Genomic DNA, 54890 nt, shown 5'->3' with positions numbered 1-54890 from the left:
ATGCTCCGGCACCGATCCCACCTCGACGACACCGTGCACCGCGCCCAGGACCTCATCGACGCCCGCTTCGACCAGCCCCTGCCGCTGCCCGCCCTGGCCTCGGCCGTGGGCGTGAGCGAACGCACCCTCACCCGCCTCTTCAGCCGCGCCACCGGCGGCCTCACCCCGCTGCGCTACCAGCAGACCCTCCGCCTCGAACGCGCCGAACACCTCATCAGCCACGGGGCGACAGCCGCCGCTGCCGCCCGCTCGGTCGGCTTCGACGACCCGCGCATGCTGCGCCGGCTGCGCGCCCGCGCAACCTGACCGGCGGCAGCCCAGCGGGCGGTGGCGTGGACGGCCGTCGTCGCCCGCGTTCCCGTATGCCGCCGCGTCGCCGCCGCCCAACTGCCGGAGGCTCTAGGCTGGCTGGACATCGGCTCCGGTACCCCGGCTGCCACCGACCGGGTTCGGCACGGCCCCGCCCGGGGCAGCCCAGGGTGAGAGACAAGGCGTCGGACCGGTCGGCCGATGCAGGCGAACAGAGGAGGAGTCCGAGATGTGCCGCTTGTTCGGTCTGAGCAGCGCACCGCGGCGTACCCGCGCGACCTTCTGGCTACTGGACGCCCCTGACAGCCTCAGCGACCAGAGCCACCGTGACCCTGACGGGACGGGGCTGGGCTACTTCGACGCCGACGGCACTCCGCAGGTGCACAAAGCGCCCATCGCCGCCTACGAGGACCGCTGCTTCGCCGAAGAGGCCAGACTGGTCCACTCCGTCACCTTCCTCGCGCACGTCCGCTTCGCCTCCACCGGCAGTCTGCAAGTCCGCAACACCCACCCCTTCGTCCAGGACGGGCGGCTGTTCGCCCACAACGGGGTGATCGAGGGCCTCGACACCCTCGACGGGCACCTGGGCGAGAACCTGGCGCTGGTCGAGGGCGACACCGATTCCGAACGCTTCTTCGCCCTGATCACCCGTGAAATCAGCGCGAACGGCGGTGACATCACGGCCGGCATCGAAACCGCTGCCCGCTGGATCGCCCGGAACCTCCCCGTCTACTCCCTCAACCTCATCCTCACCACCCCGAAGGAACTGTGGGCGTTTCGCTATCCCGACACCCACGAGTTCTACGTGCTCCAGCGTCCCGGCGGTGGACACCACGGCGACCGGCACCTGGACCACGCCGGCACTGGCGGCCGCCTGCGGGTCCGCTCCCGCGACCTGAGCAAGGCCCCCGCGGTCGTGGTCGCCAGTGAACGGATGGACGACAACCCGCACTGGAGCCTGATGGACCCGGGAGAGTTGCTCCACGTCGGACCGGAGCTCGAAGTCACCCGCCGGATCGTGCTTCCCGACGATCCGGCGAACCGGCTCACCCTCGCCGATCTGCGCCCGGAGGCGGCGGCCTCGCAGAAGGCAGCCTGACGGGTGACGGGGCGGGCCGCAGTGGAGCGTCTCGCCCGGGGCCCGGAAGTCGGCCTCGATCGCGGACTTGGTGATGGTCGGCGTCCGGAGCGGGACGGCGGCACTTCCGGCGCCGGCTGTGACGGGGCCGGGGACGATGGCCGCGTCGCTGAGGACGGCCGACAGGTCGTCGCTGAAGCCTGCGGAGGTACCGGGGGAGGGGGTGGTGCCGGTGTTCCTGACGGTCACGGTGTAGGTGACGGTGTCGCCCTGGTTCACCGGGCCCGCCGGTGACACCGACTTCGCGACGGTGTTAGCAGGTGCCGGCCGGGAGGTTGCAGTTCCCGCTGTCCTGAACGGACGTCGCGCCGTAGAAGGTGTTCCCGGTCGAGGTGACGGAGGTGATGGGCACTGGGGTGGTCGACGCGGCGGTCGGAACGGACGTCAGCTCGTAGATGGCGCCGTTCGGATCGACGGTGAAGACATCGCCGCCGGAGAGATCGGCACCGTACGCCGTGGGCACGGTGCCGATCGGTGTCCTGTGGCGCGATGGGCCTTCAGGCCTGATCGACCGTCAACCGTAGGGTGCGCCCCGCTCCCCCGAACTGCACCACTGCGCCTTCTGGGCGCCCTCCATCGACCGCTCGGTGATGTCCATGGCCGTCGCTGCCTGGCGTACAGTCAGATCACATACCAAATATGGATGTTGGAAAACTAGACCGCGGCGGATGGCCGGAGTCGTGGACGATGATCAACAGCCGGTGGCGGTCGCAGCGCTGGCCGGGCCGAGCGGGGCGCAGGCACGTGAGGCCCTCGCCCTCGAACTCCTCTGGTGGGGCGCCCCGGCCCTGGACGACCCCGGCACCGGTGAACTCGCCCACCTCGCCCGCATCTGCGCCATCGACCGCTCCCGCGCCGCGGATCCCCGGATGCGCGCAGCCGCCGACCTCCTCCACCAGGCCGCCGACGTTCTGGACGCGGCCGACCGCCTGCGCTGCGCCCTGCGGCCGGTGGTCAGCCATCACCTGCGCCACGCCCACCACCTCGCCGTCCAGGCCCGTACGCGGCTGACCTGCGCGGTCGGCCTGCCGCTCCCGTTGCAGGTGCCGGGTGGACCGGCGGTCCGGGCGGCGGCCGGCTGCCGGGTCACCGGTTGAGTCCAAGGAACCTGCACCGCCTGGTCGGCTCCCTCGACGGCCCGGTCGTCTCCCGGTGCTGCTCCGCCGCACCGTCAGCGGGAGCCGTACAGGTCCCTCACACGGGCGAATTCGGCCACCGGGGCGGTGGGTTGCCGCCGACGTGTACGTGTGGCGACAAGGGAGCGCCCTGCCCTGCCGGCTGATTGTCTCTCCGGCCTCACCGCCGCACCGGCCGCGTGGGCCCGGCAGCCCGCCGGGGCCGGGCCCACGGGCGCTCACCGTACGGTCTGGCCGGCCTCGAGGCGCTCGATCGCGGTGCGTGCGGCGTGCACGAAGGCCCAGAAGAGTGGCAGGGTGTTGGCCGCCCGCTTCGCTCGGGTGTTCCGGCCCGCCGCGAACAGCGCGGCGCGCAGGTCCGTGGTGATCTCCAGCTGGGCGCCCATGCCGAGCAGGGTGCGGTTGCAGATGTTGTCCGGGGAGATACCGGCGATCTGCTCCTCGCCCGACGCCGTCGCCGCACGGATGCCGGCCGTGGCGAACTCCTCGGTCAGGTACTGCCGGAAGACCGGGTTGAGGCCGCCCACGAGCACCGCCCGGGCCCTTGATTCCAGACCGGCCTGAGCGGCCGAACAGCCGTGTATGGAGAGCACGTTGAGGCTGCCTGCGCACAGCGAGCGGGCGATGGTGTCGTCGCAGTGCGTCGAGGTGACGTGCAGGACGCCGTTGCCGGAGACGCGCAGGCCTTCGAACATCCAGAAGTCGTGCACCGGCCCGCCGGCAGGGGCAGGCGTCAGGCCGGCCGGGTGGTAGCCGGCGATCGCCAGGCACAGCTCGGAGGTGCCGCCCTCGATGCCTCCGCCGTGCGGGGCGATGACGGTGGTCCTGATGAAGGGTGAACGGGTGGACGGGTCCGGGTCGTCGAGCAGGTGCCGCCGGGACCGGCGGCCGTAGTCCACGCCCTCGACCAGAGAACTGTCGGAGTAGAGGGCGGTGTTGGAGGTGTAGGTGTCGGTGGCGGCCTGCGCAGGAGTGCTGTTCACTGCAGCGGTGGCGGTGGACAGCACGGGCGCTGCGGCAAGCGCCGTGATCAGCGTACGGCGGTTCACGATCATGGAAACGGATGATGGCAGGGGTGGCCGCTCCTGACAATCGGTGCGTAGGCCCTTCGGCCGACCCGGTGGGCGGCGGCCGAACCGGCTTCGGCGAGGCGCGTCAGGCCCGTTGTGCTGACGGGCGGTCACTGATCGGTTCGCCACCCGGATCCTGCGGAACCAGTGTCCCGCTCCGAGGCGGTGGGGAGGCCGGCAGGTCCCGGATTCCCCGGAGCGGGGAGAAGAACAGGATCAGTCCGGCGAGCGGGACTCCCGCTGTGGTGATCCACATCGCTTCGCGGAGGCCGAGGACGGAGCCGAGCGTGCCGCCGAGCAGCGCTCCGACGGGGAGCGTGCCGTAGTTCAGGAACGCTGTGCTGGCGGTGAGGCGGCCGAGCAGGTGGGGTGGGCAGTAGCTCTGCTGGAAGCCCGCCTTGATGACGTTGCCGGCGACCACGCCGGCGGACACGCAGAAGCCGCCGGTCACATAGAGCAGGGTCCCGGCTCCGCCGGTGGTGAGCGGGATGAGCAGGGCCGGCACGGGTACTCCCAGTTCGAACAGCAGCGTCGCGCGCGCGGTGCCGATCCGCCCCGCGACACGGCGGGCGACGAAGGCTCCGACGACGCCGCCCGCGCCGGCTGCGGCGATCAGGGTGCCGACGGTCCCCGGACCCAGACCGATGCCCCGTACCAGGAAGACCACCAGAATCGACTGGTAGCCCATGAGCGCCAGGTTGGAGACGGCGCCGAACAGTGTCAGCGTCCGCAGCCACCGGTCGCCGGCGACCAGCCGCAGGCCCGCCCTGACATCGCTCACCATCGGCCTGTGCCGGCGCTCGGCCCCGCCGGCTCGCGGCTCACGGTGCCGGATGGCTGCCAGGCAGAGCAGCGAAAGGAGGAACGTCGCGGCGTTGGCGAACATCGCGTTCACCGCGCCGGCCAGTTGGGCGATCAGTCCACCGGTGCCCCGCCCGACGATCTGCGCGACTGATGCGCTGCCCTGCAGTTTGGAGTTGCCCTCGGGCTGGTCCGCAGCTTCGAGCAGGCTGGGAAGGTAGGCGCTGTAGGCGGTCTGGAAGAACACCGCCGCCGTGCCGGTCAGCACAGTGATCACCAGCAGGAAGGCCATGCTCAGCCCACCGAACCAGGAGACGACCGGGACACTGGCGAACAGCACGAGGGACACTGCCGCAGCGGCCAGCATGATCGGCCTGCGGCGGAACCGGTCCACCCAGACGCCGACCGGCAGGCTGACGATCAGCCAGGGAAGCCAGGCACAGGCACTCAGCACCCCGACCGGGAAGGTTCCGGCGTGCAGGGTGGAGGCGGCGACCAGCGGCAGGGCCACCCCGGTGACGGATGCGCCGAACTTGCCGGTGGTCTCGCCGCACCACAGCAGCCGGAAGTCGCGGTGGCGCCGCAGCAGGCCACCGCGTGTGCGAGGGCTCACTCCGCACCCTGTTCCCTACGCGGGAAGGACTGGATCTGCACGATGACGGGCAGCGCGCCGGGGGCGGGCTCGGTGCCCGGGGCAGGAGTGTGGCGGGCGATGACCGCCATCAGGTCCCGGTTGAGCTGCGCGAGCTGAGCGGGGGTCATCCGAAGGTCGCGCCAGTCGGAGAAGGTGGCGGCGTGCTGCCACTCGCCGTCCCAGTCCTCACCCAGGTACTTCACGGTGCGGCTGAAGAACTGCTGCGCCAGTTGGTGCAGGTAGACCGCGAGCGCGCCCCGGGTGTCGGGGTCGTCGCGGAACTCGGCGGGGTTGAGCAGCTTGGCGTCGCTGACGGCCCGCCACCACCGCTCGCGCTTGGTGCCGCGCCCGGTCTCCTCCTCGATGTAGCCGTGCTCGGCCAGGTGGCGCAGATGCCAGCTGATGGTGCCGGTGCTCTCGCCCAGCCGCTGGGACAGGCTGGTGGCGGTGGCAGGGCCGTCCAGGCCCAGCGCCTCCAAAATGCTCATCCGCAGCGGATGGGCCAGCCCCCGAAGGCTGCGGGCGTCGATGCGCCGGGTGGGCTTGGCCGCTGGGACGCGTTCGGGTTCCTCGGTCACCCGGGCAGCCTATAGTGCAGAGGACTCTCTGCATAGGAGTCTCTGCAACCAGTCCTCTGCAAAGACGCGACGCCCCGGCCGGCGGGTGTGTCATCGAACCGCGACCGGTGGCGCCGGTTCGACTGTCCGCGCGGGCTCGTCAAGAGCGGCAGGGCTGCGGAGAAGGTGGGTGCGCGAGCTGAACTGAAGCGCGATGCGCTCCACCCGTCGGGTCGGCGGAAAGAATCCGTCTATGCAGGGCACGACATGCTGAAAGTCGTAGATGTCCCGCAGGGATGCGCTCTCGGTGATTTTCTTGAACGTTATCGCCACTTCCCAGTCCAGGGAATACCGCTTGAGCGCTTCCCGCCGGACCGCGTTCATCATGTGCTCCGATATTCCGTTGCCACGGTAGTCCGCACTGACCCACAGGCCGCCGGGGAACCCCACCAGCCCGGATATCCGGGGGGTCTCCGCGGGAAGCACCAGGTCCAGTGTGCCCGCGTGGGCGGCGCACGGTTCTTCGCAGAAGATTTTCATCGTCCGGATCAGATCACGCACATCATGGGTGCGAAACGTCCGGTAGGCGATGCAGCCGGCAATACTGCCGTCGTGATCCTGTGCGCTGATCCAGAAACTCGAATCGGGGGACAGGCGGCTGTGCCTCGGATCGAATGCCGGGTTTACGCCGTCCGCGCCGTCGGCACCGCTCAGGTGACCGCAGAACTCCGAGAAATCCGTTTTCACGGCCAGCGTCAGGCCGATGTCGTCCAGTGACTTCCTGGCCTGTGCAACAACACCGCTCACTGCTCTTCCCCTCCTGGTGATGGTCGTGTCCGTACGGAGCACTCAGGTTCATGGTCCACTACTGGGCGGTGGCGGTAGCGGGCGGCCAAGGCGGCGATGGCTTACTTGCGGGTGCTCAACCGGCCGGGGTGCGAGAGTGCGTTGATCGAGGGCGTACCGACTGAGCTGCGGGTTCGCAGAGGACGCCTCCTGGCCGCCCCCGGTCGTGGGGAAGCAGTAGACATCGCGGTGATACGCGGCGAACTGCCAGCCGGCGTCGGCGAATGCGCCGCTTCCCATCGGCGGCCATGCCGTGGCATCCACGACCTCGCCGCCGTAGTCGATGTCCACCGCATTGCCCGCGAGCTGGCCGCCCCCGAACAGCGAGGCCGGGTAGTACCCCACCGCATCGCTCGCACCGGTACCCCCGAGGTAGAGCCGCCAATTCCCCGCGAAGAGGTACCAGGACACCTCGGTCTCGTACCGCGCGCCGCCCAAGATGCTGGCCGGGCTCGGCAAAATCATGGATGTACGAGGGATTGCTGGCCGAGGAGAGCCCGATCGGATCATCAGTGCGCGGCGTCGGGTTCCCGGCTGGTCCGGTCCGGGCAGGTCCTGGGCCCGAAACGGCGGGCGTCAGGGCTGGGAGCTCGCGGTCGCCGCCAGCCCGATATGCCGCGGAAGTGCGGGGTGGACACATCGTTGGGATGCTGACCGTGTGCCCTCGCCCGGGCACTCAACGTAGTCTTCCCGCGGCCGCCGATGCGGCTCGAGAGGCCGGGGAGAAGCCGCCGCCGCCCTGTTACAAGGGCGCCCTGCAGTCGATGGCGACGGGCTATCAGCGCGTCGTTCAGGAGCTGAGCCAGCTCAAGGGCTGCCTGGCCGCCGGATTCCCGTTCGTCTTCGGTTTCACGGTCTACTCCAGTTTCGAGAGCCCGGAGGTGGCCAAGACCGGCGAGGCTCCGATGCCTTCGCCGAGCGACCAGGTCCTCGGCGGGCATGCCGTACTGGCCGTAGGGTACGACGACAGCACGCAGCGCTTCCTGGTGCGTAACTCCTGGGGCCCCGACTGGGGCCTGGACGGTTACTTCACCCTTCCCTATGCGTATCTGACCGAGCAGGGGCTCTCCTCGGACTTCTGGACCATCCGCGTAGTCACCTGACCAGACCACCCGGTGCCGCCGGCGCCCGGGTCTCCAGCGGCAGGGCGACCTCGGCCGCCTCGACCCCGTCCTCGGTGGTGCAGGGGTCTTCGGCAACCCGCGTTGGCCGGCGGCTCGGCCGATGCAGCGAGCCCAGCTCTGCGGTGGTGCCCGGCAGTTGAAGGTCCACTTCCCGAAGGTCCACTTCCCGAAGGTCCACTTCCCGAAGCTCCGCTTCCGTGAAGGCACCGACCACGCCGGGCACCTTGAGATTCGGGGCGGCAGAGCAGGGTCTGCACCGGAGCTGGAGATCTGCGCCCGGTCGGAGCCGGCCGGTGAGCCCGCGACGGCCGGTCAGTGAAGCCCATCGGGCAGCTTGTCGGTCTCGGCGGTGAGGCCGAGCAGGGGCAGACAGTCGCGGAGAGAGGTCGGCGTGCGGATCAGGGGCGCGAGCCGGGCGCTGCGCGGCCGGTCTCGGAGGCGAGCCGGACGGGTCCGTGGGACGCCTGCGGCTGCGGGATGTCACACTGGCGATCATGACCACCGACCGCCGCAGCCTCGGGCTGCCTGTTTTCTCCGAGTCCGCCACCGACGGCTCCGTTCCCGCGCAGGCCGACGGCCGACGGCCGTCCCCTGTCGAGCAGGGGGCCGACTTCCGCCAGCCGCCCGGCGAGGACGTCGCGGCGCCGAGTACCGCCCGGCGGAACTTTGCCGCCGGCGGACCGACATTCTCGGACTCCGGACGGCCGATCTGACGGCGCGACCGGCAGCACTGCCCGGCTGACGCCGCGCTCCGACGTGGTGGCGGTGCAGCCCTGCGCCGAGGTCGTCGACCGGTACGAGGACCGGGTCGGGGCCGAGCGGCTGCGCAGGCTCACCGCCAGCGGGTGGAGACGAGCGCGGACTCCTCGGCACCGGTCGGGTGCTCACGTCCACCCGTCCGGACCGCCTGTTCGCCGTGGGTGCCTGAGGGCACCGGTCCGGTACGGGCCGACACCGGGGCGTCGTGAGGGGCGCCTGCCCGGTCGCGCCCGTTCTCACGATGGCACCATCGGCTCCTGCGGCGTGCCGATACGGGAAACCTCGCTCCATGCGGTTGGGCAGAACCTGGGCGAGTGCTTGTCGTGATGCCCCGCGTGGAGGTATATGGATTGGGTGGGTGCCGGTCCCGGCGAGGCCCGCGCGATGGCACCGACGCCGTTCCGGCGGGGAGTGGTGTGCACTGGCCCCCGCGGCGCGCGGTACGGCGGCCCGGGCGGCAGCGCCGTGCCGGCCGCACAGGCGCCGATGGCCGCGCCGGACCCCTCGCCCGCCGGTTGATCCCGACGCCGTCAGGGCCGCGCGGCATGCCCCGCCGGCGCATCAGCGACGGAGAGAAAGAGGGACGGAGCGATGGCCAGGCTGATGGTCGACGGTGACGAACTGGTCCTCCGGCTGGCATGGTTGGAGAAGGTCGCAGCCCGGCACGGCGATGTCCGGATGCCACTTGCGGCGGTCGACAGGATCACGGCTCAGCCGGAGGCCTGGCGCGCCCTGCGCGGCGTACGGGAACGCGGCCTGCTGATTCCCGGTGCGCTGTGCCTGGGGGTTTGGCGGCATCCGGGCGGGCAGGACTTCGTTGCGGTCCGCCTCCGGCGCGGGAGCGTGGTCTGCGTCGATCTGCGCCGACCCTCGCCGTTCGCCCGCACCGTGGCCACCTCGGCACATCCACAGGCGACGGTGGCTGCGCTGCGGAGGGCGATGGACCGGGCATCCGCCACCGGGACAGCCGCCCCGGGACATGGCCGCAGCACCGCGCGACCCGAGCCGGAACCGGACGAAGCCCCGCGTCGGCGCCAGTCGGCGCGCCGCTCCGGCCGGGGAAACGCGGCCCTGTGGTGGGCGCTCCCGTGTACGGATGAGGCCCCACCGGTCCCAACCCGCCGCCGGTATCCGGCCACGGGCACGAACGGACAGCGACGGAAAGGACTGCCTCATGCTTCTTGATCGCACGCCGAGCGGGATCGCCGCCTCGGCCGCCGACGAGATCCGTCACCTCAACGAGTGCACGCAGCAGACCGCCGCGTACCCGTACCCAACGGATGTCCACCACACCCTCGGCGCCCTCGCCGGCCTGCTGGAACACCTCCCGCAGTCGCTGCACCAGCTTGCCGCCGGCCTCAACGCGATCAGACCCGAGCACCTCGCGGTCTTCGCGGACCCGCCCACTCCCACCGAGCGCCAGGCCGAGGTCGCCGTGGACCTCGGACACGCCATCGCGGCGATCGAAGGCGCGGCCACTCACCTGCGCCGGGCGCAGCAGACGGCGGCCGAACTGGTCTACACCGGGCCGATCCTGGGCATCTGATCCGACCACCCGGAGCCGGCCGGGCGGTCGGGTGCCGTGTGCCGCGCCCTGTCAGGCCGGTGGGCCTGTGAGCAGGGGCTGGAGCAGCGGGACGTACCGGTCGGCGATCTGCTCGTGCGTCAGCGCGCGCACCTCCTCGGCCTGGACCATCGCGTACAGCGCGCCGGGGCCGAGCAGCACGCCCAGGGCCATCTCGGCGCGAAGAGGGGCGTCCGGGCCGGGAAGGCGGGTGACGACCTGGGCGCGGAAGTTGGCCCTGGCCTCGCGGCCCTGCTCCTCGTGCAGGCGGGAGAAGGCGATGCGGAGGATGGGGTCGCGGGCCTCGCCCTCCTGGGTCGCGAGCAGGTGCAGCACCATGTGGCGGGCAAGGGTGTCCAGCGGGGCGTCGAGCAGGGCGGCGGCGTCCTCCTCGAAGGTGAAGACCTGCGCGAACAGCTGTTCCTTGCTGCCGAAGTACTTCATCACCAGGGCCGAGCTCACGCCCGCGCCGTCCGCGATGGCCGCGATGGTGGTGTCGGCGTAGGCGTGGCGGCCGAAGGCGTGGCGGGCCGCCCGCAGGATGTCGGCGCGTCGGGCGTCCGCGCCACGCGGCCGGGTCGGCCTGTGCGGGAAGCTCTGTGCGGGTTCCTCGACAAGCAGCGAGAGGCCCTGGTCCGCAAGATTCAGGGGGTCTCCGACGCGGATGCCCGCGAGACTCCGACCGCGAGCTCGCTGTCGCTGCTCGGGCTGCTCAAGCACTCGGCGCTGTGGGAACGACGGTGGTTCCAGATCATTGTGGCGGGACGGGTCTTCCCGCACGAATGGCCGGAGCCCGATGCCCCGGATCCGAACGAGGAGGACTTCCGTGTCGACGACGAAGACACGGTGGAGCGCTGGCTGGCCTGTTTCGGGGAACAGGTGGCCATCTCACGGGAGATCACCGCGAGCATGGACCTGGACGCCCAGTGCGCCTGGCCGAAGCTCGCGCACCGCAACCTGCGATGGGTGCTCCTGCACCTGATCGAGGAGACGGCCCGGCACGCCGGTCACGCGGACATCATCCGCGAGACCCGCGACGGCAGTCGCGGCATCTGACGCCTGGGCGTGTCACGGCGTGTCGGGCCAACTGCCGCCGCCGACGATCTCGTCGCGGCCGTCGACACCCACCTGGCCACCCTGGTCGACGCTCCTCCGAGCCGCGCGGGCAATGTCCTCAACGTCTCGCTCCTGCGCAAGGACGAAGGCGGCAGCCACCTCCTCCTCTTCGGTGTCGACATCGGCGGCGTCCCCCGCAACGAGGAGCAGCTCGCCGCCCTCAGCGACACCGCGGCAATCACCGATCTCGGCTGCTTCACCCAGCAGCCCCTCACCGACGTGTAGTAACCGCCGGTGTCCGAGGTGTTCCGGCCGGGCACTGATGCTTCGTTGGTGGCCGGGAGTCACTGCTGTGGGTGCTTTCGACTCAGCGCCGCGGTGAAGAGTGCTGTGTGGCGGGCGATGTGTGCCGCATCGGTGCGGTAGAGGAGGTCGTGTCCGGCGGCGACGTGTTCGGCGAACGCGACGGTGCCGGCGTTGGCCTGCTCGTGCATGTGGCGGACCAGAGCATCCAGGCGCTCCCGGGCGGTGTCGGCGAGTGCGGCGCGATCGCTGTCGTCCAACTGATAGGCGTCGGCGAGGAGTCCGAGCCGACGTGCCTGTTCCTCGACGGGCAGCGCAAAGTCGCCGTTGCCCGGATCGGTGAGGGGCACGAACCGATAGGCGGCGTAGGCGAGGTCCCAGATGCGCGGGCCGGGGTGGGCGGTATCGAAGTCGATGAACGCGATCGGCTTTCCGTCGCGGAAGACGCAGTTGTAGGGGGCGATGTCGCCGTGGCAGATCACCTCGGTCGGCTCTCGGCCGGGCAGGTACCAGGTGGCTTCCGGCGGCGGGGTGAAGCGGGCGGTGGCGTCGTGGTAGTCGCGCAGGAGCACGGCCACGGCCCGCAGGGTGGCATCTGATCGCGCGTAGTCCGGCAGCGGGTAGCTGGCGACGTGGCCGGGCACGAAGTCGAGGATCTCCCGGCCGCCGGTGTCGAGGCCGAGAGCACGTGGGGCACCGGTGAACCCTGCCGCCCGCAGGTGGTCGAGCAGTGCGTGGACGGTGGGGGTCCAGGGGCCGGCGGGGCGTCGAACGGTCGATCCGATCCGCACGACCTGATTCACGCCGCCGCCGACCAGCACCTCTTCCTCTGTCCGCCGGTGCACCGTCATGAGGACTCCTTCTGGTTCCGGTCGGCTCGGCGGCCGTCGTCGGTCCGGACCGCGAGGGCGGCGGCGCGGAGTTCGGTGGCCGACGACTTCGGCCTGGTGAGCGACGTCAAAGGGTAGCGGACGCGCGTCTGCCGGCCGCCGGCTGTCCGGAACGGCCCGGGTCGACGGCGGGGGACTGACCGAAAGTGCCCGGAAGCTGCTCCGCACCGGTCGAACCGGTGACGTCGATGCCGAGCGCTCTGTGCACCGCGGAGTGGAGCAGGTGCTGGGTCACGCCGACCGGGTCGGAAGGCGTGTTCGTTCGCGCATGATCCAGCCCACCACCGGGATCCGTTCCAGCTGTCGGATGAGCAGCAGGGCCGTCGCGCTGAGCACGCTCCAGACCAGCAGCTGCCGCCAGTGCCGCAACGCGCGCCGGCAGCTCGCGCCGATCCGGACGGGCTCGCCGCGCAGGACGTCGTGGACCGCGCAGATCATCGTGGCGTTGCAGAGCGTCAGCACGAACCCCAGCAGCAGGTAGTCGACGCCGATGGCGATCCGCTCCGAGGTGGACAGCGAGGGCTGGACCCCGTGCCGAAGGTACAGCGGCACCGCGATGCCGGTGGTGGTCAGCGCCAGCGCGGCGCCGGTCAGCAGGGGGAAGACCAGCAGGCGCCGGTTCTGCTTCAGCACGTCGAAGGACACGCGGACGGGCTGGACGGTGCTCATGGAGGTTCCCCCGGGGAGGGTCTCTTGGTCGGGCCGGCGTGGCGGCCCGCCGCAGGTTGCGGCAGCCGCCGTGCCGTCGGCGCACCACGTCCCGGAGTGACCGGTGTTGCCCCCCGGGCAGCATGCTGACTGATTTTCGGGCAGCCGGGGTCCGCAGCGGAGCATGGCCTTACCACCCGGGTGCCTTCCGTCGGGTGCCCCGCGCGTCGGGGCCGCATAGCGTGAGAGTCGATCAGGGATTCGATGAGGCTTGAGGACGACGCATGCGAGACAAGTTCCCTGCGGGATCGAGGTGCCCTGGTGAGGCGGGCGCCGCGGCTGTTCCGGAGATGGTGGGCCACCCGGCCGTGGAGGCTGCGGCCGCCCTGCCCGCCGCTGTCGAAGCCTCCGACGCTGCGGTGTCCGGCGTCCCTGGCCGCCTGGGTGAGGAAGGATCCGACGCCTGCGGCCGGACGAGGGCGGAGGCCCCGGAAGTGCCGTGTCAGGCCGACGGCCTCGACAACCAGGTCCGGGTCCCGTGGGTCCCGGGTCGGCCGGCTTCTGCGCGGACCTTTTACGAGCGTGCTCCGGTGGTGGCCCTGGCGGTGGTCCTGTCCGTGTCGGTGGCCGGCACATGGGTGGTCGGCCGGTACTTCCTCGAAGCGGCCGACCTGGGCGTGCCGGCGTTGCTCCTCGCTGTGGTGGCGGTCGCTGCCCTGGTCCTGCCGCTCGGTGTGGCCGCCCACTTCGCCCGCCGCCTCAGGAGTGATCCCAAGGCCGCGGGCCCGATGCTGCTGGGCACTTCGACCGCTCTGCTCATCGGGTCCCTCGACTACGTCGTCCTGCTGGCCCGCTTCCTGAGCAGCCTCACCGGGGCCCCCTGACGGCTGCGGGTACGGGTTCTCTGCCGAGCTGTGGCGGCGCGCGCGTTCACGCCCACGGCATCTGCGACATCGAGTGCGACACCAGCACTGCCAGTCCGCAGGACTGCGCTCAACAGATCAAGGACTTCCTGCCACGACGATCGGCCCCCACCGACTTCGAGCAGCTGAAGTCGAATCTCCGGGCGGACGAACCACCGGCCGGCTGACGCCGCATCGCGATTCGTGAACGCCATCCGTCAGGCCCGCTGATGCACAAAGGGGGGTGGGGCCGACAGCTGCTGCCGTCGGCCCCACCCCCTGCCTGACGCTCGACCGCGCGGCCGGGCCCGAGGAGTGCGTCAGTGCGCGACGGACCCGAACGGCGCCGAGCCGTCGGAGGCCTCGGGCGCTTCGGTGTCACGACCCTGGGGAGCGAGCTTGGAGGTCTGGCCGCCGGCACCGCTGTTGAGGTCGTGGTGCACCGCCGAGGCGATCCGCTGGATCGTGTCGATCCCGTCGGACTCGGTGGCGTTGTCCTGGGTCAGGACCGCCATCCGGTAGTCCTTGCCCGCACCGGTGAAGATGCCCAGGCTGTGCACCCGCCAGCCGTGGGTCGCCCGAGGCAGCCAGCCGTTCTTCACGTGCACGGAGACCGTGGCCGGCGCGCCGAAGGGGGTACCCCAACGCTGGTCGGCCTCCACCTGGCTCATCAGCCCCAGGGCATAGGCCTTTCCGGCCGGCGTGAGCACGCTCGGGTTGCCGGTGAAGACATCCAGCATCTTCAGCTCGTCGGCTGCGGTGATCTGCGTAAGACCCCAGTAGCCATCAGCGCCCAGCTGGGTGTCGTTCATCCCTGCCAGCTTCAGGAAGGCCTGGAGGCGGGGCATGCCCAGGCTCTTCCACAGGTTGGTGGCCGCAGTGTTGTCGGACGCCGTGATCATCTGCTGGAGGTTGGTGTCCTCCCAGTCGGTCAGGTATCGGTGCTCGTCCTCGGCACGGCGCAGCACGGCGCCCATGATGGTCGCCTTGACGACGCTCGCCGAGTCGAAGTGCAAAGAGGAGTGGTAGGCGCAGGACACGCCGGTCTTGGCGTCCGATATTGCGAACGCCACCGTGTCCTGACGGCCCGCCAGGGCGCCCGTGATGTCCTGGGACAGGTGGGCGGCCAGCTGGGGGTTGCGCGCGGAGGAGCATATACCCGGGGTGCTCGGCCGGGGTTGGGGCGCCGCCTGCGCGCCGGCGGACGCGGTGAACACCAGCAGCGTCGCCGCTGCGCCGGCGGCCAGCCCGGCAATCGGTCGGCGTATGCCGATGCGATGGAAAGCTGCCATGAGGAAGGATCCTTTCGGGAAATGAGTAGACCTGCGCCGGTGAGGGAGTCGATCGGTCCGGTGTCCGCAGACGCCACGGACCGCCGGAGGTCGCTCTCCGGAGTGACATGCCGTGCTTCGGGATCACGTAGCCGGTAGTATGCGTGTCCGGCCGTTGAAGTCCGCTACCGGGGCATGGCGGCCGAAGGGGCCGCCCGGCGCTGGAGATTGCGTACCGCCTCGACCGTCCGCGACGAGTTGACCCGACCTGACAGGGTCAAGGTCCGCGGACCAGCGGAGTGGGCCACTTCAGCCCCTTCGCCGGAGGTGCGAAACGGCAAGGGCTGCCCGGGACATGGCATTACGCCTTGTATGCCGGCTGGGCCCAGGGACCTGGTTCGACGTCCGTAACGGCCGATCGCGAGGCGGGCCGACTGCTGCCACAACGGCAGAAGTCGATCCGGTCAGGTACTTGCGTTCGGTCCACGTCGGCCCCCCCAGGTCTGCAACGGCCTCCACCGTAGCGGTACAGGACCGGCTGCACACAAGCGGCCTGCCCGCCGCCGACTCGATCGGAAGAATGCCGGTATCTGCGTCCCGGTCAAGTCAGCTCATCGAATGGATGTTTGGTGCCGACATGGGCCCAGCGTCCTCACTGGCAAACCTGCCGGACCGCCAGGACTGGTTCATCCAAGGCATCACACACCGGTGCGCCCGCCACCCGAGCTCCGTCCTACGACGAGTGGCGGCCGGAGAACGGTAACCGGCATCCGACCAGCCTAGGGCCTGTCCGGTGGCAGGCCCGACGACCGCCCCTGCCCTGTGGGCGGATGCCCTTGGGAACTCCGTGTCCCGGCCCGGCCTTTCGCCGCCCTCGCACGGCCGCCCCACGCGACCCCCGCACCGTCGAGCGGCAGCCGCACCCGAACCCGCCACTCACCGTGCCACGGGCCCGCCTGCGCCTTACCGCCGAGCAGCGCCGTCCGCTCGCGTATGCCGCGCAGCCTGCTGCCGCCGTGGTCGGGCGACGCGCGGCCCGGCAACGGATTGGTCACGTCCATTTCCAGTCGCCGACCGATCACCGCCATCCGCACCCGTATCGGCACGGGGCCCGAGTGCCGCAGCACATTGGTGAGCGCCTCCTGGAGAATGCGGTAGCCCTCGCGGGACACCGGCCCCGGCACCTGCTTCAGCGGCCCCGACAGCTCGGCGTCCACGTCCGCGCCCGAACTGCGCGCCGCCTCCAGCAGCCGGTCCGCCTCCAGCAGGGTTGGCCGCCCGCTCACCGGCTGGGTGCTCTCGCGCAGCACGAGCAGCACCCGCTCCAGGTCCTCCAGCGCACCCCGGCCGATCTCCTCGATCGCGGCCAGGGCCCGTTCGGTGAACTCGGCGTCCCCGGCCGCCCGCGCGGCGCCCGCCTGCACTACGGCGACGGTCAGCGCATGCCCGATGGAGTCGTGCAGCTCCCTGGCGATGCGGGTGCGCTCCAGGAGCCGCTCGGTGCGCTCCTCCAGCAAGGACAGCCGCTCCGCGGTGGAGGGGCCGAGCAGCAACCGGGCGAGAAAGGTGACGAAGTCGCCGAGTGCGACGAGCAGGGCCCAGGTCCCGACGGCCGGCAGCACGGCAAGCGGCGCGTACCACCGGTGCGGCTCCCAGGTTCCAAGAGCCGGCACTGCCACCGGAGCTTCACCGAGGCCTAGGCGCAGCAGGTCGAAGGCGAGCACCGGCCCCCAGACCGTCGTCATCACGGCCACGACCGCGAGGACGAGCCGCGCCTGAAGCCAGAGCACCGTACGCCACCGGTCCCGCCGGGTGGTGGGCCGTGCGTCACCGGGACGCCTGACACGGAGCCGGTTTTCGGTTACGGTCGTCGCTACTGGCGGCATGACCGGCGCCCGGTACGTCCAGCGGGCGCAGACACTGCGACGAGCAGGTCGACGCAGCCTTCCGCGTTGACGTGTCAGCCGTCCGATGCGGTCCGGTACGGGGCCGCGGCGTGTTGGGCGGCGTACAGCAGGGCGGGCTGAAGCTTGGGCCAGAAGTAGCTGTCCTGGCAGCTGTACGGCGGCAGAAAGCCGTCACAGCCGCGGCCGTCACTGTCGCCGACCTCGATCGTGAAGCTCGCCAGGCCGAGTTTGTCGTAGGTCCAGTCGTCGGTGGTGCCGGCCGCGTCGTAGAGGATCTCGCCGGGCTGGCCGTACTGGTAGCCGGTGATGGATCCGAGCCGGGCGGCCATGGCACGCAGCGCGGCGTCGTTCCCGGTGTGCACGGTGTGGTCGAACCCCCAGGGGAAGAGCACCATGCTGGCGTCGCTGTGCATGGTGATCATGACGCCTCGGGTGTCGACCGGTGCCGGGGTCGTGTCGCCGGTGCCGCGCACGGCCGGGTACAGGTTGCGGAAGAGGTTCTCCAGAGCGGAGTTCTCGGTCTCGGAGTTCGCGTCGGGTCCCGGATAGGTCTCGTCACAGGGCTGGTCCGAGGTGCCGCTGGCGCCCCAGTGCGAGTTGGTGTTGCGGTTGAGGTCGATGCCGGTCTGGCCGTTCCAGCCGCAGGAGGTGCCGTTGGTGTCGTCGGCGTTCTTGCGCTGCAGGTTGGGGTTGTCGCCGCCCTGCTGGACGATGTCGACGCCGTCGGGGTTGGCGATCGGCACCACCCACATCTCGGTGGAGTCCATCAGCGCGGTGACGGTCGGGTCGGTCCCGTAGTTGCCCGTCAGGTAGTCGATCCAGCGCCAGGAGACCTCTCCGGTGGTGATCTCCCTGGCGTGGATCTGACTCATCAGGAAGAAGCGGGGCTTGGCCGGGTTCGGATCGAGCCGGCAGTCGCCCTGGGTCAGCTTGGTGATGCAGATGGCCTTCAGGTCGTAGCCGTTCGGCTGCCCGTTCTGCTTGCGCCAGGACTGGCCGTAGGTCACCACGGTGGCCAGGCCGGGATGTTGGGCGGCGGTCTGGTCCAGGTGCGTGTAGTGGGCGTTGACCGTGTGGTAGCCGCCGTAGTAGGTGTCGTTGACGTCTGCCGCGTGGACGTCCTGCGCGCTGGTGCGCCCGCCCGGCAGGGTCCGGTCCACCGTCCAGGTGAATCCGAGCTGGTGAAGACGCGCACCGGCTGCCGCGTCGCCGAGAACGAACAGGTCGTTGCCCTGACGCCGTTCCAGGACATCGAAGCCGCCTGCGAGCAGTTTCTGCGGGTCGCTCGCATCCCGGACGGGGACCCGGAAGACGATCGCCCGAGCTGCGGAGGAGGCGGAGGCGGAGGCCTGAGGCAGGGCGGGCAGCGCGACCGCGGTGAGCGCTGCGACCGCACTCACGGCCAGGAGGACAAGTCGGTTCCTACGCATCGGAGTTGGCCCTTCGCGTGGGGTGAATGGCCCGAGTGCCGACACGGTACTGCCAAAATGACGCCATGTACATGCGAACTCCCTTGTCGGAAACACGACTTGACGACTATGCGATGGCCCGCGCCCATCAGGCCCGCGACGCCGTCGATTCCACACTCCGCGGCAGGGCCGGCTTCGAGGACGGCAGCCCGGTCGAGTCCGGCCACGAGTGCGAGGCCGACTAAAGGCCCCGGCCGGTCGTGGTCCGGCCGGGGCAGAGTGCCGCGCTGTACCTGGTCCCAGGCGGCGAACGCGCACAACTTCGGCTGTGGACAGCCCGTCCGGGGCCTTGAGGCTGATCGGGGCCTCCGCAGCGCCGGACGGGAAGCGTGCCGCAGGCTGCCTAGAAAGTGCGGTCGGTGAACCAGGTCGCCTGGCTCGACGGGTTGTTCAGGTCGAACGTAGTACCGGAGAGGCGCCTGTCGGGGCCGAGGGAGCCGGTGTACCGGCCCTTGGATCCGTTGGACCACCCGATGGTGAAGAAGATGCTCGCGCCGTCCACCGAGCCTTCTTCGATCGTGCCGACGGTGCCGCCGGCGGAGGCGGTCCCGTAGAGCCTCCCGCTGCCGTCCTGAGTCACGTCGAGCGTCACCGCGAACCCGTTGCTCTGATGGAGCTGCCACGTGCCACCGGCATTGAACCCGGCTGCCGCGACGACGGCCACCGCCCTCCGAGCACTGGACGGGGCGGCAGCCGTGGCCGGGGCGGCGCCCGCGAAGGCGAGAAGCGCCGCGACGGCGACTGCGGCGAGAGCGCTGGGACTACTGGTACGCAGAGCAGACATCGGCCCTCCGGGGCAGTTGAGTTGGACGGCCCTGCCGCGTATCGCGCAGGGCTTTGACTCCAGCTCTACCCCCTCCGGTGGACCCTGTGCCCAAAGGTGCCGGAACGAGTGGTGGTGCGGCAGCGCCCTCCCCGGCCTGCCGCACCACCCCGGCGCGGATCACTTCGGCGCGCGCCATACCGGTCCGTAGTGCAGCGCCGACCTGCTGAACGGGCCCGTCAGCCCCGAGAAGAGGCTCGGGGGCACTGCTTCCAGGCGAGGTGGTAGGTGGTGTTGATGTTGCCGTCGGTGGAGTCCATGGTCATGAAGCTGGCCGTCCTGGTCGGGTCGGAGGTGCCCGCGCTCACCCGCAGCTCGGTGTTGATGTTGAAGTTGCGTTCCTCTCCGCAGGGTGCGAAGACGAGGGAGGCGACGTCGACCGAGTCGGTGGCCTGCCAGTTGTTGTCGAGTCCTCCGTTGAACTGGTGGCTGAGCGAGCTGGTCTGGGGGTCGCCCTGGAAGTAGTAGTTGGCCTTCTCGGTGCCGGTCGCGCCGGGCTCCAGGTGGGCGAAGCCGCGGTAGTCGGCGGAGGCGATGGCGTAGGTGAAGCCCTGGGGGACGTGGACGTTGAGGTCGAGCTGGCAGTTCTTGCGGAAGTCGGTCGGTTTGGCGTCGAGGCCGACCTGGGCGAGGTAGTTGCTGTAGGTCACGGTGAAGGCGGTGTTGTCCGGGGAGACGGCGACGGCGGCCGTCCCGGCGGGACAGCCGGAGCCGTTGACCGTTGCCACGTCGATGACGATCCTGTCCGGCGGCGGAGTCATCGACCAGGTGAAGCCCGTTGAGCCGAGCAGCGATACGGCGACACCGCCGACGGCCAGCATGCGTGACAGCATGGCTCTTCCTTCCGATCGCCCACGGATCCCGTGGGACGCGCAGTAGTGGTGAGCAGTGGTGATTCGGCAGGATGCTTGGCACGTCCATGCCACCACGGCTCGGGCGCCCGCGTGCAGAGGCGCGACTGCACTTTACTGACAGACTGTCAGTTCTCCTGTGAGCAACGGATGTTGCGTCGATGGATCACCCGTTCGGCAGCTCCTGGCGGATGCCGCTGACGGTGATGCCCGGCTCGGTTCGGAAGGCCGCGTCACGCTCGACTGCCGGGATTCGGCCGACCTTGCGGGGCGGCTCGTCCGGGGTGCAGCTGCCGGCGAAGGTGGTGACCGCGTCCATGCCGAGGGCTGTGTCGTGTCGGCCGCTCTGAAATGTCGGGTTGCCGGGAGAGTGCTCGGGACCGGGGTCGCTGAGTGGCAGCGCGTCCTGGCCGTCGCACGTCGTCTGCCGGCCGTCGGCTGTCGTCCGTGTCGGGGCAGACCTCGATGTATCCCGTTGACAACGATTGGACGATCTTCGCTGGGGTTGTGGACGGACCTCTGGGGACTTAGGTTAGCCTTCCCTTCATGATCTTCGCTCATCTGGCCGCCTCGGCCGACTACACCACGCCTCCCCTCTGGCGGATTCTGACCAAGTCCGGCTACTTCATCGGTCTGTGTGGAGCCATCGGATCCACGGTGACGTACGCGGCAGCGGTCCGCCCGGCACTTCGCACGCCGGAGAACGAGCGCGGTGATGTCGACGCTCTGCGTCGGCGGACGGCGGGGTACCTGGCCTGGTCCGGGGTCCTCCTGCTCGTGGCCGGCTACTTCCAGCTCGCCGCCCGCCTGGCCCGGGCCGGCAAGGGCATGCCGTTCGGCGAAGCTCTCGCGCCGGGACGGATCCGGGACTTCCTGCGTGCACCCGCGGCGAAGGGGACCTGGGTGGCCCAGGGCACGATCTGTCTGGTCCAGAACGCCGTCCTGGTCCTGGCATCCGCCGCCCTGATCGCGCTGTTCATCCCGCAGGCGCGCCGGTACCTGGACGTGCTCGCGCTGACCGCGCTGCCCCTGGCGCTCGCGGTGACGCTCATCGCGGCGATACCGGCCACCGCGCCGAAGGACGCGGACCACGTGCTCGACCCCCTGTTCGACCAGGTCCACATTGTCAGCGGCACGGTGTGGATCGGCGGTCTGGCCCTGCTCGCCACCCTCGCGGGTACCTGCGGCCGACTGAGCGAGAACGCCGGCGCGCTGTGGGCGGACCTCTGGCGTCGCTTCAGCCTCGTCGCCCTGGTCTGCGTCGGCTCGGTGCTCACCTCCGGCCTGTGGATGAGCTGGAAGCACGTCGGTGGCATCGAGCAGCTGTGGACGACGACCTACGGATTCTTCCTGCTCATCAAGATCGCGTTGGTCCTCGGCATGGTCACGGCCGGCGGCGTCAACCAGTTCTGGCTGATGCCCCGCATCGCCCAGGCCCGCCGCGCCGACCCCACGGCCTCCCTCCTGCACCTGACGCTGCGGCACTTCCCGAAGGTCGTCTGGGCGGAGGTCGCCCTGGGAGCCGCCGTTCTGGCCGTCGTCCCCTTCCTCAGCGGCTCCGCCCGCTCCGAGGCCGGCAGCCCGCCGCCCGTCACGAGCGGCACCATCTTCGCCGTGGGCGCCGTACTGGCCCTCACCCTCGCGGCCTCGCTCCACATCACGGTCAGGACCTCCGACGCCCTCTCCCGGCGGGAGGCCCTGGCCACGCCCTGACCCGGCCGAACCCGATTGGGCCGGGGGCCATGGGGCGGGAATGGGCCGGCGTTGGGGCCGTACACCGCGCGCCGCCCCGGAGGGTGAGCCGCGTTTGCCGCAGTGGTGGGCGAGAAGGGGACCTCCGGGAGCAGCTGCTCACCGCCCGGCGCCGCCAGGAGGAGGCTGACCGCGCCACCGAGGCCGAGTCGCCGCCCGTCGGTGCACCGACACCGCGCACCGTACGGCTGCCTGCACCTCCCTGATGTTCCGTCGCCTCGCCACGGTGACGAACGCTGTCCCGCGATCGCAAGGCCCCACGCTGAGACCCGGTATCGGAACGGCCGTCAGACGGCGGTTGGCCCCTCGGCGGCGAGCGGCTTGCGGGTCCAGCCGGGCGTTGGTGTCTCACCGGGCGATGAGGCGGGCTGTTCCGTGTTGGACCAGCCCGTTCGTTCGTGCTTCCTGCAGGTTGGTGGTGAACACGTCGGCGAGGTCGGCGGGTGCCGTGTCCGGCAGGCTCTGGGGCCAGGTACCGGGCGGGACGATGATGACCACGACGCTGTCCCTGGTCTGAGCGGCGGACAGCCACTCGGGTGAGAGCGGGGCGGGCGGTGCCGGCTGCCACACACGGTGTCCGCCGACCAGGCTGAGCTCGGTGAGAAGGCCGTGGTGTACGTGGACTTCGGCGGTGGTCGGCGGGGGATCGCCTGCGGCGAGGGTGAAGCCACTGGCCATCGCGTCCTCCAGCAGCTGCGCATGCTGGGAGGGCCCGATCTCCAGGATCGCTTCGGCGACCGGCGGCGACTGTGGCGCTGACTCGCGGATGACGAATGCCCACAGCAGCGGTGTAGGCATTCCTCGCTCGCCCGATGCACTGGCCATGTTCTGTGCAACGAGTCGGCGCCCGGGGCGTACCTGCGTGTGGGCACGCATCACCCGATCACCGCCAGTACCCGCACCGATCGGGTCGGCCCAATGGGGCGCCGCCGGCAGCTGCCGGTAGTTTCCCGCTCCTCCATGGGCGATGACGGTCGGGCGGGTCGGGGCCGGTCGGCGTAGATCGGACAAGGCTCCCGGGCGGTCGGGCGATTCTCACATCTCAACTCTTCCGCCGGAGAGCCTCGTTGGTTCCTGTCCTGTCGCACCGTACCTGCCGCACGAGCTGGTTGAGTGGGCCACCATGCTCATCGTCACACGGGAGGGTACCGTCGCTGCAAGCTCCGGCTCTCGCAACGTGCCCTGGTCACGCTGGTGCACGCGTGCACGCACGACACCCCCGCGCGCAGCACGCGGCCGGCCGCCAAGGCGAGGTTGCCGGTCGAGGGGGCCTGGGTCTGCGGCAGGGTGCGGCCAGGTGGTCGCGGGTCCGTGTGTTCAGTGTGTTGCGGTGGGGAGCAGCACGAGGCTTTCGATGTCGTGCGGGTCGGTGCGTGCTGCCAGGACGACGACTTCCTGTGTCCGGCTTCGGTTGATCGGCTGGTGGGGGACGTTCGGTGGGATGTAGACGAAGTCGCCGGGGCCTGCGATGGTGACCTCGGTCAGGTCGGGTCCGTGCCGGACTTCGATCTCGCCGCTGACGATGTAGATCGCGGTCTCGTGGTCCGCGTGGAGGTGTGCCTGCTCGGTGGTGAGCGGTGGGATCACGAGGCGGCTCAGGCAGAGTTGACGAGAACCGACGCGTTCCCTGGTGATGCCCCGTTCCGCTCGGCCTCCTTGCGGGGCTACGACTGCGGGTGGGGTGGGAAGGGCGATGAGCGAGTCGTTGACCTGCTGTCCAGCCGGCGCCGTGGACAGGGAGTCGACATTCGTCACGAGGACCTCCATAGATGAAGTCGGGCGCTCCGACGCTACGGAGGTGTTCCGCGGGCCAAACAGAGATCGTCCGTGAACGGCTTGATCAAGGTCATCTCTGGCTCGTCTCCGATGCTCTGGCTGAGCAGCGTCAGCACCACCGTCGCGGTGGACGCCAGAGCCGTCACCGGGGCGGCGCGGACCCAGGCCACCGAGTACAGGGCCACCGAGAGGACGGCGCCGAAGTGGCTCGACGGCGGTGCGGTGAGGTTCGCCGCCATGCCCAGGACCAGGACGGCCGCGAGCGCCGGAGCCGGGTGGCTGCGCCGGACGGGCAGCGGCAGGGTCGACAGCGCGACGAGGAGGACGCCAACTGCCGTGACGGCGCTGCCTTCGCCCGCACTGCTGACTGAGTTGCCGATCAGGTCCGCGGCGACCGCGGCGACAGCCACTCGGCGCAGGCCGTCGGCAGTTTCCTCGACGGGACTTGACGCCGCCCGGTGAAGGGAGCCGGCTGTGATCGGGAGCGGGACGCCGGAGGAGATCCCGGCAGTCGTGGTGCTGTCAGTTGCCCGGACGGTGGCGGGTAGGAGGACCCGCCTGTTCCGTGTGCCGGGCTGACCAGTCAGACTGTCGCGGAAGTCTGCTGAGCGAGTGAACGGGAATGCTGTGGCCGGGGGAAAGAAGAAGCAGAAGAGACCCTTGAAGGACGGGACGTTCGCACCGCCCAGGCCGGCCGGGGGCAGTCGCAGGCCGCGCCGGGCCGTGCACGGCGGTCCAGGCAGCCGCGGTGCCGACCGCGGGAGGCTCCCGGAGCCGGCCCGCCGCCGGGTCCGCCGGGTCAGCGTCCTGGTTGCGGTGCTTACCCCGCTGACGCTGGCCGGCCTCGCGGTGCTCGCCGCCAATCCGGATTACGGGGCCCTGGCCCTGATCACCGCCGTGCTGGCGCTGCTCGGCGCGCTGGCCGCGCTCATGCTGGTGCGCCCCAGCGGGTGGTTTCTGTGGCCGGGCGTGGCGCTCGGTATCGCACTGCTGGTCCTGCCCTGGCAAGTCTTCAAGTCCGAGGTGATGCACTTGCGCGGTGAGCGCACCGACGTGGTGATCACCGCGACGCACAGCAGCAAGAAGAAGAGCGGCGGGCTGAGCTGGACCTGCGGCATCCGCCGCGCGGACGGGCAGCCGCTGCCGCACGCCAGGCTGGCGGCCCCCGACTGCTGGGGCCAGGCGGTCGGCACCACCGAGACCGTCGTGGTGGACCCGGACGGCTGGGTGCCGCCGGTCTCGACCGACAGGGACTACTCGGGCCTGGGCGTCGGTGTCATCGGTGTCGGCGGCACGGCCGCGCTGTGGGTGCTGCTCGCCCTTGCGGCGGGCCGCCGCGCGCTACGACTCGGCCCCAACTGACGCAGCGTCAGCTGTGGCAGCCCGACTGTCGGGGACGTGGCAGGCCTCTGGCCGCGCCGGAAGCGTGGCCGCCCCTCGTCCATGGTCAGTACGATCATGCGATGAGCGAACCCAATCAGCCGTACCTCGTCCGTACCGAGCGCCTCGATCTGCACGCCGTCACCCTCGACGACCTGGACGCACTGTTCGCCCTGAACACCGACGCCCGTACCTGGGGCCACCAGCCCGAGGGCAGGCATACCGATCCCGAAACCACCCGGGCCTGGATCGAGCGCGCCGTCGCAGCCTGGGACGCCGACGGTCTCGGGTATTGGACCGTACGGCTGCGCGCCACCGGAGAGGTGGTCGGCAGCGGTGGCGCCCAGCAGCACCCCGGTGGCTACTGGAACCTGTACTACCGCCTCTCTCCGGCCCGCTGGGGACACGGGTACGCCACCGAGCTCGCGCGTGCCGCACAGCGCCACGCCGACCACGCCGCCCCCGAACTCCCCTTCATCGCCTGGATCCACGCGCACAACACCGCCTCCAGGGCTGTCGCCGACCGCCTCGGCCTGCACGACTACGGCCTGCGTCCCTTCCCCAAGGACGGCACCCTCACCCACGCCTACGCCGATCGCGAGCCCCTCCTGTCAACCTGACCCGGCCGTGAAGGGGCCGGGCAGCGGGAGGTGTCCGGAAGGGCGGGCTGGGTTGGCGGTGCCGGCTATGAGGTGCAGCTGAGAACCGGTCAGGAGGCGGGTGGCCAGGGAGTACGGGCTGAACGTCACCCAGCCTCCGCCCTGGGGTTGACGGTCCGAAGTGCCACCTGGCTGCTGGCCGACCGGCTCGGGCTGGTCGCCAGGACTCCCGCCGACCTCGTGGAGTCGCGGGTGGGGCGGCAGCAGCGGCCGGGCCAGCCGGGTGATATCCATCGGCTCGGCGCGGTGCTGCGGCAACGCCGCGCGCAGGTGGCGCTGCCCGGCGAGGAAATGCACGGCTTCCTGGTCGGTGTAGGGCGGATGCGTCCGGCCGCCAGAGCCTGGGCCGCGCCGGTGGCGCGGCACTCAGCGGGAGGTACGGCACCGGACCGCGCCGGACTCGGCCGGAGAAAGGTCCCACCCCCTTTCGAGCCACAACTGCGCGCTCAGCTGACGGCAGCGCCGAACCACTTGGGCAGCTGGCTGAGCAGATCCTGCTGATCTTCACTGACCCACGCCACGTGGCCGTCCGGCCGCAGCAGCGCTGCGGGCACGTCCAGTTCCTCGCTGACGTCGACGACGTGGTCGACCCGATCGGCCCAGCCCGCCACCGAGAGCCGGCCGGTCTGGTCGAGCAGTAGCCCGCGGCCGCCGTGCATCAGCTCGTAGAGGCGCCCCCGCTTCAGCCCCACGTCCCGCATCCGCCGGCCGAGCAGTTCATGCCCCTCGCCGAGGTCGTAGCGGACCCCGATCGCAGTGATCTTCTCAATCAGGTACCGGTTCACGTCCTCGAAGTCCATCAGTTCCGACACCAGCCTGCGCACCGACCGTGGACCCGGCTCGGGGGACAGCAGCTCGGTCATCGCGCGCGTGTTGTCCAGCACGTCGGTGGCCACCGGGTGCCGTTCGGTGTGGTAGCTGTCCAGCAGCCCCTCCGGTGCCCAGCCGCGGACCTCGGCGGCCAGTTTCCAGCCGAGGTTGAACGCGTCCTGGATGCCGAGGTTGAGCCCCTGCCCGCCGGTCGGCGGGTGGATGTGCGCCGCGTCGCCGGCCAGCAGCACCCGGCCGGTCCGGTAGCGCTCAGCCAGCCGGGTGGCGTCGCCGAAGCGGGAGAGCCAGCGCGGTGAGTGCGCGCCGAAGTCGGTGCCGGCGAACACCCGCACCCGTTGCCTGAACTCCTCAAAGGTCGGCGCAGCCGCACGGTCCTCGGCCACCCCATCGGCGGGCACGATCATGCGGTACACCCCGTCCCCGAGGGGCATGGCGCCGAACCGCACATGGGTCTTGCGGACTTCGGCCACCACTGCGGCCAGCGTCTCCGGCGGCACGGCCACCTCCACCTCGCCCAGCAGCGTCTCGACCCTGGTGGGCTCGCCGGGGAAACCGACGCCGAGCAGCTTGCGCACCGTGCTGCGGCCGCCGTCGCAGCCGACAAGGTAGCGCGAGCGCAGCTGCGTGCCGTCGGCCAGCTCGGCGGTCACCTCGTGTTCGTCCTGGCTCAGCCCGACCAGTTCGCAGCCGCGCCGGATCTCGGTGCCGAGCTCGGTGGCGTGCTCGGTCAGCAGACGCTCGGTGATGCTCTGCGGGATGGCGAGGACGTACGAATGTGCGGTGTCCAGCCGGTCGGGCCACGGCTTGGCGATGCCGGCGAAGAAACCGCCGACCGCGAACTGCTCGCCGAGCGCGAGGAACCGCTCCAGCAGACCGCGCTGATCCATCACCTCGACGCTGCGCACGTGCATGCCGAGCGCGCGGGACTGCCCGGTCGGCTCCGCCTCCTTCTCCAGCACGAGCACGTGCACACCGTGCAGCCGCAACTCGCTGGCCAGCATCAAGCCGGTCGGTCCGCCGCCGACCACGATCACGTCAATCATCAAAACGCCCGTTCAACGAGATTGGATTTCGGCCAGCCGCTCCGCGCAGTCCGGCGGCACGCACACCCGCACCTCCGCGCCGAGTCCCCGCAACTGCACCGCGAGTCCCACCGGCGCGGTTCGACGTTCCCGCGCAACCCAAACGTCGACGACAACACACGCACTTCGCGAATCCGTTATTTCCGCAGGTTCTGGCCTTGGCCGACCATTCTGTGGCACGACCCGGGCCTTGCCGCAAGGCCCCCGGTGCGCTATACATTGAGAGTGGCAAGGAGTGGGTAACCTCCTTGCCTTTGCCTTTTGTCGTCCGCTTTGGACGGACAAGCTCCTCCCGAAGCGGTGACACGGCGCGTACGGCGATGCCAGCGGTCCAGGAGGACCTCCCATGGGCCTGCGGATGCAGCCGCGGAACCCTGCAGGCGGAGGCGCAGGCCCATCTGGAACGGAACCTGGTGCTGCCTGTCCAGCGATGAACTGTGGCCGGGAGACCTGGGCCAGTGAGCTGGTGAGGGAGTCGCGAGCTTCCTTTCGACTGGCTGTTCAACGACCTGGCGTGGAACAGGTACTGACCGCCCTTGCTGAAGTCCGGTCGAGCGCCATCTGCTGTGCGAGGGCGTCGGCCGCCCTGCTGCTGATACCTCCCACTGTGGCCGGGCGCCTCCGTGCCCGGACGGGGCGCGCGGCGCGATCGGCCGGGCGGCCGGACGAACTCGACGTCCTGCTGAGGTTAGGCTGCGTCAGCCGGAGGTTTCCGAACCCCGCCGTATCCGCGCCGGAGTGGGCTTGTTTTCTCGGTGGTGATCCGCTGGATCGCCTCCTCGGCCCGAGTCGGTCGCTGCCTCGGCCCGTACCGCTGCCGCCAGACAAGATGCCTTCATCCTCGTTGAGTTGACTGTACGTCAATAGATCGAACGGCCGGACAGTCGTGGCCTTCAGCGCCTATGGTTGGCTCGCGGTTGACGGGCAGACGTCTGAGGCAGGAGGCTGGCCATGGAGCCGGAACTGACGACACTGGCGACGACGGCTGCGAACGCCGTGGTGCGGCTTCTCGCCACCGAGAGTTGGGAGTTGGCCAGGCGAACGATCGGCAGGCTCTGGCAGCGCGTTCATCCGGAGCGGGCCGAGACAGTCACGGCGGAGCTGGACGACGCTCGGGCAGAGCTGTTGGCAGCACGTCACGACGGTGACGAGCAGACCGTGCGGACCGAGCAGGCGCTGGTCGACGACTGGTGCCGACGGCTCACCCGGCTGGCCCATGCCGGCGGACCGGAGCTGGTGGACGAACTGCGGCGGATGATCGACGAGCTGGGACCGCAGACTCCCGAGCCCGATGGCACGGGCTCCGGCGATATCCGGATGCGTGCGACCGCCTCGGGGCACGGCCGGGTCTACCAGGCGGGCCGGGACCAGCACATCGTCGAGCGATGAGTACCCCTGACGATCCGCCGCAGGAGCCCCGGATCCAGCAGGAGGCGCAGGCGTCCGGTGACGCCAGGGTCTACCAGGCGGGCCGGGACCTCTTCGCGACCGGGCGCGATCTGCACCTCCATCTGGAGGACGGTGTCCATGGCGCGCGGCAGGTGCTGTCCGGCGGCTCCGGGAGGGAATGCCCGTACCCGGGCATGAGCGCGTTCGGACCGGACGAGTCCCGGTGGTTCTTCGGACGGGAGCAGACGATCGCGGCCCTTGTCTTGCGTCTGACCGAGCGTCTCGGTTCGGGCGGCGCGCAGTTCGTGCTCGGCGCGTCGGGTGTGGGCAAGTCCTCGCTGCTGCGCGCCGGGCTGCTGCCGAAGCTCGCCGGCGGCGCGTTTCCCCGGACGGGGGCAGAGCGGTGGCCGCGGCTGGTGTTCACCCCCACAGCCAGCCCGTTGGCCGAGGCGGCGCGCGCGCTGGCCGGCGCGCTGGGGCTCGACCCGGCCGAGGCCACGGAGTCGGCCGCGGCCGATCCCGCCGGGCTGGCCACCGCCGTGCGCGCGGGGCTGCGCGAGGCCTCCCTGGAGCGGATGGTCGTCGTGGTCGACCAGTTGGAGGAGCTCTTCACCCCCGCCTCCGACGACGAGGAACGACGTGCTTTCGTGGAGCTGATGGCTCGGTTGGCCGAGCCTGGCCAGGACTGCGAACCTGCTGCCCTGGTCGTCTACGGTATGCGGTCCGACTTCTATGGCCGGGCCACCGGCCATCCACTCCTGCGGGCGGCCCTGGAGGACCGGCCGGTCATTCTCGGGCCGTTGTCGGAGCAGGGCCTGCGTGAGGCGATCCTCTTCCCCGCGCGCTTCTCGGACCTGGACGTGGAACCGGGTCTGGTGGAGCTGCTGCTGCACGACCTCGGGGCGACGGCTGACGGGGAGTACGAGGCCGGGCGGCTCCCGCTGCTCGCCCACGCGCTGCAGGCGACCTGGCAGCTGAAGCACGGCCAGGTCATGACCGTCCAGGCGTACCGGGACACCGGCGGCATCCTCCACTCCGTCGCGTCCACCGCGGAACGGGTGTTCGCCGGCCTTGACGAGAACGGGCAGCGGCTGGCGCGCTCACTGCTGCTCGGACTGGTGGAAATCGGTGACGGCACCGACGACGTCCGACGGCGGGCGACTCGGGAGAGCCTGCTCCGGCAGAACCAGGATCCGGAGCGGGCCTCCGCCGTACTGGACGTCATGGTCGGCAGCCGGTTGCTCTCCGAGCGGGACGACACGGTCGAGATCACACACGAGGCGCTGCTGAGAGCCTGGCCCAGGCTCCACGGCTGGCTCAGCGAGGACCGCACGGGCACACTGCTCCACCAGCAACTCGCCGAGGCCACCGAGGTCTGGCTGCAGAGCGGCCGGGACCGGGGCAACCTGTTGCAGGGCCATCCGCTGGCCCGGATACGCGAGTGGGCGAAGAGCCCCGACCGCAGGGCGGAGCTCACGGCGTCCCAGCGTGACTTCCTGGCCGCCTGCGTCCGCGCGGCCAGGATCCGGCGAGCGGGTCTCACCGGCGGGGTGCTCGCGGTGGTCATGGCGGTCGTGGTCGGCGTGATCGCCGTCCGGCAGCACCGGGAGTCGTCGCAGCGCGAGGCGGTGATCGCTTCCCGCCAGCTCGCCGCGAACGCTGCCGCCATCCGTTCCACCGATCCCGCCGTGGCGCTGGAGCTGAGCCTGGCCGCCTACCACACGTCGCCCACCCCGGAGGCCCGGGATCAGCTGTACACCTCCTACACGACCTCCTATCCGGTCGCGATCGACGACCCCTCGGACAAGAACCACACCGGAAAGGTCGTCAGCCTGGCGTTCAGCGCCGATGGGCGGGTCCTCGCGAGCGGTGACACCAGCCACACGGTCAAGCTCTGGGACGTGAGCACCCCGGCCCGGCCCTCCTTCGGCACCGCCCTCAGCACCGACGGCACCGCCGCGGTGGCCTTCGCCCCGGGCGGGCGCCTGCTCGCCACCCACGGCCACAGGTCCCTACAGCTGTGGGACGTGGCCGATCCGCACCACCCCGAGCTGCTGAGCGGCACTCCCGACGGAACGGACACCGCGTACTCACTGGCCTTCAGCCCGGACGGCCACACCCTCGCCACCGGGAGCGACAAGGGAATCGCCCAGCTCTGGAACGTCGCCGACCCAGCCCATCCCGTACCTGCCCGCACCCTGTCGGCGGACTCCAAGGAGATCACCGGCGTGGCCTTCCACCCAGATGGCCGCACCCTGGCCACGGCGAGCACCGGCGGAAGCGTCCGACTGTGGAACCTGGCCGCCGCTCAGCCGACCGTCCTGTCCACCATGACGGTCGGGAGCGCCTGGAGCCTGGCCTTCCACCCGGCGGGCAGGCTGCTGGTCGCCGGCGGTACGTACGGACAGCTCAACTGCTGGGACGTGACCGACCCCACCCGACCCGCGGCGAAGGAGATGACTGTCGATCCCCTCAGCGGGCGCGGGGACTTCCTGGGCATCGCGTTCAGCGGCAGCGGTGAGGCCTTCGCCGCCGCCAGTACGGACGGCAGCGTGAACCGGTTCCAGTTCGGCCGGCACCCCGACCCCGTCACCGTGGATCTCAACCGGCGGGACAACCTGCACGGCTCGGGTCCGCTGCGCGCCCTGGCGTTCGCCTCGGACAACCACACCATGGCGACCGGCGGCGACGACGGCCGGGTGCGGATCTGGACCGCCCCCGGAGTGTCGATCCCCCAGGGACTGGTCGGCCAGACCGGCGGAGCCCCTGGGACGGCATTCGGCGGCGATGGCCGCACGCTGGTGACCAGCGACGAGGACGGCGGCGTCAAGCTCTGGGACGTCACCGACCGGCACCGGCCTGTCGAGAGCGCCACTCTCCCGCACCCGTGGTCCAAGGGGGCCTTCCTGGCGGACGGCCACACCCTCATCACCCAGCCGGGTGACCAGTCGTCCGTCGGCCTGTGGGAGGTGGGAGACGTTCACCACCCGGTCCTGGAGTCCACCTTCGCCCGGACCGGACCGGCGGACGGCCGTCTCGACGTGGAGGCCAGCACCGAGTCGGGCGTCCTGGTGCTGAACAGCTCCTCCGACGGCGTGGTCCATCTGTGGGACATCGCCGACCGCCGCCATCCGCAGGAGGTGGCGACCGTGACGGTTCCCGATTCGCTGGCCGGGCTCGGTCTCCAGCAGCACGGGCGTGTACTGGTCGTGATCGACGCCACCCAGGGCGTACAGCTCTGGAGTCTTGCGGATCCGAAACACCCGGACGGTCCCCATCCGCTGCCCCTGAAGCTCCACGACGCCTGGGGTGTCGCCGGTACCCCTCAGCACCGGATGCTGGTCATGGAGAAGGATCGTGACGTCCAGGTCGTCGACCTGACCGAGATCAGGAACCCGGTGCCGGCAGGAACGATCCAGGTGGCGGCGGACTCCATCCGGACCTTCGGCGGAGGCCGGTACGTCGTGGCCGCGTCCAACAGTGAAAAGGCCGTCAGCTTCTGGGAGTTGGCCAAACCGAACGTCTGGATTGCGAAGATCCCGCTGAACGATCTCGTGGGTGACCTGGCGGTGAGCGACGACGGCCGCACCGTCGGCCTGGCCACCGGTGGGCTGACCGGTGGTCGGGTGCTGCTGTGGGACGCGGCCGATCCGACGAGAGTGTCCACCAGCTCCGCCCTCACCCTGCTCGGGAGCGACCTGGAGTTCGCGCCCGACAGCCGCACGGTGGCTACCACCGTCCACGACCCCCTCTACGGTGACAGCGTGCGATTCTGGGAGCTGGATTCCGATCGCATGTACCAGGAGATCTGCGCCGATGTCGGCACCCCGGTGCCCGACAGCCAGTGGACAGCCTACGCCGGGCACCATCCGTACCGGCACCCCTGCGCCTGACGTCGAGCCGGGCCGCGGGCACCACTTCTGTTCGCCGAGTACGAGCGGTCGAGGTCGTCGGCCCAGCTGTTGTACGCGTCGAGCCGCCGGGCCTGAAGCGAGCTGCTGGCGTTGGCCGCGGTTCGCCGGCCGGGGCCGTAGTTGGTGATCCAGGCCGGCCCGGTCCGGACGGAGGGTGCGCTGGTCGCGGGTGACGGTGACGTAGGCGAGCATCTGGTCCTCGCGGTGCGGTAGCGGAGCGATGCCGGGAAGCCGCTCCCGCGGTGCGAGGCAGGCGAGGAAGGGGTGCCATGGAGAGTGAGGAGGACATCAGGAAGCATGCACGGCGCCGCACCCGGGCTGCCCGACACCTGCGGTGCCCAGCCATCGAAGGAGAGGTGCCATGGAGAGCGCCAATGACATCCGGCGGTACGCGCGGCGCCCGCACCCGGGCCCGCACCGACCTGATCCGCAGGCACCCCCGCCATCCGCAGCTGCGCTGCCAGCGGGCCGACTGCCCGCAGCCCGACCGTTCGCGACCGTTCCGCCTGCGGGGGCCGGATCCGGGCCCCCGAGCGGATGCTCCGTGCTCGCGCGGTTACCTCGGAGTATGCGCGGCCGGCTGGCGGCGGCGTTGGCCGTGGTCCTGGCGGGTGCTGTCACGATGATCGGCGCGGTCCCTTCGGGTGCCGTCGGCACCGGGGTTCCCATGTACCAGCAGCAGTTGGGAAACGACTGCGAGGCGGCCTCCCTGCGCATGGTGCTGGCCGCGAGGGGCGTGCTGGTGGGGGATCAGGACGTGCTAGCGCGGATCGGCGTCGACCTGACGCACTACCAGGCGGGGGACTCCGGGCCGCTGGCCGGGGATCCCTTCCGCTCCTTCGTGGGAGACCCCGACGGCTCGGAGGCGGACGGCACCGGCTTCGGCGTGTACTACCCGCCCGTCGCCCAGGCCGCACAGTCCTACGGCCTGTCCCTGGAGGCTGCTGGACAAGGGATCTCTCCTGCCCAGCTGCGCACGGAGGTGTCCGCGGGCCATCCGGCGGTCGTCTGGGTGGACTATGGCTGGCGCTACCTCGCGGCGAACTCGTACACCGCTTACGACGGCCGCCAGGTGACCTATGCCGGGCCGTCCGAGCACAGCGTGGTCGTCTCCGCAGTCAGCGATGGCCAGGTCCTGGTCGATGACCCCGCCCGTGGGCAGTCGTGGATCAGCGAGGCCGCCTTTGACGCCGGATACGCGACCTACGGGGAGATGGCGGTCATCGTCCAGTGACGCTCCCGTCCCGGGCCCGGAGATCCGGGGTGCGGCTTGCTGCGACCCGGAAGCCACCCGAGTCGGCCCGCACCCGCGGCTCCGCGCCCGCGCGGCCCGGCGAGCCTCCATCCCCGCGCCCCGGCCGCACCGACGACACCCGCTAATCCCGCACCAACCCCGCTGCGCCTCATCCGCTCCGGACCGAGGGCGGCTGGTGTCTCGCCGACTACTGGAGTTGCCGCTGTGTCGTTGCCGCGCATCGGGGTCGTCATCGTGACGATGGGCACTCGTCCCCGGGAGCTGGACGCTTTGCTCGCCTCGGTGGAGAAGCAGGACGTGCCCACGAGGGGTGTGCTGGTGGGCAATGCGACCCCGCTCACCGAGGTGGACGCTGACGTCATCAAGATCCCGCTTGAGGAGAACCTGGGATGTCCCGGCGGCCGCAATGTCGGCCTGGCAATGCTGTGCGAGTCGGGCGAGGTGGACGTCGTCGGCGAACTCGACGACGACGGGCTGCTCATGACCGCCTTCCTCGGCGGTGGCCATGCGTTCTCGGTGCCGATGCTCAACGAGATCGGCTTGTGGCCGGCGGAGTTTTTCTTCGGGCATGAAGAGTCCGACCTCGCCTGGCGGAGCCTTGATGCTGGTTGGGAGATCCTGTACGAGCCCGAGCTCGTCCTTCAGCACCCGAAGGCCTCCCCGGCTCGGCATGCGGTGTACTACCGGTTCACCGCCCGAAACCGGGTCTGGCTTGCCCGCCTGCGGGAACGGGGTTTGTGACGGATCTTGTGAGCCATCGCCGCATTTCAGAGGCACACCCGCGCTGTTCTGCCAGCGGTGAACACCGGCCCGACCGGGCTCGACGATCACTACAGTCCAGTCTCATGACGACGGTTACAACGCGCACGGTCGAGTACCCGGCCGACGGTCTGACGATGATCGGGTACCTCGCGCTCCCGGCCGGTGTCGACCACCGGCCCGCGGTGCTGCTCGGACCAGAAGGCATGGGGCTCAGCGACGTCGAGCGCCGCCGAGCCGATGCGCTCGCCGAGCTGGGTTACATAGCGCTGGCCTTCGACCTTCACGGCGGGCGCTATTTGGGTGACCCCGAGGAGATGCTGGCCCGTTGCATGCCGCTGCTCGCCGACCCCGACCGGATGCGGGGCATCGGCCATGCGGCTCTCGACGTGTTGCGCGCCGAACCGCGGACCGACCCCGACCGGATCGCCGCCGTCGGCTACGGCACCGGGGGCGCCGTCGGGCTGGAACTCGGGCGCGATGGCGTCAACCTGCGCGCGATCGGGACAGTCAACGCACTGACCACGGGCCGACCGGGCGAGGCGGCGCGCATTCGCTGCCCGGTGTGGGCCGGGGTCGGGTCGGAAGACCCGATCATGCCGCCCGCGCAACGGGAGGCGTTCACCGCCGAGATGCAGGCCGCGGGCGTCGACTGGCGCCTCGCGGTCTACGGCGGCGCCTTGCACGCCTTCCACCACCCGCCGGTCGACCACCCCATGGTCCCCGGCGTCGGCTACCACCCACAGCACGCGCAGCGCGCCTGGCACGACGTCATCGACCTGCTCGCCGAGTGCCTGCCCGTAACGGAGTGATCTGGTCAGCAACCGCGATTCCGGGCCGCGAGCCAGGCCGGTAGACCGCCACCGGCTCCGGTTTGTGGGACATCGTCGCACCCATGAGGGCCGGGCCTGTCAACTGGCAGGCGGGTGCACCCGGGGGTGTGGTTGCTCCCTGGGGCGGTTTTTCGGGGCTTCCCGGCGGCCGATGATGCTCGACCGGGGATGGTCCGAACGTGGTTGTGGTGACAGCGGGTTGGTGTCCCCCTGGGGGGCGGTCAATACGTGGTGTCACATGCACCCATCCGGCGCCCGGCCCAGGCCGGCGCCATGACCGTGGTTCGGGGGACCGGGCTGCTCAGTCAGGTCATCGAGCGCGGCAGGCTGCCGTCTCATGCGGCGGATACGAGCTCACCCGGAGCGTGTGGCTGTCTTGGCCGAGCGGGGGACGGCGGGTCTGCGGCGGGGTGTGGCCTGCTGCTCGTGGACCTCGCGCAGGACGTGGTAGGCCCGGGTGAGGAGCTTGCGGGCCACGGCGGTGGTGGCGATGCTCTTGCCCCGGCGGCGGACCATGTCCTGATAGCCGGGGGCGAAGACCGGATGGCGCTTGGCGGTCTGCGCGGCCTCGCACATGATCCAGCGCAGCCATGGCGAGCCCTGCTTGGAGATGTTCCCGTGGTGGACCGTGCGGTCGGAGTTGCGGACGGTGGGCGTCAGCCCGGCCCAGGAGGCGAGGTTGCGCGCGCACGGGAACCGGCTGATGTCGCCGGCCTCGGCCACGATCGTCAGCGCGGTGAGGGTACCGATTCCCGGCAGTCGGGTCAGCGCGGCCACGCGCGGATCACCACGGGCGATTGCGGCCAAGTCCTGGTCGAGGGCATCGATGGGTGGCTGCAGCGCGTCCATGACGGCGAGTAGGCCTCGACGACCCGGCGGGAGGCATCGGGCAGCGGCAGGCCAGCCAACCAGACGCGGCCCGGGCCGGTGCGGAAACCGCCGGCGCGGTCATGGCCGGGGTCGGCGAGGACGGCATGCACGCGGTTCCTGAGCAGGGTGCGCAGGCGCACCAGCTGGAAGCGGTGGCGGAGCAGGGCGCGTTGCCGGCGCACGTCCAGCGGGGCGATCCACGCCTCCGGCAGGAGGTCCGCGCGCAGCAGCCGGCCGAGCGTGGCCGCGTCGACCTTGTCGTTCTTCAGCCTGGCCGAGGCGATCGCCTTGCACTGCAGCGGGTGGACCAGGTGCGGGTCATAGCCGTAGTCCTCCAGGAGTTCGACCAGCCAGCCCCAGCCATAGGCGGCCTCGAAGGCGACCGGGGTGCCGATCGGCAGGCTCCCGATCACCCCGAGCACGGTCTCGACGCCGTTGGGGACGTTCCGGTTGACCTGGACCTCGCCGTCCTGGCCGATCACGGCGATCTGGGACCTCTTGCGATGCACGTCGATCCCGGCGTAGACAGACATTGCCGGGCCTCCTTCCCGAGCTCGCATCTACCCGGACGATAGGCATCACCGGGCTGAGCACGGAAGGGGGCCCGGCCCTCATAGGGTCAGCTCAGAGAAATTGTGACGAGGTGCTCTGCGAGGGCGTTCCCACTCGGCGGCGGGAACCGGCTCCGCCCGATGACAGGGCTCATCCGGCTTCGGGGACATCCGGGTTGGTGTTCTCCCTGCGCATCATCCTGCGCAGGCTCGCGCGAGCCGCGTCCCGGTCCTCCTCCGCCTCGGCAAGCTTCTCCTCCCGCTCGGCCTTGCCCCGAGTCAGCGCGTCTCTCTCGGCGGTCAGCTCGGCGTTCTGGCGGCTGAGCTCGTCGATGCGGGCCACCAGCTCGCCCGTGCCGACCTGGTCGAGTTGCTGCCCCAGCTGTCGTCGCTGGTGCTCAGCTCGGGCTCCAGACTGGTGAAGGCCTCGTCCAGGATCGGTTCGACGGCGCGGTTCAGTCCGCGCTCTCGGAGAGCACTTCCAAGCTTGAGATTTAGGCCTTCTTCTTACGTCCCTTGGCCTTCCCGGTGTCCGTTTTGACGGTTTTTGTGGCGACGGGGTGTCGTTGAGCTGGGGCGTTCTTGCTCCCTCGGGGTCGGCCGGGGCCGGGGGTGCTGGTTTTCGGCAGACGGCTCGGGGTGCCCAGTCGGTCACGCAGATGCCGATATCCGCGACGCACTCGGTGCGGGCTCAGTCCACGCCCCGGCCGGGGCGGCTTCTCCCACGGCCGGCGCAGATCGGCGATGAGGTGGCGGGCGAGACGGAGCTGGACGTAGGCGACGGCGACGATCCGGGTCCAGCGCAGGGCCTGCTCGGGAGTGCGTACGCGCGCGGCGGTCCAGCCGTGTTCCGACTTCAGCAGTCGGAAGGTGTGCTCCATGTCGAATCGCCGCAGGTAGGACCGCCACAGCACGTCGAGGTCCGGCAGGGTCCCGGTGGAGTCGGTGTGCCAGAGTCACATCGTGCGGTGCGGGCTGCGACCGTCGGGCAGCCGCTCGACCCGAACCTCGATCACCGTGCCCTCGATCACGGGCAGACGCGTGTTGAGCTGCGGGTATTGGTCGGCGAAGTAGCCGTTGCGCTGGACCTTCTGATGCATGTGGTGCCAGGCGCGAACCTCGACACGGCCGTAGCGGCGGGTGTCGGGGACGACGAGCACCTGGTCGGGGCGGCGCAGGTTGACCGGTGCAGTCAGCTCGAAGCGGTGGCCGTGCACGCCGTTTCGGCCGGGGCCGGGCTTGCGCGGTCCCGGGCGGCCGTCGTAGAAGACGCGGTCCCCGGCGATGCGGACCAGCAGTTGCACCGGCACGTTCGCCAGAGCGTGGGTGAGGCCGGAGGCGCTGTAGCCCTGGTCGAGGATGAAGAGCGGTGCTGCCTGGCCGTCAATTCGGAGTCTGCCCAGATTGTCGAGATGGTGCGCGACGCGGCGGATCTGCTCGGCGGTTGCTGACACCGGGCAGGATGCGGGCGGGATGCGGGCCACGTCGACAGGAAGTGTCCAGGAGGTCGAGCCCCACTCCAGGCCGGTGATCCACTGGAACTGCCAGCCGGGGATGGTCTTGCGGTCGCCGTCGCAGCGGCACGGCGGGTGCCCGCGGCCTGGTGAGCACTCCGCGCTCGGCCTGGGATACGTCGAGGCATCGACGTCGAACATCAAGGGGCCGTCCGGGAGTTGGTCTACCAGTAGGGATCGCAGCCGCTCCTCGTCGACCGCTCCGCGGGCCAGGGCGTCGTACAGCGCGCCGTGACCGCGTCGGAAGTTTGACTGCAGTGACAGTTCGACAAGCGAGGTGACGGGACCTTCGGCGCACAGCACGGCGTCGGTCAGGTCGAACAGCGTGTCGGCCCGGGCGGGCAGGCATGCGTAGTAGCCGGCACGGAACCGGGACAATGCGGACAGGGACTCGACGCGGGCTGCGTCATCAACAACACTCATCACAGCGGCCGTTCTTGTGACACTTCGAGCTCGACACTCCGAAGGATCACGGACGGCCGCGCCTGCTGTCAGGAGAACGACGAACCCCGACGAGAGATGATCTTGTCGAGCTTAAATCTCAAGCCAAGAGCGCCGACGCTTTTCCCAGCACGGCCAGGGCGGCGTCGCGCTGGGCGACGTCCTTCTCCAGGCGGGCGACCTTCTTGCGCAGGCGTTCCAGCTCGGCTTGCTCGGCGGCCTTCTTCGGCCGGGCCGGTGAGGTCCGCCGGTCGGTCAGGGTGGCCATTGCCCCGGCGTCGCGGGCTTGGCGCCACTCGATGATGTGGGAGTGGTAGAGCCGCTCGCGGCGCAGGATCGCGCCCTTCTCGCCCTTGGGGGCGGCGTCGTACTCGGCGACGATCCGCAGTTTGTACTCCGGTGAGAACGTCCGCCGCTTCGGCTTCGGTGCCGGGTCGGGATTGGTGGTGCTGGCCATGCCGGGGGAATCTCCTCTGCCTCGCCATCCAGACTAACCCGACATACAGGGCGTCTCAGTCGAGACTGTCGGAGAGGGGGGTCGACCAGGTGGTCGAGCTTGCGGTGTCCAGGGTCGTCGTTCAGCGCGTCGAGGCTCCAAGTGACCGATGGCGAAGGCTCTGTGATGCCGGGGAAGACGTGCATGCTGGGCCGGAAGTCGAACGCGGCATCGAAGCGGTCCCAAACATCGGCGTATTCGGCGCTGGTCAATCGGTGCAGGGCTTCAGCGGTCACCTGGCGAACCTACTGGTCCGACATCTCACTCAGACAGTTGGGGCGCCGACTCCCCGATTAGCACCTCGTCCGCCAGTCGACGTGCGGGATTGATCCATCCTGCCTCGGTCAGCGCCATGAGAATCTCGTCTCCGAACGGGGTGATCCTCATCGGGGTGCGTCTCTGCGCGCGGATCAGAAGCGGTTGCCCGAGGTCCCGTTCGAGATGCCGGATCTGGGTTCCGAGGGTGATGACGTTGAGGCCGAGCTCCTTGGCCGCGTCCGCGATGCTGGGGTACGCAGTCGCCGCGGCGAATCGGAGCAATCGCTGTTCGCATTCGGGCCCGTGTAGGGCTGGGTGAAGGAGCTCGGGAACGTTCTCGAACCTGGACTCAACAGCCAGCGCGGTGCGGTGGCTCGCTCCGCCGCGTGGCCGTAGGGGAATCCGGTGGATGTGTGCCCAACGGGCCATGTTGGAGCCACTCATGCCCTTGTCCCGGGCGATCTCGGGGAGGGTTCGGCCCTTCGTGACGTACTCCTCGAAGAGCCACTCCCGCGAGATGGCCTCGTGGCGGCGCATGTGCTCGCCCTGTTGTCGAAGGGTGATGCCGTACTCGTGGGCGAGGCGGGCGATCACCGGGCTGCTGACCTCGTGCCTCCTGGCGATGGTCTTGAGGGATAGTCGCTGATCCAGGTAGAGGGAGGTGAGCTCCTCGCTGCTGGGCAGGGCCGCAGTCGTGGGGGTGAAGTGGCCGGCGTGGCCCTTCCCCCAGATGCGCGGGGGTGCGAGGAGTGGTGCTGGATTCTGTCGCAGCACGTGGCGGACAGCGCCGGGGCTTGTTCCGAGCGTTTCGGCTGCATCGGTGACGCTGAGTCCGTCGTTGCGGATCAACCGGTGCACGGCTTCGACGTCGGTCTTCGATAGGTCCGGGCCAGGCAGTTGGAGGCCGGTCAAGAGGTCGAGGGGTGGCTCCCATGTGACGGGTTCGTCGCGAATCTGGTGGTCGTGGAGAAAGCCTTGCGCGTGCCGGTCGAGCTCGGCGGCCAGCTCGGGGGTGAGCTGAGCGGCGAACCGGTCCTTCCTGGCCCGTAGTTCGCGGTCTGGTCGATAGGAGGGCGAGGCGAGTGTGTCCGGGAGGCCGCTGAGCTGCTCGAAGAGCAGGCACCGGACCATGCGCGTGCGAGGGTCCTTCCCCGGGCGCGTTCCGGTGCGCTGGCAGATCTGGCTCCATGCCTCGTCGGTCTGGACATCCGACTGCTGCGGCCGACCCGCAAGGGCGAGGCCGAGCGGCCCGGATCATAGCTGTTCAAGCCGCTGCGGCAGGTCATCGAATCGATCAACGAGACCTTCAAGGGCCAACTCGACCTCGAACGACACCGCGGCCGCACTCCCGGCGGCGTGGCCGTCCGCGTTCTGCAACGCATCCTCGCGCTCACCGCCGCCATCTGGCACAACGATCACACCGACCAGCCGGTCATGCGAGCCCTGACCGCCTACGACCACTGAACCCCTTGGAATCGATCATCTAGTGATGGCACGCGGCTGCGAGGATCAGCAGTAGGAGGGCGAGCGTTGTCAGGTGGAGGCAGCCGGGTCGTCTGTCGGGCTTTCTGCGGTTGATCTCGACATGGCCGCCGGGTGGGATGCCGGGGTGGCGTTTGGCGTAGTGGTGGATCTGCTGCTGTTCGCCCTGGGGCCGGCTGAGCCAGGGGGTTTTGAAGCCGCACTCGCCGCACCAGTAGCGGTATGCCATGTTGACTCCTCGGACGTTGCCCTGCCGGAGGGGCGGCGGGTCAGCGGCCGGGGCGGTGGCGGGTGTGGCGGCGTACGACGAGCTGCATCGCGGCCAGGGTCGCGATGCCCACGGCGATCAGGAGCCACGGCATGGCGGGTTGGAGGGAGGTCCAGACGCGGCTGGGGGTTTCGGCCCCGGTGAGGTCCGCCGAACCCAGGGTGTCTTTGCCGAGCCAGGCCTGGCCGGCTTGGGGGTCCTGGGCGGGGGCGCCGAGCGAGGTGCGGACCTGGTCGGTCAGTTGGGGCCACTGGGTGCGGAACTGGGCGGGACTGGCAGGGAGGAAGGAGACGCCGGTGAAGTCGACGCCGCCGAAGACGTAGGTCCGGGTGACGGTTTCGTCGCCCTCGGCACTCTGGTGGGTGACGTTGAACTCGCCCTTGGTGTAGGAGTCCACGAGCAGGCCGCCGAGCAGCCATGTCACCCCGAAGCCGATGGCGCGCCTGCCCTTGGCCTCCCAGATGGCCCGCTGCCCGGGGGAGACGACGGTGTACGGCGCGGCGGCGCTCGCGTACGGCGGCCGGGCGGCGGCCGGGTCGGTGGACGGGGCGGCGTCGTTGTTGTCGGCGGTGGTCATGTGAACTCCTCAGACGATCAGACGATCAGACGATCGGACGGTCGTGCTGGCGCATGGCGGCGACGACCTTGTCGACGAACGCGTTGCGGCCGTCCACCAGGACCAGGGGGATGAGGAACGACGTGCCGTCGCCGGCCTCCAGCCGGTACCCGACGACCCGGCCCACCGTGCTCTGGTCGCCGCGCTGGTGGACGCTCTTGAGCCAGGTCACCTCCGGCCACGCGACGGCCTGGGGGCCGGACCTGGTGGCGTGCACGATTCCGTCCGCGTACAGGTAGTGCGTCCGAGTGCCGGCGACGAGGCCCCGCACGCCGTAGCCGATCCCGCCGACGGCCGTGAACAGGAAGGCGAGGGTGAGCGCGTGCAGTAGCGAGTGGGCGAGGGAGAACGCCGGGGTCCGGGAGGTCTCGAAGCCCAGCGCGAGCGTCAGTACCAGGGAGACGGTGGCGGTGCCCCACCCCACGGTCACCGCGCGCGTGGCCGAGACGCCGCGCCGGACGTCGACAAGCTCGCCGAGCCCCCGGGCCGCAGCCAGCCGGGCGACCTCTTCGGGGACGGTCTCGGGGACGGCCTCGGGAGCGGCCTCGGGGACGGCCTCCGGCGAGGTCCGCGCGCTCGCTGACCGGGCCCTGTGCTGTTCGGTGTCTGCCATACGGATCCGACTCCTCCGTTCTCGCTCGCGCGTCTTCGACACGCGTCATCCCTGGTGGTGATGGGGTGGTGGGGCGATGGGGGGTGGCGGCCCTGCGGCCTGTCACGGTCCGCACGGCCACCCCCCGGCACCACCGATCGTCGGGTTCCCGCTGGTCAGCGACCAGGCCAGAGCACCGGCCATTTATGACCGGCCGTACCGGTAGGCTCACGGGCGGCGATACTGGCGAGTAGGGGGAAGTGAACCGGTGACTGATCAGCTCGGCACGATGCTGCGCCAGCTGCGCCGTCAGGCGGGGCTGACGCAGGAGCATGTGGCGGAACGGTCCGGGGTGAGCGTTCGCACCATTCGCCGACTGGAGACCGGCAAATCCACCGACCACCGGCTGGGCACGGTGAACCTGCTGGCGGACGCGCTGGACCTCGGGCAGGAGGACCGCCGACTGCTGGCGGCCATGCTCGCGAGAGCGCAGGGCGGGGCTTCCGGAGCGGCGGAGGCCGCGCCCGTACTGCCCGAGGCAGAGCACGTACCGCCGCCCTTTGCGGCTCCCGCACCGCTGCCGGCCCACGGTGAGCTCGCCGAGGCAGTGCAGGAGCTGGCGCGGGAGATACGGCGCCGCTGGCGGCGCGAGGAGGAGCAGCGCCGGGTCCACGACCCGTTCCCGCTGCCGGTCCGCTGGCAGCAGGCGCCGACGGGTCTGACGGACCGTTCGGAGAACATCCAGCGCCTCGGGCCGGGCGCCGCGCCGCAACAGGTGGACCTGAGCGGTGACCTGCGGAGCGTGGCGGAGGTCTACCGGCGGATCTCGTCCGGGCGGTTGGTGATACTCGGCCGGGCCGGCTCGGGAAAGTCGATCCTCACGATCAGGTTCGTCCTGGACGTCCTGGCGGCCCGGACCCTCCCCGGACGGGTGCCGGTCATCTTCAGCCTCGGCTCCTGGGACCCGACCACCGCGGCGCTGCGGGACTGGCTGATCGGCCGGCTGCTGCGCGACCACCCGCACCTGGCCCGCCGGAGCCCCGGCGGCTCGACCCTGGCCGCCGCGATGGTCGACGCCGACCTCATCCTTCCGGTGCTCGACGGATTCGACGAGATAGCGGAGGGCTTGCGGCGCGAGGCACTTGAGGCACTGAACGCCACCTCGCTGCCGCTGGTCCTCACCAGCCGCCGCGGCGAGTTCGCCGAAGCCGTCCAGGCGGCGCACGCACCGCTGGTCTGGGCGGCCGGGATCGAGCTCACCGACCTCACCCTCGACAACCTCGTCGGTTACCTGCCCCGTACCGCCCGCGCGGTCGGCCACGGCGACGGCCACGGCGACGGCCACGGCGACGGCCAAGGCCAAGGCCACAGCCACGGCGACGGCAGCGGCGACGGCGGCGCCGGGGCCGTGTGGGACGCCGTCCTCGACGAACTGCGCGCCCGGGAAACCCCGGCCGGCGCGAACCTCGCCGCCGTACTCACCACCCCGCTCATGGTCATCCTGGCGCGCACCATGTACAGCGAGGCGCCCGACCGGGATCCGGCCGAACTCCTGGACACCACCCGTTTCCCCACCGCGCGCTCCCTCGAGGAGCACCTGCTGGCGGGCTTCGTTCCGGCGGTCTACCGGCGCCGCGTCCCAGAGCAGGTCGCCCGCGGCCACCAGCGCCGGCAGCGCAGCTGGGATCCGGAGCGCGCCCAGCAGTGGCTCGGCTACCTGGCCCACCACCTGGTGCGGCTCGATCTCGACCAGCAGGACCTCGCCTGGTGGCGGATCAGCGACTCGCTGCGGCGCTCGACCCGGATCATCGCCGTCGTGCTGGCGACCGCGCTGAGCATCACCCTGGCCGACTGGCTCGTCTGCGCGCTGTTCATCCGGGCCGAGCTCGGCGAGATCCTCCTCCAGGGGGCCCTGATGGGGCCGGTTGCCGGCCTCGCCTTCGGCTGCGTGTACGCGGTCATGGTCGCCTACCGCGGCGGTCCGGCCTTCGAACCGGCCCGCGTGCGGTTGCGGCTGCCCGGGACCCACCGCGGCTTCGGGCGGCGGACGTTCCGCACGTTCGCCGCCCGGTTCGGGGACGGCCTGCTCGGCGGATCGGTCATGGGCGTCGGATGCGCGTGCGCGCTCGCCCTGGAGCGCGCGCTGTATCCGGGGCTCCCGCTCACCAATCCGCACGTGATCGAAGCCACCCTGATCAACATGGTCTGCTTCGGGCTGATCTTCGGCACGGCCGCCGGGCTGGTCTTCGGGCTGATGGCCTCACTCGAGGCGCCGGTGGACGTCACCTCCGCAGCCACCCCGGTCAGCCTGCTGTCCGCCAACCGCGCGACGGTGGGCCGGCAGATCCTCGTCCTGGCGCCACTGCTCACCCTGGCGATCGCCTTCGGCGGGCGCCTGATCATCGACCTGCTCCAGCGCCTGCTGGGGCCGCTGAACTGGGCGCTGTCGGACGGGATCCTCATCGGCGCGGTCGGCGGGATCGGCGGTGCGGTCTCCTACGCCCTCGCCTTCACCGCCTGGGGGCAGTGGGTCGTACTGTCCCGGATCTGGCTGCCGCTGACCGGCAAGCTGCCCTGGGACACGGTCGCCTTCCTGGACGACGCCTACCACCGCGGCGTGCTGCGCCAGACCGGTGCGGTGTACCAGTTCCGCCACGTCCGGCTGCAACACCACCTCGGCCGCACCTTCCGCCAGCAGCAGGCCAAGTACCGGCCGGCCAGCTTCCCCTCCGCGCGGAACGGCTCGTCGTGACGACGCGCGGCCGGCCGTCCCCCTGGCGCGGGCCGGCCGGCGCGAACCACCGACGAGGACAACCAGCACGGACAACCAGCACGGACGACAAGCGCGGACGACCGCGCAGAGGCCCTCGTGACGACCGGCCATGGATGGCCGGTGCCTTGGCCTGTCCGCCGGGTTGACCGGGCACCAGCATCGAAGTGCCCGGTCAGCGGCGCCCCGACGCCGCGTCAACCCGCACCGGAGCCATGACGACCCGTGGATGAAGGAGTCCGATGAAGTCCCTACGTCTGACCGCCGTCAGCGCGACGCTGCTGCTCGCCGCCCTGGCCGGTGTCGGCCCGGCGAACGCGGACACGCCGACCGCGGCCGGCATCCTCAAGGCCGGCGCCCAGCAGGGCGTCGCCGACGGATACCCCGGCGTGATCGGCCTGGTCCGCCAGGGCGACACCACCCAGTACGTGCACGCGGGCACCGGCAACCTCGCCACCGGCATGCCCGCCGACCCGAAGGCGCAGTTCCGGATCGGCAGCAACACCAAGGCGTTCACCTCCACGGTGCTGCTCCAGCTGGAGGCCGAGCACCGGCTCTCGCTGGACGACACGGTCGCCAAGTGGCTGCCGGGGGCGGTCAACGCCAACGGCTACGACGGCACGAAGATCACCATCCGCGAGCTGCTCAACCAGACCTCCGGCCTGCCCGAGTACGCCAACAGCCCGCAGGTGTCCGGCCCCTACGTCCTCGACCTCAACCCGAACCAGGCCTGGGCGCCGCAGACGCTGCTGGACATCGCCCTGGCATCGCAGAAGCCGACCGCGGCGCCGGGCCAGAAGTTCTCCTACGCCAACACCAACTACGTGCTGGCGGGCATGGTGATCAATGCCGTCACCGGCAACAGCGCGGCCACCGAGATCCAGAACCGGATCATCGGACCGCTCGGCCTGACCAACACGACCTTCCCGACCAGCGACCCGAACCTGTACGGCAACTACCTGCACGGCTACGTGCACCCCGTGGTCTTCTACACCAACGACGTCACGGTCTCCGACGTCCAGGTCTTCGGCTCGGCGGGGGCGATGGTGTCGACCCTGGACGACCTCACCGCCTTCAGCCGGGCGCTGCTGACCGGGAAGCTGCTGCCGCCCGCCCAGGAGGCCGAACTCAAGACCACGGTGCCCGTGAACAGCACCGGCACCGCAGGCTACGGCCTCGGCATCGAGCACGCCCAACTGCCCTGCGGCCAGTGGGTCTGGTGGCACAACGGCGCCGTACTCGGCTACTACAGCACCTGGTTGAGCAGCGACGACGGCACCAAGCAGGTCGCGCACGCCAACAACGAGTTCCACCTGCTCCCGGGCACGGCCGGCCAGACCGACACCGACACCGCCCTGGTCAACGCCTACTGCGCGCTCTGACCCCATCACCCGTGCCCCGAAAGGACGACCGATGACATCACTTCTGCTCCGCTGCCGACGGCACGCGACCACGGCCGCCGTCGCCGCGGCCATGGCCGTGACCGCGCTGCTCGGAACCTCGCCCGCGTCCGCCCGGGCGGACGCCCCGGCACCTCTGACCTTCACCAACGGGTTCGGCCTGACCCAGGTCGGCACCCCCGAGGTGCACTCGAGCACCGACTTCACGATCACCGTGACCACCGCGCAGCTCTCCGGCACCCACAAAATCCGCATCTTCCTCCCCCAGGGCTACGCGGCGAACCCCACCGAGCGCTGGCCGGTGGCCTACTTCCTGCATGGCGGCCAGGGCAGCGTGGACGACGCGGCCGCCGCCCCCGCCCTGCACTCGGACTCGATGATCACGGTGGCGCCGGACGGCGGTCTGAAGGGCTGGTACGCCGACTGGGCCATGCAGAACACCGCCCTGGGCGCGGCCAACTGGCAGACCTTCCACACCACCCAGGTCGTCCCGTTCATCGACGCCAACCTGCGCACCATCGCCGACCGGGCCCACCGGGCCGTCGTCGGCCTGTCGATGGGCGGCTACGGCGCGCTGCACTACGCCGAGGCCCGTCCCGACCTGTTCGGGCACACTGCCTCCCTGTCCGGCGGCATCGACTTCGGCATGACGGCGATCCGCGCGACGGTCCTGGCGACGGAGCTCAACCTCACCGGCGCGTGGTGCACCGTGAGCACCTCCGGCTCCGGCCAGTGCACCGGTTTCGGGCCCTACGTCGACAGCGACGCGATCTTCGGCTCGCCCTACCCGGTCTTCAACGCGGACCACATCTGGAACGCTGTCAACCCCGCCGCCCCCGCCAACCTGGCCCGGCTCGGCGGCACCGACATCACCCTCTACACCGGCAACCAGGGGCCCATCGACCACTTCACCGAGATCGCCTCCAACACGGTCAAGGCCCGCCTGGACCGGCTCCGCATCCCCAGCCGCTACGTCGACTACGGCAACGGCTCGTCGCTCTCTCCCACCTGCGACGGCGGCCACGACTACGGCTGCTGGGCCCCCGCCTTCGCCGACTACATCCCCCGCCTCGCGGCCTCGTTCGCCGCAGCCGGCTGAACCCCGCCAGCTGACGGACCCGCCCCCGCTCGCCCCGTGACCACGCACCTCGGGTGAACGAGCGGACGGCCCGACCGGCGCGCCGCTCGCCGGTCGGGCCGTCCGCGTCTCCGGGCACACGCGTTCTTCTGCTTCTCCTACGTCCGCCCGGTGGCGGCCTCGCCGCCGGGCGGACTGGGCCGGGGCGCGGCGATGCCGGCAGTTGCGTGGCTGGTTCCCGGGCCCCATGGGTGGGTGGCGTCGGCGTTCAGCGGCGGCAGGTGTAGATCCCCCAACGCAGGTGACCGCTGCGGCACGCCTCGATCCAGCGCGGCAGGTTGTCTTGGAGCTTGTCCAGATAGGCGGGGCTGATCACTCCGGTCAGTTCCTCCGTGCGCTGTGTGGTTTCCTCGGCCAGTCGGAGGTAGTGCGTGAGCAGGTGATCGCTGAGGTCCTCGAAGTCGACGTGGGCGAATCCGAGTCGCGATGCCTGCCTGCGGTAGAAGCTCGGTGTCGCGAAGGCATCGATGCCCAGCCGCGACACCACCGGACGCAGGGTTTCGGGCGGGCACTCGTCGGCTGCCATGAGGTCGGTGAAGATGAGCTGGCCTTCCGGTTTGAGGACACGGGCGGCCTCGCCCAGGGCCCTTGGCCGGTCGCCGCCGTGGCAGAGAGCTTCCTGGGACCACACGAGGTCGAAGGAACCGTCGGGGTACGGGACGTCCTCGAAGGAGCCGGTGACCACGGTGATGAGTCCTGCCAGACCGCGCTTGGCGTTGACCTCCCGGTGGCGCCGGTTCTGCATCTCGCTGATGTTGAGCGCGACGGTCCGGCAGCCGAAGCGGTCCGCCAGGTAGCGTGCCGCGCCGCCGTACCCGGAACCCATGTCCAGCACGGTGCCGTCCGGGCCGAGGTGGGTGGAGGACTTGGCGGCGATGCGCTCCACAGTTCGCCGGGAGGCGGCCGCGATCGACTCGTGGTCGTGGGCGTAGATCCCGGTATGGATGTCCTCACCGCCCCAGATCGTGGTGTAGAAGCCGTCGACGTCGTCGGTCTCGTAATAGCGGCGTGCCGCTTCGGCAGCGCTCGCCGGGGTGTCAGGTGGCACGGCAGCCGCCCTTCATCGATGTCCAGGTCCGGATTCGCCGGAACAGGCCAGACCGTACCCAGTGGCGCACATGGTCAAGCGGGTCCTCGGACATCCCCACCGCGACGGGACGGGAAAGGAAAGCGCCACGGGAACCAGGCCGCGACTTCGCCGCAGTGGGTGTCCACGGCCGTCACCCTGTCCGGGCGGGTTCCGGACAACCGCTGGGGGGAAGGCAGTTCAGCCAGCGGTTGGCTGCCACCAGTGGCCATGGCGAGGAAGGCCCGTCCTCGAACAGCAGGTCATTGTCGACCAGGATCGCATCCCCTCGGGGATCACTGGCTTGTGCTCCAGCCCCCAGGCCTCCCAGCCCTCTGCCTTGAAGAACACCAGCTCCACGGGGACAAAGCACCTGGAGGTTCCTACGCGGACACCACGTCCCTGCGCAGCATCGCCGGGCTTGGGACGCCGTGGCTGTTCTGCGACCACGGCCGTTGCGAGCTGATCTGGGACACACATTGCAACAGCGCGCACACCCGCTGGATCCTTCGGAACCGCGGCGTCACCCTCGCCGGGCCGCCGATCACCGACCTTGTTGACGCAGTGCCGCCCCAGGCCCTGCGCGAATCGATGCGCGTGATGCTGCCCGGCCTCATGGCCGACCTGCGGACCTGGGCCCCGTTCGACCATGCCCGGAGCCAGCGGTATGCGGTGACTGTTTACTGCCGGGCGCTGTTCACCCTGCGCACCGGTGAGGTGGCGTCCAAGCGCGGCGCGCTGGAGTGGGCACGTGAGACCCTCGACCCGCGATGGCGCCCCCTGCTCACCCAGGTGATCGGGGACCGGGAGCTGGGCTGGAACCCGGCCGACCCGCCGCGACCGGGCAGCCTCGAAGCGACGTATGCCTTCGCCGCCTACGCGGAGTCCTTCGTCGACTGACGGAGACGGGCCCTGCCGGCCCATGCCTGTCAGGGGCGCGGGCCGGCAGGGCCGGAACCATCACGCCAGCCCAGCGTGAACGAACCTCTTGACCTGCGGGGACGTCCAGGTTCGTTCACCCCGCCCGGCGGCCACAACGAAGGCCGGGTGAGACTGAGCGCCCGATCTGGCCCCTGAGTGCCTGAGGTGGCCCGTCTGAGCATCGCAGTTGGCCCGGCCGGATATGAAGGTCAAGCGCACGGTGGCCATGCACCGGCTGCTCGGGGTCTGTTGCGGAACCGGTGACGTCCCAGGTCAACAGCCCTTCCGCGAGAGCGTCGTGAATGGCTCCCGAGTCATATCGGGCGCTCAGTCACAGGTTGTAGCCGCTGGCGGCGGTGTTGTCTGTCCGAGGGCGCGGGGGCGGGAGGGGACCGGGCTCGGTCGTGGTCGGGCGCTGCGGTCGCCGCGGATGGCGGGGTCGTGTGGCGCGCGTCGGGCCACGGGAAGTTGCTTGGGGCCGTGTCGGACGCCGTAGCTGGGGGACAGCCAGGGGGCGCGCCAGGTGGCGTTCATGGGTGGTTGCGCGTCGGGGAGTTGACGGGCCCGTTCGGTCGGCACCGGGGGTTAGCCCTACCTGCAATGGGCGGATAGCGGGATCCCTTTTGCGATCTTGCCCGGAGATGCTGGGTCCACAGGCCAGTTGTTTCCCGCCGACCCCACAGGAGTTCTTTCGTGTACGAGCACGCAGGGGACAGGTTCCGTTCCACCAGGCAGCGGAGCCATCGACGCGGGGCGGTGTCGACGGTAGCCGCTGTGGCCGCCGGCATCGTGGCGATCGGTGCGCTGGCGACGCCTCCGGCGGTCGCCGACTCCATGCCGGACGGCGTCCAGCAGAGCCTGAACGCGTTGGTGCGCAACGACGGGCTTCCCGCCGCGCTGGCAAGCGTCAAGGACCGCGACGGACGGACCCGTACCTACACGGCGGGCGTGGCCGACCTGGACACCAAGGCCAAGGTGCCCGTCGACGGACAGGTCCGCATCGGCAGCAACACCAAGGCGTTCACCGCCGTGGTCATGCTGCAGCTGGTCGGTGAAGGAAAGGTCGGCCTCGAGAGCCCCGTCGACACCTACCTGCCGGGCCTTCTGCGCGGGGACGGGATCGACGGACACACCATCACCATCCACCAACTGCTCCAGCACACCAGCGGCCTGCCCGACTACGCGGAGGCCCTTGATCTCGCCGCCACGCGACGCCAGTACTTCGAACCCCGCGAACTCCTCGACCTGGCCCTCGCGCGCAAAGCGGAGTTCTCCCCGGGCACGAAATGGGAGTACAGCAACACGAACTACCTGGTCGCCGGCCTGGTCATCCAGAAGGTCACGGGCCGGCCGGTCCGGGAAGCGATCACCCAGCGCGTCATCAGCCGCATCGCACTGCGCCATACCTACTTCCCATCCCCCGGGGACATGACCATCCAAGGCCCCCACCCCCAGGGCTATTTCCCGGAGAAGGCCGGCGGGCCCCTGCGCGACTTCACCGAGATGGACCCGTCCTCGGCCTGGGCCGCTGGTGCGATGATCTCCACCAACACCGACCTCAACCAGTTCTACAGCGTGCTCCTCGCAGGCCGCCTCCTCGCCCCGGCGCAGCTCGCCCAGATGCGCACCACCGTCCCCGCCGACGTTCTGGGCCCCGGCACCCGCTACGGCTTGGGCCTGGAGAGCAGGCCGCTGTCGTGCGGTGGTGTGTACTGGGGCCACGGTGGAACCATTCCGGGATACCGGACCCGCGGAGGCGCCACGGAGGACGGCCGTGCCGTCGACATCGCGGTGACCGCCGTCCCGACCGGCGCAGCCGCGCAGCACCTGGAGGCGGCCGTGGACACCGCCCTGTGCCGCTGAACCGCGCCGGTTGAGCGCAGCTCCCCGGACGGAGCGGTGATGGATACGGTGTCGCAAGCGATCCACGTGGTTGAAGAAGAAGGCTGGCGGCTCGACCGAGTGAGCGCCTACGCGTACACCACCGATAGCGGAAGTTACGGCAGCGTGAGCTACGAGAGAGTGCTGCTGGTATTCCGCCGGGCCGACTCCTGACCGGCTCGGTCGCGGGCGGCCAGTCCAAAGCAATGGCGGCGCTGGCGAGCTCACATTCTCAGCCCTCGCCGGTTCTCCGTGGTGTGTGCGACATCCCGCGAGTTCCCCTGAGCCTTGCTGAGTGACCGAGGCCGTGGCCAGGGGCTTCTTCCTCCTTCGGGTGTTCCGCCGGCCTGTGACGTAACTTCGGGATTCCTGAAGCTTTCTCAGCTCGTGCGACCGATCTGCGGTCTGGTCGAAGGCGAGGAGGCGCGGGTTGGCGGCGCTGGCGGTGGTGCGGGACCTGCGCGAGTACCGGGAGCCGGTCTCGGCGGAGGAGCTGGAGCGGTTCGAGACCGACGTGCTGGCTGGGTGTGCTGGCGCGGGTCTCGGCGGGGCTGACGGACGGAACGATCCGTGGGGACGTCGGGCACCTGGAGCAGGTGAGGACCTGGTTCGGCCGTCCGTTGTGGGACATGGAGCCATCCGATGCGGACGCGTACCTCGGGCGGGTGCTGCGGGGCTCGCCCAGCGGTACCCGCCTGGCCCGCTCCCAGGCTCTGAGCACGAACTTCCTGTTCCTGGAGCTGCGGCACAAGGTCGAGATCCACCGGATGACCGGACGCGTGGTCGAGTGCCCGATCGACGAGATGAACCGCCCGCGCGGCTCCAAGGACGCCCAGCTGTTGGGCACCGGCCCGGGGTGGCAGGCCGGCCTGCTCGCCCACCGACTCGGCGATGCGAACGTCGTCACCGTCGAGGTGGACCCGGTCGTGGCCGAGGCCGCCCGTCGCCGCCCGGCCGCCGCCGGCCTTCACCCGCTGGCCGTCGCCGGGGACGCCGCCGAGGGCTACCCGTCCGCTGTGCCGTACGACCGCGTGACGGTGACGTTCGGGGCCCGCCGGATCCCCTACGCCTGGCTGCGCCAGACCCGACCGGGTGGGATGGTCCTCCTGCCGTGGGGCACGCACTTCGGCAACGGCGACGCCCTGTTGCGCCTGACCGTCCACCAGGGCGGAACCGCCACCGGCCCGTTCCTGCGGCCGGTGGACTTCATGAAGATGCGCTTCCAGCGGCTGGTGTGGCCCTTCCACACCCCCGACCCCGCCTTCGCGGTGGACGAGAGCACCACCCGCACCGCCCTGCCCGACCTGGGCCGGTTCGACCCGTTCCCCCTCGCGGTCGGCCTGCGCCTCCACCACGTCACCCACGCCGTCCAGCCGCGCGACGACGGCCGCACGCTGTGGCTCTGCAGCCTCAGCAACCTGTCCTGGGCCGGCGCCACCTTCCACGACGGCCAAGACGTCGCGCAGGTCCGTCAGTACGGCCCACGCCGTCTCGGGAACGAGTTCGAGGCCGTGTTCCACTGGTGGGTGGACAACGACTTGCCGGGCGTCGAGTGCTTCGGTCTGACCGTCGATGAGAGGGGCCGACGAGGCTGGCTCGACAGCCCGGACAACCCGGTGGCCTGACCGCCCGCCTGGCAGGCCCCGCCGTCAGGGGGCCTGTTGTGACCGTGCTTCGTAGTTGCCAAAGTTTTCAGGGTAGTTGGCCAGGCTGTACGCCGGCCTCGAATCCGGTGATGTTCAGCTGGAAGTGGTGCTCTGGTCCGGGGCGGTGTTGTCTCGGTGGGGTTGGGGGCTCTGCCATGGTCTGCATGGGACAGAGCCCTGGGGTCTGGTCGGCGTTGTGCCGGTGGACGAGCTGTTCGTTCCGCTCGTGCTGGGGCCTGAGGACAGCTGCGGCCTGGATCTGACGGCGGGGTGGGCGCGTCGTTGGACGGTGACGTGGAGCGTCAGGGGCGTCGAGGTGTCGTGCCTGGTCGGTGAGATCGCGGGCGTTCCGGTGGGCCGTGCTGAGCCGGTGCGGCACTTCAGCTGGCATCCCCGCCAGGGCCACCGTCCCGGGTTGGAAGTGCTGGTGACGACGGGGCGGCAGGACGGGTTCGAGAGCCTGGAGGAGCGGAAGTTCCTGTGGGCGCTGGACTTCGCCGGGGCGGTCCTGGATGTGCTGTCGCAGCCGTTGCGGCTCCGGTTCAAGACGGTGGGCGGCAAGGCCCGCTTCCACATCCCGGACTACCTGGTGGTGATGCCGGACGGCCGGTGGCTGGTCGAAGTGGCCACGGTGACTCGTTGATGGCGGGGCCGATGTGTGACCGGCGGCCTTGTGGCAGGTCGGACGCCGCTTCAGCGTTGGGCGACAATCGTCGGGTGACTGAAGCCAGCGTGGTGCACGTTTTCCTCTCGCGCGGCCGGTTCTCCTCTGAGGAGGACATCCGCAACTACATCGACCAGAGGTGGTCGGAGAGCGGTGATGCGGAGCCATCCGTGTTCATGGGCGAGGCCGGAATCACCGAGTTCACCCCGATGTGCGTCGAGGTCATCCACGCCCAGGACATCGGCTACCTCGCCCCGATTCCCCCTGCAGTACTCCTTCGAGACGCCTCGTACGCTGACCAGTGGCTGTCACAGGTCGAGTCAACCGAGCCGGCCGACGCTGCGATCTGTGTCTTCGCTCCCAACATCGTTGGGAACCCGCACGGTACCTCTCTGCGCTATCTCGGCCAGTTCGCCATCCGGGACTGAGGGTCTCTCACCCTGGTCGATCACAGCCACTCGTTGATCACGGCGACAACCACGGTGGCCTCGTAGCGGACCCCGAGCTTGTCGTACCGGGCCGTGGCCACGAGATATGACTGTGAGGATGGTCGGGTGCCGCCCCGGGCGGTGGTCTGGCCCGAGGTACGACTGGCGCTTATGCCTTGAGTTTGATCTGCCGACCACTG

The 54890-nt window shown here is 70.4% G+C and carries 58 protein-coding genes and 5 pseudogenes (1 of these 63 running past the window's edge); 29 read left to right on the top strand and 34 right to left on the bottom strand.

All coding sequences use genetic code 11. The annotated features are described in order from the left end of the window. Both P3T39_RS26065 and P3T39_RS26060 read left to right on the top strand, forming a co-directional pair. Positions 1–306 carry the final stretch of a DJ-1/PfpI family protein gene (locus P3T39_RS26065; RefSeq protein ID WP_280701381.1) on the top strand. Its footprint begins 606 nt before the window's first position, so only the last 306 of its 912 coding nucleotides appear in the window; the start codon falls outside the window, past its left edge; the stop codon is at positions 304–306. Positions 307–538: 232 nt separating this feature from the next. Next, a complete protein-coding gene (locus P3T39_RS26060; RefSeq protein ID WP_280701380.1) occupies positions 539–1408 on the top strand; it encodes a class II glutamine amidotransferase in 870 nt (289 codons plus the stop codon). 292 nt (positions 1409–1700) lie between these two features. Here the strand turns inward: P3T39_RS26060 and P3T39_RS26055 are convergent, their stop codons facing one another. Beyond that, positions 1701–1910 (bottom strand): hypothetical protein, encoded by a 210-nt coding sequence (locus P3T39_RS26055; RefSeq protein ID WP_280701379.1) that lies wholly within the window; start codon positions 1908–1910, stop codon positions 1701–1703. A 205-nt stretch (positions 1911–2115) separates the two neighbouring features. On the opposite strand from P3T39_RS26055, the gene P3T39_RS26050 reads away from it, so the two are divergent. Then, positions 2116–2544, top strand: a complete 429-nt coding sequence (locus tag P3T39_RS26050) for a hypothetical protein (protein ID WP_280701378.1) — start codon at positions 2116–2118, stop codon at positions 2542–2544. 257 nt (positions 2545–2801) lie between these two features. Here P3T39_RS26050 and P3T39_RS26045 read toward each other — a convergent pair whose 3' ends face one another. From P3T39_RS26045 to P3T39_RS26025, 5 genes are all read right to left on the bottom strand, one after another. Further along, positions 2802–3638: a poly-gamma-glutamate hydrolase family protein gene (locus tag P3T39_RS26045; RefSeq protein ID WP_280701377.1), complete on the bottom strand. Its 837-nt coding sequence runs from the start codon at positions 3636–3638 to the stop codon at positions 2802–2804. A 100-nt stretch (positions 3639–3738) separates the two neighbouring features. Beyond that, on the bottom strand, positions 3739–5067 hold the full coding sequence (locus P3T39_RS26040; protein WP_280701376.1) for an MFS transporter: 1329 nt from the start codon (positions 5065–5067) through the stop codon (positions 3739–3741). Beyond that, positions 5064–5666 carry a winged helix-turn-helix domain-containing protein gene (locus P3T39_RS26035; RefSeq protein ID WP_280701375.1) on the bottom strand — a complete coding sequence of 201 codons (603 nt, stop codon included), beginning with the start codon at positions 5664–5666 and terminating at the stop codon, positions 5064–5066. Before P3T39_RS26035 ends, P3T39_RS26040 begins: the two co-directional genes overlap by 4 nt. A 90-nt stretch (positions 5667–5756) precedes the next feature. Then, entirely contained in the window at positions 5757–6452 is a 696-nt protein-coding gene (locus P3T39_RS26030; protein WP_280701374.1) for a GNAT family N-acetyltransferase, read from the bottom strand. Between the two features lie 48 nt (positions 6453–6500). Next, positions 6501–6956 (bottom strand): neprosin family prolyl endopeptidase, encoded by a 456-nt coding sequence (locus tag P3T39_RS26025; RefSeq protein ID WP_280701373.1) that lies wholly within the window; start codon positions 6954–6956, stop codon positions 6501–6503. Between the two features lie 299 nt (positions 6957–7255). Here P3T39_RS26025 and P3T39_RS26020 point away from each other — a divergent pair, with 299 nt between their 5' ends. After that, on the top strand, positions 7256–7594 hold the full coding sequence (locus P3T39_RS26020) for a C1 family peptidase (RefSeq protein WP_280701372.1): 339 nt from the start codon (positions 7256–7258) through the stop codon (positions 7592–7594). Here the strand turns inward: P3T39_RS26020 and P3T39_RS26015 are convergent. Further along, on the bottom strand, positions 7587–7829 hold the full coding sequence (locus P3T39_RS26015; protein ID WP_280701371.1) for a hypothetical protein: 243 nt from the start codon (positions 7827–7829) through the stop codon (positions 7587–7589). The genes P3T39_RS26020 and P3T39_RS26015 overlap by 8 nt on opposite strands. A 280-nt stretch (positions 7830–8109) precedes the next feature. On the opposite strand from P3T39_RS26015, the gene P3T39_RS26010 reads away from it, so the two are divergent. Then, positions 8110–8328 carry a hypothetical protein gene (locus P3T39_RS26010; RefSeq protein WP_280701370.1) on the top strand — a complete coding sequence of 73 codons (219 nt, stop codon included), beginning with the start codon at positions 8110–8112 and terminating at the stop codon, positions 8326–8328. Between the two features lie 119 nt (positions 8329–8447). On the opposite strand, the gene P3T39_RS26005 is transcribed toward P3T39_RS26010, so the two are convergent. Further along, positions 8448–8570, bottom strand: coding sequence for a hypothetical protein (locus P3T39_RS26005; RefSeq protein ID WP_280701369.1), 123 nt, complete (start codon positions 8568–8570; stop codon positions 8448–8450). A gap of 978 nt (positions 8571–9548) precedes the next feature. Here P3T39_RS26005 and P3T39_RS26000 point away from each other — a divergent pair. Beyond that, on the top strand, positions 9549–9920 hold the full coding sequence (locus P3T39_RS26000) for a hypothetical protein (protein ID WP_280701368.1): 372 nt from the start codon (positions 9549–9551) through the stop codon (positions 9918–9920). 51 nt (positions 9921–9971) lie between these two features. Here P3T39_RS26000 and P3T39_RS25995 read toward each other — a convergent pair whose 3' ends face one another. After that, positions 9972–10400 (bottom strand): TetR/AcrR family transcriptional regulator, encoded by a 429-nt coding sequence (locus tag P3T39_RS25995; RefSeq protein ID WP_348534385.1) that lies wholly within the window; start codon positions 10398–10400, stop codon positions 9972–9974. Between the two features lie 45 nt (positions 10401–10445). On the opposite strand from P3T39_RS25995, the gene P3T39_RS25990 reads away from it, so the two are divergent. Together P3T39_RS25990 and P3T39_RS25985 are read left to right on the top strand one after the other, a co-directional pair. Further along, entirely contained in the window at positions 10446–10994 is a 549-nt protein-coding gene (locus P3T39_RS25990; protein WP_280701367.1) for a DinB family protein, read from the top strand. 9 nt (positions 10995–11003) lie between these two features. Continuing rightward, positions 11004–11279 carry a hypothetical protein gene (locus tag P3T39_RS25985; protein ID WP_280701366.1) on the top strand — a complete coding sequence of 92 codons (276 nt, stop codon included), beginning with the start codon at positions 11004–11006 and terminating at the stop codon, positions 11277–11279. Positions 11280–11338: 59 nt separating this feature from the next. Here the strand turns inward: P3T39_RS25985 and P3T39_RS25980 are convergent, their stop codons facing one another. Beyond that, positions 11339–12148, bottom strand: a complete 810-nt coding sequence (locus tag P3T39_RS25980; RefSeq protein ID WP_280701365.1) for an aminoglycoside phosphotransferase family protein — start codon at positions 12146–12148, stop codon at positions 11339–11341. Positions 12149–12418: 270 nt separating this feature from the next. Further along, positions 12419–12856, bottom strand: a complete 438-nt coding sequence (locus P3T39_RS25975) for a hypothetical protein (protein WP_280701364.1) — start codon at positions 12854–12856, stop codon at positions 12419–12421. A gap of 263 nt (positions 12857–13119) precedes the next feature. Here P3T39_RS25975 and P3T39_RS25970 point away from each other — a divergent pair, with 263 nt between their 5' ends. After that, positions 13120–13719 carry a hypothetical protein gene (locus tag P3T39_RS25970; protein ID WP_280701363.1) on the top strand — a complete coding sequence of 200 codons (600 nt, stop codon included), beginning with the start codon at positions 13120–13122 and terminating at the stop codon, positions 13717–13719. Positions 13720–13763: 44 nt separating this feature from the next. Further along, positions 13764–13925 (top strand): annotated as a pseudogene (locus tag P3T39_RS25965) (chloramphenicol phosphotransferase); the annotation flags it as partial. Between the two features lie 132 nt (positions 13926–14057). On the opposite strand, the gene P3T39_RS25960 reads toward P3T39_RS25965, so the two are convergent. From P3T39_RS25960 to P3T39_RS25950, 3 genes and pseudogenes are all read right to left on the bottom strand, one after another. Further along, complete coding sequence (locus tag P3T39_RS25960) at positions 14058–15029, bottom strand: serine hydrolase (protein WP_280701362.1); 972 nt, start codon at positions 15027–15029, stop codon at positions 14058–14060. Positions 15030–15913: 884 nt separating this feature from the next. After that, positions 15914–16822 (bottom strand): annotated as a pseudogene (locus P3T39_RS25955) (histidine kinase); the annotation flags it as partial. A 146-nt stretch (positions 16823–16968) separates the two neighbouring features. Continuing rightward, positions 16969–18315: a M14 family zinc carboxypeptidase gene (locus P3T39_RS25950; RefSeq protein WP_280701361.1), complete on the bottom strand. Its 1347-nt coding sequence runs from the start codon at positions 18313–18315 to the stop codon at positions 16969–16971. 95 nt (positions 18316–18410) lie between these two features. On the opposite strand from P3T39_RS25950, the gene P3T39_RS25945 reads away from it, so the two are divergent. Beyond that, entirely contained in the window at positions 18411–18569 is a 159-nt protein-coding gene (locus P3T39_RS25945) for a hypothetical protein (protein WP_280701360.1), read from the top strand. A gap of 158 nt (positions 18570–18727) precedes the next feature. On the opposite strand, the gene P3T39_RS25940 is transcribed toward P3T39_RS25945, so the two are convergent. The 3 genes from P3T39_RS25940 to P3T39_RS25930 all read right to left on the bottom strand — a co-directional run bounded on the left by P3T39_RS25940 (position 18728) and on the right by P3T39_RS25930 (position 20377). Continuing rightward, entirely contained in the window at positions 18728–19168 is a 441-nt protein-coding gene (locus P3T39_RS25940) for a hypothetical protein (protein ID WP_280701359.1), read from the bottom strand. A 218-nt stretch (positions 19169–19386) separates the two neighbouring features. Continuing rightward, positions 19387–20037, bottom strand: a complete 651-nt coding sequence (locus P3T39_RS25935; RefSeq protein WP_280701413.1) for a DUF4360 domain-containing protein — start codon at positions 20035–20037, stop codon at positions 19387–19389. 187 nt (positions 20038–20224) lie between these two features. Further along, positions 20225–20377 (bottom strand): hypothetical protein, encoded by a 153-nt coding sequence (locus P3T39_RS25930; protein ID WP_280701358.1) that lies wholly within the window; start codon positions 20375–20377, stop codon positions 20225–20227. 227 nt (positions 20378–20604) lie between these two features. Between P3T39_RS25930 and P3T39_RS25925 the strand changes: the two genes are divergently transcribed. Beyond that, entirely contained in the window at positions 20605–21771 is a 1167-nt protein-coding gene (locus P3T39_RS25925; protein ID WP_280701357.1) for a CopD family protein, read from the top strand. Between the two features lie 387 nt (positions 21772–22158). Here P3T39_RS25925 and P3T39_RS25920 read toward each other — a convergent pair whose 3' ends face one another. The 3 genes from P3T39_RS25920 to P3T39_RS25910 all read right to left on the bottom strand — a co-directional run bounded on the left by P3T39_RS25920 (position 22159) and on the right by P3T39_RS25910 (position 23996). Further along, positions 22159–22635: a hypothetical protein gene (locus tag P3T39_RS25920; RefSeq protein ID WP_280701356.1), complete on the bottom strand. Its 477-nt coding sequence runs from the start codon at positions 22633–22635 to the stop codon at positions 22159–22161. Between the two features lie 492 nt (positions 22636–23127). Next, positions 23128–23565, bottom strand: a complete 438-nt coding sequence (locus tag P3T39_RS25915; RefSeq protein WP_280701355.1) for a cupin domain-containing protein — start codon at positions 23563–23565, stop codon at positions 23128–23130. A 35-nt stretch (positions 23566–23600) separates the two neighbouring features. Next, the gene (locus P3T39_RS25910; protein WP_280701354.1) at positions 23601–23996 is read right to left on the bottom strand and encodes a hypothetical protein; all 396 of its coding nucleotides are present in this window, start codon (positions 23994–23996) and stop codon (positions 23601–23603) included. Between the two features lie 406 nt (positions 23997–24402). On the opposite strand from P3T39_RS25910, the gene P3T39_RS25905 reads away from it, so the two are divergent. Further along, complete coding sequence (locus P3T39_RS25905; protein ID WP_280701353.1) at positions 24403–24948, top strand: hypothetical protein; 546 nt, start codon at positions 24403–24405, stop codon at positions 24946–24948. A gap of 101 nt (positions 24949–25049) precedes the next feature. After that, positions 25050–25586, top strand: a complete 537-nt coding sequence (locus P3T39_RS25900) for a GNAT family N-acetyltransferase (RefSeq protein ID WP_280701352.1) — start codon at positions 25050–25052, stop codon at positions 25584–25586. Here P3T39_RS25900 and P3T39_RS25895 read toward each other — a convergent pair. Then, complete coding sequence (locus P3T39_RS25895; RefSeq protein ID WP_280701351.1) at positions 25578–25922, bottom strand: hypothetical protein; 345 nt, start codon at positions 25920–25922, stop codon at positions 25578–25580. The two genes, P3T39_RS25900 and P3T39_RS25895, sit on opposite strands and share 9 nt — an antisense overlap. A 149-nt stretch (positions 25923–26071) precedes the next feature. Beyond that, positions 26072–27499: a rifampin monooxygenase gene (gene rox / locus P3T39_RS25890; RefSeq protein WP_280701350.1), complete on the bottom strand. Its 1428-nt coding sequence runs from the start codon at positions 27497–27499 to the stop codon at positions 26072–26074. 990 nt (positions 27500–28489) lie between these two features. Here rox and P3T39_RS25885 point away from each other — a divergent pair. The 5 genes and pseudogenes from P3T39_RS25885 (at position 28490) to P3T39_RS25865 (ending at position 35667) form a co-directional block, all read left to right on the top strand. Continuing rightward, positions 28490–28927, top strand: a complete 438-nt coding sequence (locus P3T39_RS25885; protein WP_280701349.1) for a hypothetical protein — start codon at positions 28490–28492, stop codon at positions 28925–28927. After that, positions 28924–32820, top strand: coding sequence for an AAA family ATPase (locus tag P3T39_RS25880; RefSeq protein ID WP_280701348.1), 3897 nt, complete (start codon positions 28924–28926; stop codon positions 32818–32820). Before P3T39_RS25885 ends, P3T39_RS25880 begins: the two co-directional genes overlap by 4 nt. Before the next feature lie 589 nt (positions 32821–33409). Beyond that, the gene (locus tag P3T39_RS25875; protein WP_280701347.1) at positions 33410–34075 is read left to right on the top strand and encodes a C39 family peptidase; all 666 of its coding nucleotides are present in this window, start codon (positions 33410–33412) and stop codon (positions 34073–34075) included. A gap of 225 nt (positions 34076–34300) precedes the next feature. After that, positions 34301–34816 (top strand): annotated as a pseudogene (locus P3T39_RS25870) (glycosyltransferase family 2 protein); the annotation flags it as partial. Between the two features lie 125 nt (positions 34817–34941). After that, positions 34942–35667, top strand: a complete 726-nt coding sequence (locus tag P3T39_RS25865; protein ID WP_280701346.1) for a dienelactone hydrolase family protein — start codon at positions 34942–34944, stop codon at positions 35665–35667. A gap of 375 nt (positions 35668–36042) precedes the next feature. On the opposite strand, the gene P3T39_RS25860 is transcribed toward P3T39_RS25865, so the two are convergent. The 7 genes from P3T39_RS25860 to P3T39_RS25830 all read right to left on the bottom strand — a co-directional run bounded on the left by P3T39_RS25860 (position 36043) and on the right by P3T39_RS25830 (position 40949). Next, positions 36043–36465 carry a transposase gene (locus tag P3T39_RS25860; RefSeq protein WP_280701345.1) on the bottom strand — a complete coding sequence of 141 codons (423 nt, stop codon included), beginning with the start codon at positions 36463–36465 and terminating at the stop codon, positions 36043–36045. Continuing rightward, a complete protein-coding gene (locus P3T39_RS25855; protein ID WP_280701344.1) occupies positions 36453–37091 on the bottom strand; it encodes a transposase in 639 nt (212 codons plus the stop codon). Before P3T39_RS25855 ends, P3T39_RS25860 begins: the two co-directional genes overlap by 13 nt. A 169-nt stretch (positions 37092–37260) precedes the next feature. Next, positions 37261–37452 carry a hypothetical protein gene (locus tag P3T39_RS25850; protein ID WP_280701343.1) on the bottom strand — a complete coding sequence of 64 codons (192 nt, stop codon included), beginning with the start codon at positions 37450–37452 and terminating at the stop codon, positions 37261–37263. A 151-nt stretch (positions 37453–37603) separates the two neighbouring features. Continuing rightward, positions 37604–38023, bottom strand: coding sequence for a hypothetical protein (locus tag P3T39_RS25845; protein WP_280701342.1), 420 nt, complete (start codon positions 38021–38023; stop codon positions 37604–37606). A 42-nt stretch (positions 38024–38065) separates the two neighbouring features. After that, positions 38066–39046, bottom strand: a complete 981-nt coding sequence (locus tag P3T39_RS25840; protein ID WP_280701341.1) for a transposase — start codon at positions 39044–39046, stop codon at positions 38066–38068. A gap of 118 nt (positions 39047–39164) precedes the next feature. Next, the gene (locus P3T39_RS25835; RefSeq protein ID WP_280701340.1) at positions 39165–39521 is read right to left on the bottom strand and encodes a transposase; all 357 of its coding nucleotides are present in this window, start codon (positions 39519–39521) and stop codon (positions 39165–39167) included. Between the two features lie 300 nt (positions 39522–39821). Next, positions 39822–40949, bottom strand: coding sequence for a LysR family transcriptional regulator (locus tag P3T39_RS25830; RefSeq protein ID WP_280701339.1), 1128 nt, complete (start codon positions 40947–40949; stop codon positions 39822–39824). Between the two features lie 75 nt (positions 40950–41024). Here P3T39_RS25830 and P3T39_RS25825 point away from each other — a divergent pair. Then, positions 41025–41282, top strand: a pseudogene (locus P3T39_RS25825) (IS982 family transposase); the annotation flags it as partial. Positions 41283–41301: 19 nt separating this feature from the next. Here P3T39_RS25825 and P3T39_RS25820 read toward each other — a convergent pair. From P3T39_RS25820 to P3T39_RS25810, 3 genes are read right to left on the bottom strand one after another with little or no spacing between them, the layout of a single operon-like run. Next, positions 41302–41529 (bottom strand): hypothetical protein, encoded by a 228-nt coding sequence (locus P3T39_RS25820; RefSeq protein WP_280701338.1) that lies wholly within the window; start codon positions 41527–41529, stop codon positions 41302–41304. Between the two features lie 40 nt (positions 41530–41569). Further along, positions 41570–42145 carry a hypothetical protein gene (locus P3T39_RS25815; protein ID WP_280701337.1) on the bottom strand — a complete coding sequence of 192 codons (576 nt, stop codon included), beginning with the start codon at positions 42143–42145 and terminating at the stop codon, positions 41570–41572. Positions 42146–42170: 25 nt separating this feature from the next. Then, positions 42171–42797 (bottom strand): hypothetical protein, encoded by a 627-nt coding sequence (locus P3T39_RS25810; RefSeq protein ID WP_280701336.1) that lies wholly within the window; start codon positions 42795–42797, stop codon positions 42171–42173. Positions 42798–43044: 247 nt separating this feature from the next. Here P3T39_RS25810 and P3T39_RS25805 point away from each other — a divergent pair, with 247 nt between their 5' ends. The 3 genes from P3T39_RS25805 to P3T39_RS25795 all read left to right on the top strand — a co-directional run bounded on the left by P3T39_RS25805 (position 43045) and on the right by P3T39_RS25795 (position 48045). Then, positions 43045–45528, top strand: a complete 2484-nt coding sequence (locus P3T39_RS25805; RefSeq protein WP_280701335.1) for a helix-turn-helix domain-containing protein — start codon at positions 43045–43047, stop codon at positions 45526–45528. Between the two features lie 260 nt (positions 45529–45788). Next, on the top strand, positions 45789–46928 hold the full coding sequence (locus P3T39_RS25800) for a serine hydrolase domain-containing protein (RefSeq protein ID WP_280701334.1): 1140 nt from the start codon (positions 45789–45791) through the stop codon (positions 46926–46928). A 31-nt stretch (positions 46929–46959) separates the two neighbouring features. Continuing rightward, the gene (locus P3T39_RS25795; protein WP_280701333.1) at positions 46960–48045 is read left to right on the top strand and encodes an alpha/beta hydrolase-fold protein; all 1086 of its coding nucleotides are present in this window, start codon (positions 46960–46962) and stop codon (positions 48043–48045) included. Positions 48046–48292: 247 nt separating this feature from the next. Here the strand turns inward: P3T39_RS25795 and P3T39_RS25790 are convergent, their stop codons facing one another. Next, a complete protein-coding gene (locus tag P3T39_RS25790; RefSeq protein WP_280701332.1) occupies positions 48293–49132 on the bottom strand; it encodes a class I SAM-dependent methyltransferase in 840 nt (279 codons plus the stop codon). Positions 49133–49456: 324 nt separating this feature from the next. Here P3T39_RS25790 and P3T39_RS25785 point away from each other — a divergent pair, with 324 nt between their 5' ends. The 6 genes from P3T39_RS25785 (at position 49457) to P3T39_RS25760 (ending at position 54690) form a co-directional block, all read left to right on the top strand. Continuing rightward, on the top strand, positions 49457–50050 hold the full coding sequence (locus tag P3T39_RS25785) for an aminoglycoside adenylyltransferase domain-containing protein (protein ID WP_280701331.1): 594 nt from the start codon (positions 49457–49459) through the stop codon (positions 50048–50050). A gap of 777 nt (positions 50051–50827) precedes the next feature. Next, the gene (locus P3T39_RS25780) at positions 50828–51934 is read left to right on the top strand and encodes a serine hydrolase domain-containing protein (RefSeq protein WP_280701412.1); all 1107 of its coding nucleotides are present in this window, start codon (positions 50828–50830) and stop codon (positions 51932–51934) included. A 39-nt stretch (positions 51935–51973) separates the two neighbouring features. Further along, entirely contained in the window at positions 51974–52126 is a 153-nt protein-coding gene (locus P3T39_RS25775) for a hypothetical protein (RefSeq protein ID WP_280701330.1), read from the top strand. A gap of 455 nt (positions 52127–52581) precedes the next feature. Further along, a complete protein-coding gene (locus P3T39_RS25770) occupies positions 52582–53577 on the top strand; it encodes a protein-L-isoaspartate(D-aspartate) O-methyltransferase (protein ID WP_280701329.1) in 996 nt (331 codons plus the stop codon). Between the two features lie 217 nt (positions 53578–53794). Continuing rightward, positions 53795–54241 carry a hypothetical protein gene (locus P3T39_RS25765; protein WP_280701328.1) on the top strand — a complete coding sequence of 149 codons (447 nt, stop codon included), beginning with the start codon at positions 53795–53797 and terminating at the stop codon, positions 54239–54241. A 74-nt stretch (positions 54242–54315) separates the two neighbouring features. After that, positions 54316–54690: an immunity 22 family protein gene (locus P3T39_RS25760; RefSeq protein ID WP_280701327.1), complete on the top strand. Its 375-nt coding sequence runs from the start codon at positions 54316–54318 to the stop codon at positions 54688–54690. Positions 54691–54710: 20 nt separating this feature from the next. Here the strand turns inward: P3T39_RS25760 and P3T39_RS25755 are convergent. Then, positions 54711–54890: pseudogene (locus tag P3T39_RS25755) on the bottom strand (hypothetical protein); the annotation flags it as partial.

The sequence above is a fragment of the Kitasatospora sp. GP82 genome, from assembly GCF_029892105.1.
Lineage (GTDB): Bacteria > Actinomycetota > Actinomycetes > Streptomycetales > Streptomycetaceae > Kitasatospora.
Note: the sequence above shows the minus strand (reverse complement) of the source record. Positions and strands in the feature narration are given on the sequence as shown.

Excerpts from the sequence above, each read along its gene's own strand:
- P3T39_RS26060 (WP_280701380.1), top strand. The coding sequence starts at position 539 with ATGTGCCGCTTGTTCGGTCTGAGCAGCGCACCGCGGCGTACCCGCGCG.
- P3T39_RS26050 (WP_280701378.1), top strand. The coding sequence starts at position 2,116 with ATGGCCGGAGTCGTGGACGATGATCAACAGCCGGTGGCGGTCGCAGCG.
- P3T39_RS26045 (WP_280701377.1), bottom strand. The coding sequence starts at position 3,638 with ATGATCGTGAACCGCCGTACGCTGATCACGGCGCTTGCCGCAGCGCCC.
- P3T39_RS26025 (WP_280701373.1), bottom strand. The coding sequence starts at position 6,956 with ATGATTTTGCCGAGCCCGGCCAGCATCTTGGGCGGCGCGCGGTACGAG.
- P3T39_RS26020 (WP_280701372.1), top strand. The coding sequence starts at position 7,256 with ATGGCGACGGGCTATCAGCGCGTCGTTCAGGAGCTGAGCCAGCTCAAG.
- P3T39_RS26010 (WP_280701370.1), top strand. The coding sequence starts at position 8,110 with ATGACCACCGACCGCCGCAGCCTCGGGCTGCCTGTTTTCTCCGAGTCC.
- P3T39_RS26000 (WP_280701368.1), top strand. The coding sequence starts at position 9,549 with ATGCTTCTTGATCGCACGCCGAGCGGGATCGCCGCCTCGGCCGCCGAC.
- P3T39_RS25980 (WP_280701365.1), bottom strand. The coding sequence starts at position 12,148 with ATGACGGTGCACCGGCGGACAGAGGAAGAGGTGCTGGTCGGCGGCGGC.
- P3T39_RS25975 (WP_280701364.1), bottom strand. The coding sequence starts at position 12,856 with ATGAGCACCGTCCAGCCCGTCCGCGTGTCCTTCGACGTGCTGAAGCAG.
- P3T39_RS25970 (WP_280701363.1), top strand. The coding sequence starts at position 13,120 with ATGCGAGACAAGTTCCCTGCGGGATCGAGGTGCCCTGGTGAGGCGGGC.
- P3T39_RS25960 (WP_280701362.1), bottom strand. The coding sequence starts at position 15,029 with ATGGCAGCTTTCCATCGCATCGGCATACGCCGACCGATTGCCGGGCTG.
- P3T39_RS25945 (WP_280701360.1), top strand. The coding sequence starts at position 18,411 with ATGTACATGCGAACTCCCTTGTCGGAAACACGACTTGACGACTATGCG.
- P3T39_RS25940 (WP_280701359.1), bottom strand. The coding sequence starts at position 19,168 with ATGTCTGCTCTGCGTACCAGTAGTCCCAGCGCTCTCGCCGCAGTCGCC.
- P3T39_RS25930 (WP_280701358.1), bottom strand. The coding sequence starts at position 20,377 with ATGGACGCGGTCACCACCTTCGCCGGCAGCTGCACCCCGGACGAGCCG.
- P3T39_RS25925 (WP_280701357.1), top strand. The coding sequence starts at position 20,605 with ATGATCTTCGCTCATCTGGCCGCCTCGGCCGACTACACCACGCCTCCC.
- P3T39_RS25920 (WP_280701356.1), bottom strand. The coding sequence starts at position 22,635 with ATGGCCAGTGCATCGGGCGAGCGAGGAATGCCTACACCGCTGCTGTGG.
- P3T39_RS25900 (WP_280701352.1), top strand. The coding sequence starts at position 25,050 with ATGAGCGAACCCAATCAGCCGTACCTCGTCCGTACCGAGCGCCTCGAT.
- rox (WP_280701350.1), bottom strand. The coding sequence starts at position 27,499 with ATGATTGACGTGATCGTGGTCGGCGGCGGACCGACCGGCTTGATGCTG.
- P3T39_RS25885 (WP_280701349.1), top strand. The coding sequence starts at position 28,490 with ATGGAGCCGGAACTGACGACACTGGCGACGACGGCTGCGAACGCCGTG.
- P3T39_RS25880 (WP_280701348.1), top strand. The coding sequence starts at position 28,924 with ATGAGTACCCCTGACGATCCGCCGCAGGAGCCCCGGATCCAGCAGGAG.
- P3T39_RS25875 (WP_280701347.1), top strand. The coding sequence starts at position 33,410 with ATGCGCGGCCGGCTGGCGGCGGCGTTGGCCGTGGTCCTGGCGGGTGCT.
- P3T39_RS25865 (WP_280701346.1), top strand. The coding sequence starts at position 34,942 with ATGACGACGGTTACAACGCGCACGGTCGAGTACCCGGCCGACGGTCTG.
- P3T39_RS25855 (WP_280701344.1), bottom strand. The coding sequence starts at position 37,091 with ATGTCTGTCTACGCCGGGATCGACGTGCATCGCAAGAGGTCCCAGATC.
- P3T39_RS25840 (WP_280701341.1), bottom strand. The coding sequence starts at position 39,046 with ATGAGTGTTGTTGATGACGCAGCCCGCGTCGAGTCCCTGTCCGCATTG.
- P3T39_RS25835 (WP_280701340.1), bottom strand. The coding sequence starts at position 39,521 with ATGGCCAGCACCACCAATCCCGACCCGGCACCGAAGCCGAAGCGGCGG.
- P3T39_RS25830 (WP_280701339.1), bottom strand. The coding sequence starts at position 40,949 with ATGGTCCGGTGCCTGCTCTTCGAGCAGCTCAGCGGCCTCCCGGACACA.
- P3T39_RS25820 (WP_280701338.1), bottom strand. The coding sequence starts at position 41,529 with ATGGCATACCGCTACTGGTGCGGCGAGTGCGGCTTCAAAACCCCCTGG.
- P3T39_RS25815 (WP_280701337.1), bottom strand. The coding sequence starts at position 42,145 with ATGACCACCGCCGACAACAACGACGCCGCCCCGTCCACCGACCCGGCC.
- P3T39_RS25810 (WP_280701336.1), bottom strand. The coding sequence starts at position 42,797 with ATGGCAGACACCGAACAGCACAGGGCCCGGTCAGCGAGCGCGCGGACC.
- P3T39_RS25800 (WP_280701334.1), top strand. The coding sequence starts at position 45,789 with ATGAAGTCCCTACGTCTGACCGCCGTCAGCGCGACGCTGCTGCTCGCC.
- P3T39_RS25795 (WP_280701333.1), top strand. The coding sequence starts at position 46,960 with ATGACATCACTTCTGCTCCGCTGCCGACGGCACGCGACCACGGCCGCC.
- P3T39_RS25775 (WP_280701330.1), top strand. The coding sequence starts at position 51,974 with ATGGATACGGTGTCGCAAGCGATCCACGTGGTTGAAGAAGAAGGCTGG.
- P3T39_RS25770 (WP_280701329.1), top strand. The coding sequence starts at position 52,582 with ATGGAGCCATCCGATGCGGACGCGTACCTCGGGCGGGTGCTGCGGGGC.